A 57671-nucleotide genomic window follows, 5' to 3' on the forward strand; every position below is an offset into this window, starting at 1 on the left:
AAGCGGGCGACGAGCTCGTCCTGGTAGCGCGTCAGCTGGTCGCGCAGCCGGCCCCAGGCGGCGCTGTGGACGGGCTTGGCCGCCAGGCTGCGCCTGACGAGGCTCTCGGCGAACTCGCCCGGCACCAGGAAGCTGACCTGCTGCGAGAACAGCAGCGTCGACACGTTGACGCCGACGACGCGGCCGTCTTCGTCCAGCACCGGCCCGCCGCTCATGCCGGGGTTGATGCCGCCGGCGTAGTAGATCAGCGGGTCGAAGCTGCGGTCCACGAGGCCGTTGTAGTTGCCCTCGACGACGGCGAAGGCGACGTCGTGCGGGTTGCCCATCGAGTAGATGCGCTCGCCCTTGGCCAGCGGCTGGCTCTGCGGGCGGAACGCGAGCGCGCCACGCCCCTTCAGCCCGCCGCCCTTGCCGTCGTCCACGGCGCGCAGCAGCGCCAGGTCGCGGCGGGCGTCGAAGTCCAGCAGCTCCAGCGCGCCGCCCTCGCCGTCGGTCGTCGCATAGCGCAGCCGATAGCTGTCGGGCTCCAGCGCGAACTGGCTGATGACGTGGTAGTTGGTGACGATGTGGCCGTCGTCGCTGACGATGAAGCCCGAGCCGACCGAGGCCTGGCTGTCCTGGGTCTTGATCAGCGTGCGGATCTGCAGCAGCTGGCCCTTGCTGCGCTCGTACAGGCGCCGGGCGCTGGCCGACACGGTCGGCGGCTGCTGGGGTTGGGCCGCCGGCGCGGCCGGTTGCGGCGCTGCCGGCGGCTGGGCGCCGGCAATGCAGGCCAGGCCGGCGAGAGCCAGGCCCAGCAGGGGCTTCAAACAGGACTTCATCAACAAGCGAGACCTCCCGGGGCGGGCGCCGATGCTAGCCGCTTTGCGCGCCATCCCGGGCCGCCGGCGCCGCGCGCGATCAGCCGTGGCCGAAGCGCACCTGGTTGGGCTGCTTCTCGGGCTGCAACTGGAAGGCCTGCGGGTGCTTGCGGAACAGCTTGGTCGACGGCGCGTTCTTCGCCAGCAGGCCGGCTTCCTTCAGCGCCTTGGCCGCGGCGCCGAGGTCGTGCCACTGGCCGTCGGCCAGCCTGGGCAGCAGGGCCAGCACCGCATTGATCTCCTTGGCCGCGGCGACGTTGGCGTCGACCGGAGCCGGCGCAGCTGCGGCCTTGGGAGCGGGCGCAGCGGGCGGCTTGGGTGCAGGCGCCGGTGCCGGCTCGGGCTTGGGCGCCGGCGCGGCGGCCTTGGCCGGTACGGCCTTCTTCGCCGCGGGCTTGGGCGCCGCGGCCTTGCGGGCCGGCTCGCGCTTGGCCGCCGGCTTGGGCGCCGGGCGGCCGCTGTCGTGGGCCAGCTCGTTGAACTGGTCGTAGATCTGGATCACGCCGTCGCCGGTCTTGCCCTGCTGCCCGAAGCCGCGCAGCCAGGCGCCCTTCTCGCGCAGGCGCAGCACCAGCGGCGCGAAGTCGCTGTCCGACGACACCAGCACGATGATGTCGGGCTTCTCGGTGATGGCCAGGTCCATCGCGTCGGCGGCCAGTGCGATGTCCGTCGAGTTCTTGCCGATGGCGAGGTTGACGATGGCGCGCAGGCCCAGGCGCTTCAGGAAGCCCTGCTCGCGCTGGGCCTGCTCGGCATTGCAGTAGGCACGGCGGATGTGGGCCGCGCCATAGTCCTTGAACACGGTGTTCAGCGCCTGCTCGATGACGTCGGTGGCGACGTTGTCGAAGTCGACGAGGAAGGCGACCTTTTTGTCGTTCATCAGATCAGTTTCCAGTTCAGCGTTTCGCCGCCACGCAGCGGCTTGAGCTGCGCCTCGCCGAAGGGCACGGCGCTGGGCAGCGTCCACGGCTCGCGCTTCAGCGTGACGGTGCCGGTGTTGCGCGGCAGGCCGTAGAAGTCGGGGCCGTGATGGCCGGCGAAGGCGTCGAGCTTGTCGAGGGCGCCGATGGCCTCGAAGGCCTCGGCGTACAGCTCCAGCGCCGAGATCGCCGTGAAGCAGCCGGCGCCGCAGACCGAGTTCTCCTTCAGCTGGGCCGCATGCGGCGCGCTGTCGGTGCCGAGGAAGAACTTGGGGCTGCCCGAGCCCGCGGCCTCCAGCAGCGCCTGGCGGTGCTCCTCGCGCTTGAGCACCGGCAGGCAGTAGTAGTGCGGGCGCAGGCCGCCGGTGAAGATGGCGTTGCGGTTGTAGAGCAGGTGCTGGGGCGTGATGGTGGCGGCCGTGAAGCGGTCGGCGTCGGTCACGTACTGCGCGGCTTCCCGGGTCGTGATGTGCTCGAAGACGACCTTGAGCTCGGGCATGGCCGCGCGCAGCGGCGTCATCACGCGCTCGACGAACACGGCCTCGCGGTCGAAGACGTCGATGTCGCCGTCGGTCACCTCGCCGTGCACGAGGAAGAGCAGGCCCTCGCGCTGCATGGCCTCCAGCGTCCTGTAGGTCTTGCGCAGGTCGGTCACGCCGGCATCGCTGTTGGTCGTGGCGCCGGCCGGGTAGAGCTTCAACGCGACGACACCCGCGTCCTTCGCGCGCCTGATCTCGTCCGGCGGCGTGTTGTCCGTCAGGTACATCGTCATCAGCGGCTGGAAGTCGCTGCCCTCGGGCAGGGCAGCCAGGATGCGCTCGCGGTAGGCCGCGGCCTGCGCGGCGGTCGTGACCGGCGGGCGCAGATTGGGCATGACGATGGCCCGGGCGAACTGGCGCGCCGTGTAGGGCAGCACGCTGGCCAGCGCCGCTTCGTCGCGCAGGTGCAGATGCCAGTCGTCGGGCCGGGTAAGGGTGAGGATGTCGATCATGGGCCGCGATTGTCGCGCCGGGGCGGCGCAAACAAGAACGGCGGCCCGAGAGCCGCCGGCCGTCGCCCGTCGTGGTCGGATCAGTGCTGCAGGATCTTGGCCAGGAAGTCCTTGGCGCGCGGCGAGCGCTCCTCGGGCTTGCCGAAGAAGTCCGCGCTGCTGCAGTCCTCGATGATCCTGCCGGCGTCCATGAAGATGACGCGGTTGCTGACGCGCTTGGCGAAGCCCATCTCGTGCGTCACGCACATCATGGTCATGCCCTCGTTGGCGAGCTGCACCATCACGTCCAGCACCTCGCCGACCATCTCGGGGTCCAGCGCCGACGTGGGCTCGTCGAACAGCATGACGATGGGGTCCATCGACAGCGCGCGTGCGATGGCCACGCGCTGCTGCTGGCCGCCGGAGAGCTGGCCGGGGAACTTGTCCCTGTGGGCCGACAGGCCGACGCGGTCCAGCATCTTCAGGCCGCGGGCCTTGGCGTCGTCCGCCGAGCGGCCCAGCACCTTGATCTGCGCGATGGTCAGGTTCTCGGTCACCGACAGGTGGGGAAAGAGCTCGAAGTGCTGGAACACCATGCCGACGCGCGAGCGCAGCTTGGGCAGGTTGGTCTTGGGGTCGGCGATGGAGATGCCGTCGACGACGATGTCGCCCTGCTGGAAGGGCTCCAGCGCGTTGACGGTCTTGATCAGCGTCGACTTGCCCGAGCCCGACGGCCCGCAGACGACGACGACCTCGCCCTTCTGGATGGACGTCGTGCAGTCGGTCAGCACCTGGAAGCTGCCGTACCACTTGGAGATGTTCTTGATGTCGATCATGGGGAACTCAATGGTCAACGAATGATGGCGATCTTCTTCTGCAGCTGGCGCACGAGCTGCGACAGGCCGAAGCAGATGACGAAGTAGACGACGGCGGCGACGAGATAGGTCTCGACCGGGCGGTTGAAGTTCTTGCCCGCGACCTCGAAGCCTTTCAGCAGGTCGTACTCGCCGACGGCATAGACCAGCGAGGTGTCCTGGAACAGGATGATGGTCTGCGTCAGCAGCACCGGCAGCATGTTGCGGAAAGCCTGGGGCAGCACGACGAGCTTCATCGTCTGCGCATAGTTCATGCCCAGCGCATAGCCGGCATTGACCTGGCCCTTGGACACCGACTGGATGCCGGCGCGCATGATCTCGGAGTAGTAGGTCGCCTCGAACAGCGTGAAGGTGATGAAGGCCGACATCTGCCCGCCCAGCGGCCCGAGCAGCTTGGGGATGAGCAGGAAGAACCACAGGATCACCATCACCAGCGGGATGGAGCGCAGCGTGTCGACGTAGAAGGCCGCCGGCGCCGACAGCCAGCGGTGGCTGGACAGGCGCATCATCGCCAGCAGCGTGCCGAGCACGATGCCGCCGATCATGGCCACCAGCGTCAGCTGGATGGAGAACCAGAAGCCCTTGGCGACGAAGCTCTGGACGACGCCCCAGTTCAGGAAGGAATAGTCGAGGTTCAGCATCACTTGCCTCCGCCCGAGCCGGGGATGCGCACGCGCGCCTCGACGAACTTGGCGACGCGGTTGATCGCGAAGGCGGACACGAAATAGAGCAGCGTCACCGGAATGAAGATCTCCTCGAAATGCGAGGTCTCCTCGGACGCCTGCTGCGCGAACTGGGCCAGCTCGGGGATGCTGACCGCGAAGGCGACGGCCGAGTTCTTGACGATGTTCATGCTCTCGCTGGTCAGCGGCGGGATGACGATGCGGAAGGCCATCGGCAGCAGCACGAAGCGGTCGGTCTGCGGCAGCGTCATGCCCACGGCCAGGCCGGCATAGCGCTGGCCGCGCGGCAGCGTCTGGATGCCGGCCTTGACCTGCTCGCCGATGCGGGCGCTGGTGAAGAAGCCCAAGGCGCAGACCACCAGCACCGACGGCGGCAGCGCGTCGCGCAGCACCGGGAACAGCGCCGGCAGCACGTGGTACCAGAGGAAGACCTGAACCAGCAGCGGGATGTTGCGGAACAGCTCCGTCCAGGCCTCGCCGAAGCGCGCCAGCCATTTGTTCGGCGCCGTACGCGCGATGCCGATCAGCGAACCCACGACCAGCGCGAGCAGCAGCGCGAGCAGCGAGACGCTCAGCGTCCAGCCCCAGGCGTTCAGCATCCATTGCAGATAGGTCTGCTCCTTGCCGCCAGGGCCGAAGCAGCCGGCGACGGCCTCGCCGGTGGCGGTGTCATTGCAGTAGAACTGCCAGTCCCAACTCATGGGTTCTCCTAGAACAAAGCGGGTGCCAGGCACCCGCTTTGCGGTCAGTCAGACGAGCTCGCGAATCACTTCTTCGCGTAGTCTTCCATCGGCTTGTCGTTGGGGTTGGCCCAGGCGTCCTTGTTTGCGGCAGACAGCGGCAGGCCGATCTTGGTGTTGGTCGGCGGGATGGGCTGCATGAACCACTTGTCGTAGACCTTGGCCAGGTCGCCCGACTTCATCATGCCCTTGATGCTGTTGTCCACGGCCGTCTTGAAGGCCGGATCGTCCTTGCGCATCATGATGGCGATGGGCTCGACGGACAGCACCTCGCCGACGATCTTGAAGTCGGCCGGGTTCTTGGACGTGGCGATGTTCTTGGCCAGGATGGAGCCGTCCATGACGAAGGCGTCGGCGCGGCCGGAGTCCAGCAGCAGGAAGCTGTCCGCGTGGTCCTTGCCGAACACTTCCTTGAAGTCCACGCCGGTGGCGCGCTCATGCTTGCGCAGCGTCTGCACCGAAGTCGTGCCGGTGGTCGTCGCGACGGTCTTGCCGTTGAGCTGGTTGATCGACGTGATGCCCGAGTTGGCCTTCACGGCGATGCGCACTTCCTCGACATAGGTCGTCACGGCGAAGGCGACGTCCTTCTGGCGGGCGATGTTGTTGGTCGTCGAGCCGCACTCCAGGTCGACCGTGCCGTTGACGGTCAGCGGAATGCGGTTGGCAGACGTGACCGGCTGGTACTTGGTCTCCAGCTTGCGGCCGAGCTGCTTCTCGAGGTCGGCGATGACGCGGTGGCAGACGTCGATGTGGTAGCCGACGTATTTGCCGTCGCCGATGGTGTAGGCCAAGCCCGAGGACTCGCGCACGCCCATCGTGATGACGCCGCTGTCCTTGACTTTCTTCAGCGTGTCCTCGGCGTGCACGGCAACCGCGCCGGCCGCCAGGGCCGCGGCGAGCAGAATTTTCTTCATGGAGACTCCAACAACAGGGGGGATATCGATATCAAACAGGCGTGAGCAGACCACGCTCGACACTCAGCCCGAATACGGGTTTATACGCGGCATGCGGATGCGCGATGACCTCATGCCTTGGACGTCAGGTAGTCCCACAGCGCCGCCGAGGCGGGTTTCAGCCGGCGCGAAAGCTCGGGGCGCTCGCGGTAGATGCGCAGTTCCATGCTGGCGCTGAAGCTGCCGGGCGCCGCGGCCGGCACGAGGCGTCCGCCGGCCAGCTCCTTCTGCACCGAACTGGCCGGCAGAAAGGCCAGGCCGTGCCCTTCGAGCGCCATCGCCTTCAGGCCCTCGGCCATGTCGGTCTCGTAGATGGCGTCCAGGTTCAGCGCGCAGTCGGCCTCCTTGACGATGAGCTCGACCAGGCGGCCGAGGTAGGCGCCGGCCGCGTAGCTGAGGAAGGGGATCTTCTGGCCCGGCCGGCCCGGCAGCCGGAACAGCGGCTCGCCCTGGGCGTCGGCCCGGGCATAGGGCGACAGCGTTTCGTGGCCCAGCGACGCCATCTGGTAGCGCTCGGGATCGAGCTGCAGCGGCTGGCTGGCATGGTGGTAGACCAGCAGCAGATCGCAATTGCCTTCGCTGAGCTGCAGCATCGCGTCGTGCACATTGGCCGCGTTGAGCCGGCACTTGATCGCGCCGAAGCCGCGGCGCAGGTCCATCAGCCAGTGCGGGAAGAAGGAGAAGGCCAGCGAATGCGGCACGGCGAACTCGATCATGTCCTGGTCGGCCGCCTGGTGGCTGCGCAGCATATTGCGCGTCGCCTGCAGATTGCCCAGCACCTCGACCGCCTGGCCCAGCAGCGTCGCGCCGGCGGCCGTCAGGCGGGTCGGGTAGGACGATCGGTCCACGAGATCGACCCCGGCCCAGGCCTCCAGCGCCTGGATGCGGCGCGAAAACGCCGGCTGGGTCACGTGGCGGAGCTGGGCGGAGCGGGAAAAACTGCGCGTCTCGGCCAGGCTGACGAAGTCTTCAAGCCATTTGGTTTCCACCGGCAGCAGTGTAGCCAAGGCCCCGCAACCGCCTGGCGGCGCCCGCGGCTGCCCGGACTCGCGCAGCCCCCCCCCGAAATCCGGCCCCCGGGGCGCCCGAGCTCCCCCTCAACTGAAGGGGCGGCGGCGGGGCCCAATTTCCAGGTGCTTGTTTACAGTTCAAGCACAAAGCCAACTCGAACAACGGATGGAGAACGCCATGCGTGCAACAAGCAAACTTCTGGCTCTCGCCTTCGCTTCCGCGCTGCAACCGGCGATGGCTGGCGTGGTCTTTCTGAACTTCGAGGATCTCACGGACACCGCCAAGCTCGGCGCCTACGATGGCGTCACGTTCTCCAACGACGCCTGGGGGGTCACCTCCAAGGCCAGGCCTGACTGCACCGGCTTCGGCAGCTTCGTGCGCGCCGGCAGTTGCGGCGCGCTGGAGCTGGCGCTCGATGCCCGGGCCAACCCGGGGCAGACCACCCAGAGCTTCGTCATGGATCTGGCGGGTGGCTTCATCACCGAGTTCTCGTTCGTCTACTCGGCGCGGCCGGGTTCCAACGTGACGATTCAGCTGTTCGATGGTGCCGGCGGCGCCGGCAACGAACTGCAGAACCTGACCGGCCTGACCGAAGCCGGCTGCGCCACCCCAACCGTCCGTTTCTGCAACTGGACCGCGATGAGCACGAAATTCAACGGCGTCGCCCTCTCGCTCAAGGTGACCGGCCTGGACCAAAGCCTGTTCATGGACGACCTCCGGTTCATCACACCCGCAAGCGGTGGCAATCTGCCCGAGCCGGCCAGCATCGCGCTGGCCCTGGGCGGCCTCGGCGCGGCCGCCTGGACCCGCAGGCGCGCTGCTCGCTGAGCAGCGCACCGTCGAAGATGACCGCCTCTGCGGTCATTTTTTTGCGCTCTGCGGCGCATCTTCGGTCCGTCCTTCCCACGCCAAGGCCATTCGTCTCGGCACGGGCTGGCGGTGCTGCCGCCCCCTGCTGATGGTTCCGCCTGCGTCGGGCCGAGGCATGACGGCCACTTGGCCGCCTGAAGCGCGCATCCCGGCCTCGCCGGCGATTGATGCCCTGCTTGAATCGTCTCACTCCGTCCCTATAATCTTCGCTGCTAGCACTCGTTGCATTCGAGTGCTAACGAAATCGGGCCGAGGATTCGGCCCCGTTTTTCGCGCGGTCACGGCCGAAGGCAGCCGTGATCGCTGCGGTTCAAACTCTGAAGGAGATCCCATGAAGCTGCGCCCCCTGCACGATCGCGTGATCGTTCGCCGCCTGGAACAGGAAACCAAGACCGCCTCCGGCATCGTCATCCCCGATAACGCCGCCGAAAAGCCCGACCAGGGTGAAGTCCTGGCCGTCGGCCCGGGCAAGCGCAACGACAAGGGCGAATTCGTCGCCCTGAACGTCGCCGTCGGCGACCGCGTGCTGTTCGGCAAGTATTCCGGCCAGACCGTCAAGGTCGATGGCGAGGAGCTGCTGGTCATGCGCGAAGAGGACCTCTTCGCCGTCGTGCAGAAGTAATTCAGCGGTCGAAATTCGACTCTGACCCCAATTTAAGTATCCGGAGATTCAAATGGCAGCAAAAGACGTGATCTTTGGCGGCGAAGCCCGTGCCCGCATGGTTGAGGGCGTCAACATCCTGGCCAATGCGGTCAAGGTGACCCTGGGCCCCAAGGGCCGCAACGTGGTGCTCGAGCGCTCCTTCGGCGCCCCCACCGTGACCAAGGACGGCGTGTCCGTGGCCAAGGAAATCGAGCTCAAGGACAAGCTCCAGAACATGGGCGCCCAGATGGTCAAGGAAGTCGCTTCCAAGACCAGCGACAACGCCGGTGACGGCACCACCACCGCCACCGTGCTGGCCCAGGCCATCGTCCGCGAAGGCATGAAGTACGTGGCCGCCGGCATGAACCCGATGGACCTGAAGCGCGGCATCGACAAGGCGGTCGCCGCCCTGGTCGCCGAGCTGAAGAAGGCCTCCAAGGCCACCACGACCTCCAAGGAAATCGCCCAGGTCGGCACCATCTCGGCCAACAGCGATGCCGACGTCGGCCAGATCATCGCCAACGCGATGGACAAGGTCGGCAAGGAAGGCGTCATCACCGTCGAGGACGGCAAGAGCCTGAACAACGAGCTGGACGTCGTCGAAGGCATGCAGTTCGACCGCGGCTACCTGTCGCCCTACTTCATCAACAACCCGGAAAAGCAATCCGCGATCCTGGACAACCCCTTCGTGCTGCTGTACGACAAGAAGGTGTCCAACATCCGCGACCTGCTGCCCACGCTGGAAGCCGTCGCCAAGGCCGGCCGCCCGCTGCTGATCATTGCCGAGGAAGTCGAGGGCGAAGCCCTGGCGACCCTGGTGGTCAACACCATCCGCGGCATCCTGAAGGTCGTCGCCGTCAAGGCGCCCGGCTTCGGTGACCGCCGCAAGGCCATGCTGGAAGACATCGCCATCCTGACGGGCGGCAAGGTCATCGCCGAAGAAGTCGGCCTGTCGCTCGAGAAGGTCACGCTGGCCGACCTGGGCCAGGCCAAGCGCGTCGAAGTGGGCAAGGAAAACACCACCATCATCGATGGCGCCGGTGCCGCTGCCGACATCGAAGCCCGCGTCAAGCAAGTGCGCATCCAGATCGAGGAAGCCACCAGCGACTACGACCGCGAGAAGCTGCAGGAGCGCGTGGCCAAGCTGGCCGGCGGCGTGGCCGTCATCAAGGTCGGTGCCGCCACCGAGGTCGAGATGAAGGAGAAGAAGGCCCGCGTCGAAGACGCGCTGCACGCCACCCGTGCGGCCGTCGAGGAAGGCATCGTCGCCGGTGGCGGCGTGGCCCTGCTGCGCGCCAAGCAAGCCGCCGGCGACATCAAGGGCGACAACGCCGACCAGGACGCCGGCATCAAGCTGGTCCTGAAGGCCATCGAAGCCCCGCTGCGCGAGATCGTCTACAACGCCGGTGGCGAAGCCTCCGTCGTCGTCAACGCCGTGCTGGGCGGCAAGGGCAACTACGGCTTCAATGCCGCCAACGACACCTATGGCGACATGATCGAGATGGGCATCCTGGACCCGACCAAGGTGACCCGCACCGCGCTGCAGAACGCCGCCTCCGTCGCGTCGCTGATGCTGACGACCGAGTGCATGGTCGCCGAGTCGCCCAAGGAAGAAGCCGCCGGCGGCGGCATGCCTGGTGGCATGGGCGGCATGGGTGGCATGGGCGGCATGGGCGGCATGGACATGTAAATCCACGCCGGCGACACACCCGTCGCTGAACGAGTCGAAGGGGCTGCGCGAGCAGCCCCTTTTTCATTGGCGTCGCTCGTATCCTCCACGACGGCCCGCCGCTGCCCCGCCGGCATGACGACCCGGCCGCAAAAGCGTGAAAAGCTAATGAACCGCGACGCCGGCCATGCGGATCGGGGGAGGCGGGAGACGGCGGGCGGCCAGGGTGCGCCGCCTTGCGCCGGATAATCTCACCCCGCCGTCAACCAATGTCCATGACCGCCCTCCTGCATACACACGCCCTGCTCGACCACGCACTGACCGAGGCCGGGCCGCTGGCGCGCGAGCTGCTGAACGTGGTGCAGGACGAGCTCGACGCCCAGCCCCAGCACTTCCCGCTGCGCGAGGGCTGGCGCAAGGTGCGCACGAACTTCGCGGCCGACTTCGAGGGCAAGCTCATCGAGCTGCTGCAGGCCGGGCGCCGCGGCGAGGATCCTCTGAACCGTTCGCAAAGCCAGTTCGGCGGCCTCGAAAGCCTCAGCCTCGTCGACGAGCACCAGGCCCTGCAGGACGTCGCCATCGCCCATGTCGCGCGCGCGGCCGAGGACGCCAGCCGCGCCGAGCTGCACCAGATCGGCAACTTCTACGCCGCGCTGCGCGGCATCGCGCGCGCCCGCGAGCGCGACAACCCGCTGCGCCCGGCCCTGTACGCCCACGCGCTGCACCATGCGCTGGCGGCCAGCCCGCTCGGCGCCCAAGCCCAGTACGAGCTGATGCGCGTGGCGGCCGCGCCGCTGGCCGAGGCCCTGCACCGCCAGTACGCCCTGGCCTGCGCGATGCTGCGCGCGGCCGACCTCAGCGACATGGTCGCCTCGCACGGTCAGTTGCAGGGCGACCCGCTGGCGCGCCAGCGCCTGGCGGCCGCGCACGGCACGCTGGACGGGCTGTCGCGCCGCGTCGACGCGGTGAACTCGCGGCCCCAGCGGCTGGCGCCGCCGGCCCACCCCGATGCGCCGGCCCCCTTCGTGCGCTCGACCGGGCCGGACATGCTGAGCCGGCTCTACGACCAGATCCTGGCCGACCCGCGCCTGCTGCCGCCGCTGAAGGCGCTGCTGGCGCGGCTGCAGATCGCCGTCGTGCGCCTGGCGCGCAGCGACACGACGCTGCTGCGCCGCCAGGACCACCCGACCTGGGCGCTGCTGAACCGCGTCGCTGCCCACGGCATGGCCTTCGAGCGCGCCGACGACGAGCGCCTCGTCGACTTCCTGCGCTTCATGGAGGCCGAATCCCAGCTCCTCGTCGACGCACCGACGCCCACCGCCGCGCTGTTCCAGCAGGTGCTGGCCCGCGTCGAGGCCCGCATCGACCGGCAGGCCCGCCAGAGCAGCGAGCGCAACGCCGTGGCCCTGGCCGCGCTGGAGCGCGAGCAGCAGCGCAAGGAATGGCGCGAGCTGCTGCGCGAGCAGATCGACCACCAGATCGCCGGCGCACCGCTGGGCCCGCGCATGCACCGCTTCCTGCAGACGGCCTGGGTGGAGGTCATCGTCACGGCCATGGTCCGCCACGGCCGCGAGTCCCGCGAGGCGCAGACCGCGATGGAGCTGGTCGACGCACTGCTGGACAGCCTTGGCACGCCGCGCGACATGGCCGACCGCGAAGCCCTGCGCATGCGCCTGCCGGTGCTCATCGAGCGCCTCGTGGCCGGCTGCGAAAGCGTCGACCTGCCCCTGCCCAGGCGCGAGCCGGCGCTCAGCGAGCTGATGGGCCAGCATGCCCGCCTGCTGCGCGGCCTTCCGGCGCTGGACCCGGCCGAACGCCGCCCCGCCCCGCCCCGGCCGGCGGCACCGGGCAGCGCCGCCCCGGCCTCCGCCGACGAGATCGTCAGGCGGCTGATGGGGGAGCGCGACTCCCAGGTGCCGTCGCACTGGCTCAGCGCCGACGTCGACCGCGGCGAGCTGCCGACCGTGCCGGTGCAGCTCTACAACGAGCACGGCTCGCCCGACGCCCGCGCCGCGCTGCAGCGCTGGATCGACGGCCTGCAGATCGGCCACTGGTTCCACCTCTTCATCCAGGGCGGCTGGCACACGGCCCAGATCGCCTGGCTCAGCGAGGGCCGGCAGTACGTGCTCTTCGTCGGCCGCGACCCGGACGAGCGCCTGTCGCTGACCCGCAAGGCGCTGGAGGCGCTGCTCGCCAACGGCCTCATCGCGGCGCTGGACGAAGACAGCGTCGTGCAGCGCGCCGTCGACACGCTGATCAGTGATCTGGACGGCGGGTGATGCCCCACCCCCGAAGGCGCTGACGCACCTCCCCCTCAAGGGGGCTGAGCCCGGACACAGACAGTCCTGAGGACTGTCTGTGCCTGGCGAAGGACAAGGCCTCTGGCCTTGGCAGCCGCCAGCGGCCCGGCAAAGCCGGTTCCGCGGCGGCCGCTTGAGGTGTCGCGGGCTAGGCCGCGACGGCGGGCTGGCCCCCGTGGGTCCACTCGTGCAAGGCGACGGCCACGTCGCCGACGCCGCTCTTCTTCAGCGCCGAGAACAGCGTCACCGCAACGTCGGAGTTCTCGGTCGTCATGCCGGCCAGGAACTCGGTCGTCGCGCGCAGCACCGCGTCGGCCTCCTTGCGGTTGAGCTTGTCGGACTTGGTCAGCAGCACCAGCAACTTGATCTCGCCGGTGGCGACGCGGGCCGCGACGAACTCCAGCAGCTGCCGGTCGAGGTCGGTCAGGCCCAGGCGCGAATCCACCATCAGCACGACGCCGGACAGGCTGCGGCGGATCTCGAGGTAGTCGGCCATCACCTTCTGCCAGCGCTGCTTGGCGGACTTGTTCACCGCCGCATAGCCATAGCCCGGCAGGTCGGCGAAGAGCGCATCGGGCGCGTCCTTGGGGCCGAGCTCGAACAAATTGATGTGCTGGGTGCGGCCCGGCGTCTTGGACGCGAAGGCCAGCCGCTTCTGCTGGGCCAGCGTGTTGATGGCCGTGGACTTGCCGGCGTTGGAGCGGCCGACGAAGGCGATCTCGGGCAGCTCGGTGGCCGGCAGATGGACCAGCTGGCTGGCCGTCGTCAGGAAGCGGGTCGTGTGCGTCCAGGCCAGGGCGAGCTTGTCGGTGACGGCTTCGGCGGGCCCTGCATCAGGGATTTCGTTGGTCATGGTGGTGTCGGACGCGGTGATTCAGCATTGTAAAATTTCGAGGTTGCGCCCAACGAAACCACATTCACCCATGAAGACTGTCGCCCTTCTCCTGTCGAGTCTGATGCTGGCTGCCACGGCTCACGCAAACGAGCCCGCGGGCGCTCCGGCCAAGCCCGATCTCGCCAAGGGTGGCGCCATCTCGTCGCAGGTCTGCGCGGCCTGCCACACGGCCGACGGCTCGCGCGGCAGCCCGGCCAACCCCATCCTGCAGGGCCAGCATGCCGAATACCTGGCCAAGCAGCTGACCGAGTTCAAGTCCGGCAAGCGCAAGAACCCCGTCATGAGCGGCATGGCCGCGCCACTGTCCGACGACGACGTGCGCAATGTCGCCGCCTTCTACGCGAGCAAGGCCGCCAAGCCGGGCTTCGCGAAGAACAAGGACACCGTCGCGCTGGGCGAGAAGATCTACCGCGGCGGCATCGCCGAGCGCAATGTGCCGGCCTGCGCGGCCTGCCACGGCCCGACCGGCGCCGGCATCCCGGCCCAGTACCCGCGCATCGGCGGCCAGCATGGCGACTATGTCGAGGCGCAGATGACGGCCTTCCGCGGCGGCGCCCGCGCCAACGGCCCGATGATGGTCGCCATCGCCGCCAAGATGAACGACAAGGAAATCAAGGCGGTGTCCGACTACGTTGCCGGCTTGCGCTGAACCTTTTGCAAGCCTCGAGGAACGAAGGCCGGTGAACCCCACCGGCTTTTTTGTTGTCCCAATCTTTCGCCCGATGTCCTCCGCCGCCCTCCCCCGCCCCTCGGCCGCCCGCGAACTGCTGGACCTGCTCGCGTCCATGCGCTTCGCGATCACGCTGCTGACCGTCATCTGCATCGCGTCGGTCATCGGCACCGTCGTGAACCAGGGCGAGGCGATGGGCGGCTACATCGACAAGTTCGGCCCCTTCTGGGCCGAGCTGTTCGGGCGCCTGAACCTGTTCACGGTCTATAGCGCGCCCTGGTTCCTCGCCATCCTGGCCTTCCTGGTCGTGTCGACCAGCCTGTGCATCATCCGCAACACGCCCAAGATCCTGGCCGACCTGCGCAGCTACAAGGAGGGCGTGCGCGAGCAGTCGCTGCAGGCCCACCACCACAAGGCCATCGGCGAATTCCCCAGCAACCCGCAGATGGCGCTGGCCGAGATCGGCAAAGTGCTGACGGCCCTGGGCTGGAAGGCCCGCGTGCAGCAGCGCGAGCACGGCATCATGATCGCGGCCCGGCGCGGCGCGGCCAACAAGATCGGCTACCTCGCGGCCCACTCAGCCATCGTGCTCATCCTGCTCGGCGGCGTGATGGACGGCAACGCCATGGTCAAGCTGGCGATGTGGGCGCAGGGCAAGCAGCTCTACAAGGGCTCCGGCTTCGTGGCCGACATCCGGCCCGAGCACCGGCTGTCCACCGCCAACCCGAGCTTCCGCGGCAACCTGTCCGTCGCCGAACACCAGCGCGCGGGGCTGGCCGTGCTCAGCCTGCCCAGCGGCGTCGTGCTGCAGGACCTGCCGTTCGAGATCGAGCTGAAGAAGTTCAGCGTCGACTACTACCCCACCGGCATGCCCAAGAGCTTTGCCAGCGACATCGTCATCCACGACGGCGGCACGCGCCGCGAGGCCACGGTCAAGGTCAACGAGCCCGTCATCCACGACGGCGTGGCCATCTACCAGAGCAGCTTCGAGGACGGCGGCAGCAAGCTGCAGCTCAAGGCCATGCCGCTGGCCGGCGGCGAGCCCTTCAAGCTGGAGGGCCGCGTGGGCGGCAGGCAGGCCTTCGGCGACCAGACGCTGGAGCTCTCCGGCCTGCGCGTCATCAACGTCGAGAACCTCGCGAACGACGGCAGGGAAGGCGCCACCGACGTGCGCCGCGTCGACCTCGGCGAGAGCCTGGGCAAGCACCTGGGCAGCGGCGCCAAGGGCAGCGCGGAGAAGTCGCTGCACAACATCGGCCCGTCGTTCAGCTATCTGCTGCGCGACGCCGCCGGCCAGGCGCGCGAGTTCAACAACTACATGCTGCCGGTCGAGCTGGACGGCCAGAAGGTCTTCCTCGCCGGCGTGCGCGACACGCAGGCCGACAACTTCCGCTACCTGCGCATGCCGGCCGACGAGAACGGCCAGCTGGCCGGCTGGCTGCACCTGCGCCAGGCCCTGGCCGACCCGGCCCTGCGCGACGCCGCCGCACAGGCCTATGCCGCCGCCGCGACGCCGCCCGCCCAGCCGCAGATGAAGGCCCAGCTGCAGGCCACCGCGCAGCGCGCGCTGTCGCTGTTCTCCGGCGCCGCCGCCAAGGCCGGCGACGAGGTCCGCGGCGGCTTGCCGGCGCTGTCCCAGTTCATCGAGCGCGAGGTGCCCGAGGCCCAGCGCCAGCGCGTCTCCGAGGTGCTGCTGCGCATCCTCAACGGCAGCCTGTTCGAGCTCAACCAGCTGGCCCGCCAGCATGCCGGCCTCGCGCCCGTCGGCGCCGACGCGGCCATCCAGGCCTTCATGACGCAGGCCGTGCTGGCGCTGTCCGACAGCCTCTACTACCCGACGCCGGTGCTGCTGCAATTGGAGAACTTCGAGCAGGTGCAGGCCAGCGTCTTCCAGGTCGCACGCGCCCCGGGCCAGAAGCTGGTCTACCTCGGCGCCCTCTTGCTCATCGTCGGCGTCTTCGCCATGCTCTACATCAAGGAGAGGCGGCTGTGGGTCTGGATCGCGCCCGGCGCCGATCCGGCCAGCTCGCAGCTGCGCATGGCCATGTCCTGCACCCGCGAGTCGCCCGACAACGCCACCCTCTTCGCCCAGCTGGAACAAGCCGTCATCCCTGCCGCCGCGCCCAAGGACCGCTCATGAACACCACCACCTTCGATCTGCCGCGCCGCCACGCGCGGCAGCGGCGTGACCCGCTGGACTGGATCTTCGCCGTACTCGTGCTGCTCGGCGGCGCCTACGCCTTCAAGCGCTACCACGCCAGCATGAACGTCTACGAGCAGGGCATCCTGCTGTGCGCGATGCCGGCCATGATCGGGCTGGGCTGGTTCTGGAAGCCGCTGCGCCTGCTCTGCGTCGCGGCCGGCGCGGCCACGCTGCTGGCCATCTCGCTCTACGCCCAGCACACCGGCGGCTTCGGCGCCGACCTCGCCGCCGGCGAGAAGGTCTTCTGGCTCAAATACCTGCTGTCCAGCCAGAGCGCCATCCTGTGGATGAGCCTGCTGTTCTACATGAGCACGCTGTTCTACTGGGGCGGCTTCTTCACCGGCGCGGGGCGCAACAGCGTGGCCGAGGTCGTCGGCTCCAAGCTGGCCTGGGGCGGCGTGCTGATGGCCCTGATCGGCACGCTGGTGCGCTGGTACGAGAGCCACCAGATCGGCCCTGACATCGGCCACATCCCGGTCAGCAACCTCTACGAGGTCTTCGTGCTGTTCAGCTGGATGACGACGCTGTTCCACCTCTACTACGAGCAGCGCTTCGCGACGCGTTCGCTGGGCGCCTATGTGATGCTGGTCGTCAGCGGCGCGGTCAGCTTCCTGCTCTGGTACACGCTGGCGCGCGACGCGCAGGAGATCCAGCCGCTGCTGCCCGCGCTGCAGAGCTGGTGGATGAAGATCCACGTGCCGGCCAACTTCGTCGGCTACGGCAGCTTCTCGCTGGCGGCCATGGTGGCCTTCGCCTTCCTGCTTAAGTCGGCCACGCCGCGGGCGCTGCTGATCGGCCTGATCGGCGTGCCGGGCCTCATCGTGGTGCTGATCCTGGCGGTGCGCTTGCTGGCCGGCGTCAGCCCGCAGACCGCGGGAGGACTGGAGAGCTGGGCCGCCAAGATCGCCGGCGTGATGGCCTTCCTGGGCCTGTGCATCGCGCTGCGCCGCCAGCTGGTCGCCCGCCTGCCCGACCTGCCCCAGCTCGACGACCTGATGTACAAGGCCATCGCGCTGGGCTTCGCCTTCTTCACGATCGCCACCATCCTGGGCGCCTTCTGGGCCGCCGAGGCCTGGGGCGGCTACTGGAGCTGGGATCCGAAGGAAACCTGGGCGCTGATCGTCTGGCTGAACTACGCGGCCTGGCTGCACATGCGGCTGATGAAGGGCCTGCGCGGCATGGCCTCGGCCTGGTGGGCCCTGGTCGGCCTGCTGGTGACGACCTTCGCCTTCCTGGGCGTCAATATGTTCCTGTCGGGGCTGCACAGCTACGGCAAGCTGTAGGCGCCAGCCGCCTCAATCTCTTGGGCGCCGCCGAGTTTCCTTGACGCGGTACATCGCCGCGTCGGACTCGCGCAGCGCCTCCTCGACGCCCGAGCGCTGCGGGTCCATGCAGGCCACGCCGACGCTGGCGCCCGCGTAGTCGATCTCGGCCGGCCCGGCGGCATAGCGGCCGATGGTGGCGGCCGCCAGGCGCTGCTGCAGCAGCTGGGCCGCGCCGCGCCCGTCCTCGCTGAGCATCGGGCCCAGGCCGATGACGACGAACTCGTCGCCGCCCATGCGCGCCAGCACGTCGCCGGCGCGCAGCGCGGCCTTCAGCGCCTCCGCGACGCCGCACAGGAAGCCGTCGCCCGCGTCGTGGCCGTGGGTGTCGTTGACCTGCTTGAAGCCGTCCAGGTCCACCGTGCCGGCCAGCAGCCAGCGGCCGGTGCGCTGGGCCACCGCGGTCAGCCGGCGCAGTTCCTGCATCAGCGCCCGGCGGTTCATCAGCCCGGTCAGCGCATCGGTCAGCGCCTGGGCCTTCAGCTCGGCGTTGGCCTGGCGCAGCTGCTCGACGAGACGCTCGCGCGCGAGCTGCTGCTCGATGAGGCGGGCGAACAGCTTCAGCGCCTGCCCGGCCTCGGGGCTCAGCGGCCGGCGCCGCGAACTGGCCGCGCACAGCGTGCCGTACAGCGCGCCGTCGTCCTGGCGCAGCGGCGTGCTGGCATAGGTCTGCAGGCCGAGCTGGCGCGCCGCCGCGGAGTCGCCCCAGACGCCGGGCACGTCGTCCGTGTAGGGGCGGCCCTCTTCCAGCGCGCGCCTGCACAGCGCGTCGCCCCAGGGCACGGTCAGCCCCTCGGGGATCTGCAGCTCGCGCGTATTGCGCGCGTACAGCACATGCTGCAGCCCGCCGGCCAGGTCCACCGTCGTCAGATAGGTCGACTCCAGGCCCGTGACGGCCTCCAGCATCTGCAGCAGCGGCCGGGTCAGCGCCTCCAGGGTGTTGGTATGCGAGACGGCGCCCGAGAGCTGGGTGAACAGGGATTCCATGAGCGGGAGCAGGTGGCGGAACTCTCCTGCTACTTTAGGCAAGGCGGCGGGCCGCACTGAGGAACTGGGGCCTCCTGTTCAAGGGGGGCGCTGCTGCCCGACCGAGTTCAGCCCACCGGCAGCGCCGTCTCGTACTTGACCTCGCGCAGCACCACGTTGCTGCGCACGCTGGCAACGCCCGGCAGCTTGAAGATGTGCTGCTGCAGGAAGAGGTCATAGGCCTTCATGTCGGCCGCGACGACCTTGATGACGTAGTCGGCCTCGCCGGTGATGGCATGGCATTCGATGATCTCGCGGCGCGTGGACACGAGCTGCTCGAACTGCTCGACGGCGCCCTCGCTGTGCCGCACCAGGCTGACATTGGCCAGCACCAGGATGGACAGGCCGAGCTTCTCGCGGTCCACCAGCACGACCTGGCCGCGGATGACGCCGCGATCCTCCAGCTCCCTCACGCGCCGCCACACCGGCGTGGCCGACAGGCCGACCTTCTCCGCCAGCGCCTGCGTGGACAGGCGGGCGTCGGCCTGCAGGGCCTCGAGGATCTGCAGGCTGGCGCGGTCGAGTTCGTTTATTTCCATGATCCACCCCTTTGGAGAAGAATCATCTCATTCGACCGGCCGCACACCGGCATTGAGGCAAGTTCTTCCGGCCCCGCGGAGGAAGAATTTCGCGCCCTCCAGGAGCCCTCATGTCAGACGCCACACCCGCCCTGCGCCCCTACCAGCTCAGCGACAACCTCGCGGCCGACAGCGGCGCCGTCTTCCTGACCGGCACCCAGGCCCTGGTGCGGCTGCTGCTGGCGCAGAAAAAGCAGGACGAGCGCGCCGGGCTGAACACGGCCGGCTTCGTGTCCGGCTATCGCGGCAGCCCGCTGGGCATGGTGGACCAGCAGCTGTGGAAGGCGAAGAAGTTCCTGGCCGCGGCCCACATCGAGTTCTTGCCGGCGATCAACGAGGACCTCGCGGCCACCGCCTGCCTCGGCGTGCAGCGCGTCGCGCTGGACCCGCAGCGCACCGTCGATGGCGTGTTCGCGATGTGGTACGGCAAGGGCCCGGGCGTGGACCGCTCGGGCGATGCGCTCAAGCACGGCAACGTCTACGGCACGAGCACGCAGGGCGGCGTGCTGGTGGTGTGCGGCGACGACCACGGCTGCGTGTCCAGCAGCACGCCGCACCAGAGCGACCAGGCGCTGCAGGCCTGGAGCATGCCGCTGGTCCACCCGGCCAATGTGGCCGAATACCTGGAGTTCGGTCTCTACGGCTGGGCGCTGAGCCGCTTCTCGGGCGCCTGGGTCGGCTTCAAGGCCATCTCGGAGGTGGTCGAGAGCGGCATGACGGTGGACCTCGACGCCGTGCCGCTGGACTTCGAGCACGCCGTCGACTACACGGCGCCCACCAATCTGCACATCCGCTCGGTCGACCTGCCCTCGCTCGACCTCGAATCGCGCCTGGCCCACAAGCTGGACGCGGTGAAGGCCTTCGCCAAGGTCAACAGCATCGACAAGCACATCGTCACCAGCCCGGCCGCCACGCTGGGCATCGTGACGGTGGGCAAGGCTCACTACGACTTCATGGAGGTGCTGCGCCGCCTCGACCTCGACCCCAACGCGCTGGCCGCGGCCGGCGTGCGCGTCTACAAGGTCGGCCTCGTCTTCCCGCTCGAGCCGACGCGCATCGTCGAGTTCTGCTCCAACCTCACCGACGTGCTCGTCATCGAGGAAAAGGGCCCGGTCGTCGAGCGCCAGATCAAGGAGCTGCTCTACCACCTGCCCGACTTCCAGCGCCCGCGCGTCGTCGGCAAGACGGACGAGCATGGCTGCGCGGTGCTGAGCGCCTTGGGCGAGCTGCGCCCCAGCCGCATCATGGGCACGGTGGCCGACTGGCTCGCGCGGCTGAACCCGGCGCTGGACCGCCGCCACCTCGTCGTCGACTTCCTGACGCCGCAGCTGCTGTCCAACGCCGCCGACGCGGTGCGCCGCCAGCCCTATTTCTGCTCGGGCTGCCCGCACAACACCAGCACCAAGCTGCCCGAGGGTTCGCGCGCGCTGGCCGGCATCGGCTGCCACTTCATGGCGAGCTGGATGGAGCGCGGCACGTCCGGCCTGATCCAGATGGGCGCCGAGGGCGTGGACTGGGCGGCGCACTCGCGCTTCACGAAGGAAAAGCACGTTTTCCAGAACCTGGGCGACGGCACCTACTACCACTCGGGCTACCTCGCCATCCGCCAGGCCATCGCGGCCAAGACCAACATCACCTACAAGATCCTCTACAACGACGCGGTCGCGATGACCGGCGGCCAGCCGGTGGACGGCCAGACCAGCGTGCCGCAGATCGCGCGCCAGGTCGAAGCGGAAGGCGTCAAACGGCTGTGCGTCGTGTCCGACGAGATCGGCAAATACGACGGCCACCACGGCCTGTTCCCGGCCGGCACCACGTTCCACGACCGCAGCGAGCTGGACGCCGTGCAGCGCGAGCTGCGCGACATCGAAGGCGTCACGGTGCTGATCTACGACCAGACCTGCGCCGCCGAGAAGCGCCGCCGCCGCAAGAAGAAGGAATTCCCGGACCCGCCGCGCCGCATCTTCATCAATGAGGCGGTGTGCGAAGGCTGCGGCGACTGCGGCGTGGCGTCGAACTGCCTGAGCGTCGTGCCGGTGGAGACCGACTGGGGCCGCAAGCGCGCCATCGAGCAGAGCAGCTGCAACAAGGACTTCTCCTGCGTGAACGGCTTCTGCCCCAGCTTCGTGTCGGTGCATGGCCCGGTGCTGAGAAAGAAGGCCGGCGCCAGCTACACGGCGCAGGACCTGGCGCGCGAGCTCGCCGCCATCCGGCCGCCGGCCGCCTGGCCCTGGACCGGGCCCTTCGACCTGCTGGTCACCGGCGTCGGCGGCACGGGCGTCGTCACGGTCGGCGCGCTGGTGTCCATGGCCGCCCACCTCGAAGGCAAGCAGGCCTCGGTGCTGGACTTCATGGGCTTTGCGCAGAAGGGCGGCGCGGTGCTCTCCTTCGTGCGCGTCGCGCCGACGCTGGACCTGCTCAACCAGGTCCGCATCGACACCCAGCAGGCCGACGTGCTGCTGGCCTGCGACATGGTCGTCGGCGCGAGCCCCGATGCGCTCGGCACGGTGAAGGCCGGCCGCACGGTCATCCTCGCCAATACGCATGAGCTGCCCACCGCCGGCTTCGTGCGCAACCCGGACGCGTCGCTGCAGGCTGCCTCACTGCTCGACAAGATGCGCTTCGCCGTCGGCAGCGACGAGCTGCTGGACAGGGTCGACGCCCAGGACATCTCGCAGTGCCTGATGGGCGACACCCTGCCCAGCAACATCATCATGCTGGGCGCCTGCTGGCAGCGCGGGCTGATCCCCGTCGGCGAGGCCGCGCTGATGCGCGCCATCGAGCTGAACGGCGTCGCCGCCGAGGCCAACAAGACCGCCTTCGCGCTGGGCCGCCTCGCCATCGCCGCGCCGGATGCCATCCAGCGCCTGGCCGGCGACGTCAATGTCGTCAAGCTCTTCAACTACGACCAGCTCGATGGGCCTGACGGCCTGATCGAGCGGCGTTCGAAGTTCCTGGCCGACTACCAGGACGCCGCCTACGCGCAGCGCTACCGCGCGCTCGTCGACCGCGTGCGCGCCGCCGAAACCCAACTCGGCAAAGGCCAGCGCCTGACCCAGGCCGTGGCCCGCTACTACGCCAAGCTGCTGGCCATCAAGGACGAGTACGAGGTCGCGCGCCTCTACACCGACGGCCGCTTCGAGGCCGCGATGAAGGAACAGTTCGAGAACTGGGAGCGCCTGAGCTTCCACCTCGCCCCGCCGCTGATCGCCAGGCCCGGCGCAGACGGCCGCGCGAGGAAGATCGAGATGGGCTCGTGGACCTTCACCGCCTTCAGGTGGCTGGCCAAGTTCAAGGGCCTGCGCGGCACGGCGCTGGACCTCTTCGGCAAGACCGACGAGCGCCGCATGGAGCGCCAGCTCATCAATGACTACGAAAAGCTCGTCGACGAGATCCTGGCCTCGCTGACCGCCGACAACCTGAACACCGCCGTCGATCTGGCCCGCCTGCCCGAGAAGATCCGCGGCTACGGCCACGTCAAGCATGCCAACGTCGTCGCCGTGAAGCAGCAGTGGCAGGCGCTGCTGGACCGCTTCCACGGCCGCGCGGTGGAGGCTGCCGCCCAGCCGGTCGCGATGCCGGTGCGGGTCAAGGGCGTGGCGGAGCTGTAGAGGGCCAGGCGCCGGCCAGCCATCGGGCCGCCGGCGATCGCTTCGGCGGCGTGGCGCCGAGGCGACGGGCCGGGCGCGCGGCCGGGGCCTGCCCGGCGGCCATGTTCCAATCGGCAACCCCACCGGAACGGAACAGCGCTGCCCCGCACAGATCGAAGCCAGATGCGCATCGGAGACAAGAACACCGGGCCTGAAAAGATCAATACCGCGGCCTGGGCCGCGGCGGCGATGGTGCTGTCGATCGGCCTGACATTGACCGCAGGCGCGGTGCTCTGGCAGCAGCAGTCGTCCGACAAGGAAGCCCGGCTGCTGCTGGATCACCAGACCGAGCTGCTGCAGGACGACATCGCCGAGCGCTTCACATTGCCGATCTACGGGCTCAAGGGCGCGCGCGGCATGATGGCGGCCATGCGGGGCCCCGTGGGCCGTGCGCCCTTCGCGGCCTATGTCGCATCACGCGATCTGCCCGGCGAGTTCCCCGGTGCGCGCGGCTTCGGCGTCATCCAGTCCGTCCTGCGGCACGACCTGCCCGCCTTCATCAAAGCCCAGCGCGAGGACGGCGAACCGGACTTCGACGTGCACGGCAAGGGCGGCGCCGAGCAGCTCTTCGTCGTGACCCAGGTCGAGCCGAAGTCGCGCAACGCGCCGGCCTGGGGGCTCGACGTGGGCGGCGACCCGGTGCGCCGCCAGGCCATCGAGCGGGCCATCGCCAGCGGCGAGGCCACGTTGTCGGCTCCGGTCACCCTGGCGCAGGATGAGAATGCCGGCGCCGGCTTCCTGATGCTGGTGCCGGTATTTCGCGACGCCCCGGGCAGCAGCCTGGCGGGCAAGCGCCCGAAGGCCCTGCAGGGCCTGCTGTTCGCCCCGCTGATCGCGCAGGAATTGCTGAAGGGCGGGGCGGATGCCGCGGCCGTGCTGCTGGACATCGATCTGGCGGTGCGCAACGCCGACGGCGGCCTCACCCCCCTGCTCGCCGCCCGCGGTGGCGAGCTGATCGACGTCGCCAAGGCGGCCGGCAGGACGTTCACGAACGGGCCGGTGCTGACGTCCCGCCATTTCGACGTCGCCGGTCGGGAGTTCGTGCTGGAAACGACGCTGTCGCCGGCAACGGCGCGGCGGCTGCTGCAGCTGTCGGGCCTGTGGGTGGTGACGGGCGGCGCGCTGCTCAGCCTGCTGGCGGCCTTCACGGTCTTTCTGCTGTCGGCCGGCCGGGCCCGTGCCGAGGCGCTCGCGCAGGGCATGACGGCCGACCTGCAGCGCCTGGCCATGGTGGCCAGCCGCACGACCAACGCCGTGGTCATCACCGACGCCCAGCACCGCATCACCTGGGTCAACGAAGGATTCACCCGCATCACCGGCTACGGGGCCGACGAGGTGCTGGGGCAGAAGCCCGGCGACTTGCTGCAGTTCGAAGGCAGCGACCCGCAGACCGTGCAAACCATGCGCGCCGCCCTCGCCGCCCGGCGGGGCTGCCATGTGGAGCTGCTGAACCGGGGCAAGAACGGCCGGCAATACTGGCTCGACATCGAGATCCAGCCGCTGCAGGACGACGCCGGCGCGCTGACGGGCTTCATGGCCATCGAGTCCGACATCAGTGAGCGCAAGCATGCCGAACAGGCGCTGGCGCACGAGCGCAACCGCTACGCCGGCATCCTGGGCGCGCAGACCGAGCTGATCTGCCGCTTCGAGCCCGACGGCCGCCTCACCTTCGTGAACGAGGCCTTCTGCCGCTTTTTCGGCGTGCAGGCCGAGGCCGTCGTCGGCCACACCTGGGCGCCCATGGTGCATCCCGACGACCTGGACCGCGTGCAGCGCGAGGTGGCCGCGCTGCGGCCCGACCATTCCACGGTCGTCATCGAGAACCGCGTGCATCTCGCCAATGGCGACATGCGCTGGGGGCAGTTCGTCAATCGCGGCTTCTTCGACGCCCGGGGGCAGTTGATCGAGACCCAGAGCGTCGGCCGCGACATCACCGAGCGCAAGGAGCTCGAGGCCCAGATCCATGAGGCACGCGCGAGCCTGCAGGACCTCTACGACAACGCGCCCTGCGCCTACTGCGCCCTCGACGCGGAAGGCCGCTTCATCAGCGTCAACACCCTCGGCCTGTCGTGGACGGGCTGTTCGGCCGAGGATCTCATCGGCCGCCTGGGCCTGGCCGACTTCTTCGATGCCGAGGGCCGCGCATCGTTCGCGGCCAACTTCCCGCGCTTCAAGCGCGACGGCCGGGTCTCGGGGCTGGAGTTCGAGCTGATCGGACGCCACGGCAGGACGCGCCGGGTCAGCCTGTCGGCCACGGCCGTCTACGACGCCGACGGCCGCTTCGTGCGCAGCCGCTCCGTGATGTTCGACATCACGGAAACCCACCGCATCCGCCAGCAGCTGCACCAGCTCAACATCGACCAGCGGGCCATGCTGGAGAGCGATCTCGTCGGCATCGTCAAGGTCAAGGGGCGGCAGGCCCTGTGGCACAACGGCGCGCTGGAGCGCATGTTCGGCTATGACGAGGGCGAGCTGCGCGGCCACCATGCCCGCATGCTCTACCCGGACGACGAATCCTTCCAGGCCCTGGGCGCACGGGCCTACCCCCAGCTCAAGGCCGGCCGGCGCTTCCGCACCCAGCAGCAGATGCGGCGCAAGGACGGCACGCTGATCTGGGTCGACATGGCCGGGATCGAACTGCCCGCCGCCTCCGGAGACCGGAGCGGCGAATCGCTGTGGATGATGCTCGACATCACGCAGAGCAAGGCCTACGAGGCACGCATGGAGCACGCCGCGCTGCACGACGCGCTGACCGGCCTGCCCAACCGGATGCTGCTGGCCGACCGCCTCAGGCAGGCCATCCACGCCGCCGACCGCAGCGGCCATGTGTTCGCGCTGGCCTACCTGGACCTGAACGGCTTCAAGCAGATCAACGACACCCATGGCCACGATGCCGGCGACGAGGTGCTCAAGGCCGTGGCCGCGCGCCTGCAGGCGGGCCTGCGCGCCGGCGATACCGTGGCCCGCCTGGGCGGCGACGAATTCGTCGTGCTGCTGACGCCGATGCATGCCGCCGCCGAGGCCGAGCCGGCGCTGAACCGGCTGCTCGACGCGCTGGTCCAGCCCATCCCGCTGAGCTCGGGCGTGCAGGTGGCCGTCGGCAGCAGCCTGGGCCTGGCCCATTTCCCGGTCGACGGCCGCTCGGCCGACGCGCTGATGCGCCGCGCCGACGAGGCCATGTTCGCCAACAAGCGGGCCGGCCGCACGCGCACGGGCTGAGGCGCGGCCACACGGCGGCCGCCGGGGCGTATTCACGCTCAGCAACACCTGCACGCCGAACGGGCGCGGGCCGCCGCCCGGCTTGCGGCATCATGCGCGCTCATGCTGACCCGCCGCCAAGCCCATCTCGCCCTGGCCAGCCTCGCGCTGCCCGCAGCCTCCGCGCGCGCCCAGGAACGCCGCAGCCTCGTGCTGGGCCAGTCCGTGCCGCTGACCGGCCCCGCGGCCCAGCTCGGCCTGCAGATGCAGCTCGGCGCCCGGGCCTACTTCGAAGCCGTCAACGCGGCCGGCGGCGTGGGCGGCCTGCAGATCCTGCTGAAGACGCTGGACGACGGCTACGAGCCCGCGCGCTGCAAGGCCAACACCGAGAAATTCATCCAGGAGGACGTGTTCGCGCTGTTCGGCTACGTCGGCACGCCCACCTCGCTGGCCGCGCTGCCGCTGGCCACCCAGGCCAAAGTCCCCTTCATCGCCCCCTTCACCGGCGCCGAGGCCCTGCGCGACCCGTTCAACAGGCTGGTCTTCCACATCCGCGCGAGCTACTACGACGAGACCGAGCTCATCGTCAAACAGCTGACCCAGCTGGACCTGAAGAAGATCGCCGTCTTCCACCAGAACGACGCCTACGGCCAGGCCGGCCTGAAGGGCGTGCTGCGCGCCCTGGAGAAGCGCGGCCTGCAGCCCGCGGCCGTCGCCACCGTGGAGCGCAACAGCGTCGACGTGGCCGCCGCCGTGAAGGCCCTGGTGCCGGTGCAGCCCGAGGCCATCGTGCAGATCAGCGCCTACAAGAGCTGCGCCGCCTTCATCCGCGAGGCGCGCAGGGCCGGCTACGGCGGCCAGTTCCACAACGTCTCCTTCGTCGGCACCCAGGCCCTGGCCGACGAACTCGGCAAGGACGCCGCCGGCGTCGTCATCTCCCAGGTCATGCCCTCGCCCTTCGGCACCGCGGTGGGCCTGGTCAACGACTACCAGCTCGCGCTGCACAAGCTCGACCCCAGGGCCGAGCCCAACTACACCAGCATCGAGGGCTATGTCGCCGCCCGCGTCATCGTCGACGGCCTGCGCCGGCTCGGCGGCCACCCGACGCGCGAGGGCCTGATCACCGCGCTGGAAACCCTGTCGGGCTACGAGTCGCGCGGCTACCACCTGGGCTTCGGGCCCGCCAAGCACGTCGGCTCCAGCTTCGTCGAGCTGACGATGCTGACGGCCGAGGGCAAGGTCAGGCGCTGAGGCGCCTCAGCCGCGCTCGTCCTTGGGCGAGTCCATGACGATATAGCTCGTGATCATGCTGACCTGCGGCAGCCCGCCCAGCACGTCGGCATGGAAGCGCTTGTAGGCCGCCAGGTCGGCCACCTCCACGCGCAGCAGGTATTCGAAGGCGCCGGTCACGTTGTGGCATTCGCGCACGACCGGGCAGACGGCCATCGCGCCCTCGAAGCCCTGCTGCTCGGCCAGCGTGTGCCCCGACAGGCCGATGGCCACATAGGCGACGAAGCCCAGGCCCAGCCGTGCCGGGTCCAGAACGGCGCGATAGCCCTTTATGACACCCAGCCGCTCAAGTTCCTGCACGCGGCGCAGGCAGGCCGAGGGGCTGAGCGCGATGCGCTGGGCCAGCTCGGCATTGGTCACGCGGCCCTCCGCCACCAGCTCGCGCAAGATCTTCTCGTCGATGGCATCCATGGCCGCAGATCATTGCACGCCCAAGCACCAGCGCGGCAGCAAAGGCAAGCCAATTCGGCCCCCGCCTGCCTAGAGTTGCGGGCCATGAACACCAGCGCCACCCTGCTCGCCCTGTCCGGCTTCGCCTTCGTCACCTCCATCACGCCCGGCCCCAACAACCTGATGCTGCTGGCCTCGGGCACGCATTTCGGCTGGCGGCGCAGCCTGCCCCATCTGCTGGGCATCTCCTTCGGCTTCGGCGTCATGCTGGTCCTCGTCGGCCTGGGCCTGGGCGAGGCCTTCACGCGCTTCCCGGCGCTGCACGGGCTGCTGAAGTGGGCCAGCCTGGCCTATCTGCTCTACCTGGCCGCGCGCGTGGCCACGGCCGCGCCGCCCGGCGCCGAGGGCCAGGCCGGCGCCGCCGGGCGGCCGATGGGCTTCGGCGCCGCGGCGCTGTTCCAGGTCGTCAACCCCAAGGCCTGGGCCATGGCCCTGACCGCCGTGACGGCCTACAGCGAACTCGGCATCGCGGCGCTGACGCTGGTCTTCGTCGCGGTGAACCTGCCCTGCTGCGGCTCCTGGGCGCTGCTGGGCGAGCAGATGCGCCGCTGGCTGCACCGGCCGCGCGCGCTGCAGGCCTTCAACTGGGGCGCCGCGGCGCTGATGGTGGTCTCGGTGCTGCCGCTGCTCAAGGGCTGAAGCGGCAGGCCTTCATATTTCGGCACCGATACAAAACGGCAGCACGCGGGAAACGCCCGGCAACGAGGATGGCGGCGCCTCAGCCCCGGAGCCTCGCGTGCCTGCCTTCGCCACCCGAATCGTCCTTGCCGCGCTGGCCCTGCTGGCCTTGGGCGCCCTGCCCGTCCAGGCCGCCCGAGCCGCCACGGACGATGCCGACGGCGCCCGCGTCATCGTCAAGTTCAAGGCCCTGGGCCCGCTGATGCGTGCCGCCCGCGAGCGCGGCGACCGCGGCCCGCAGCAGGCCGCCACGCTCGCGGCCCGCCACGGCCTGGCGCTTGCCGACGGCCGCATGATCGACGCGCGCAGCCAGTCCCTGCACGGCGACAGGACGCTGAGCTCGGCCGCGCTGGCCGCCAGGCTCGCCAAGGACGCCGACGTCGAATACGCCGTGCCCGACGAGCGCCGCCACGCGCTCGCGCTGCCCAACGACCCGCTGCTGCCCGCCAGCGCCGGCGCGGCCCTCGCCGCCGGCCAGTGGTATCTGCAGCCCGCCGACGCGACGCTGGTGTCGGCCATCAACGCGGTCGGCGCCTGGGCCCTGACGATGGGCTCCGCCAGCCTCGTCGTCGCCGACGTCGACACCGGCGTGCTGTTCGCCCACCCCGACCTGGCGAACAAGCTGCTGGCCGGCTACGACTTCATCTCGTCGACCAGCATCGCGGGCGACGGCGACGGCCGCGACGCCGACCCGACCGACCCCGGCGACTGGACGACGGCCGGCCAGTGCGGCAGCGGCGAGGCCGCCACCAGCAGCAGCTGGCATGGCACGCAGACGGCCAGCATCATCGGCGCCCAGACCAACAACGGCATCGGCATGGCCTCGGTGGGCTACAACGTCATGGTGCTGCCGGTGCGCGTGCTCGGCAAATGCGGCGGGTCGGACTCGGACATCATCGCCGCCATGCTCTGGGCCGCGGGCGTGTCCAGCGTGCCGATCGCCAACCCCAACCCGGCCAAGGTCATCAACCTGAGCCTGGGCGGCAGCGGAACCTGCAGCGCGGCCTATCGGGATGCCATCAACCAGATCACGGCGGCCGGCGTCACCATCGTCGCCGCGGCCGGCAACGACGAGGGCCTGGCCGTCGGCGTGCCGGCCAACTGCGCCGGCGTCATCGCCGTGGCCGGCGTGCGCCATGTCGGCACCAAGGTCGGCTTCTCCAGCATCGGCCCCGAGGTCGCCATCGCCGCGCCCGGCGGCAACTGCGTCAACTCGACCGGCGCCTGCCTCTACCCCATCCTGACCGCTACCAACACCGGCACGACGACGGCCAGCAGCAGCGGCTACACCTACAGCAACAGCAGCAGCTACTCGGTCGGCACCAGCTTCGCGACGCCCATGGTCGCGGGCGCGGCGGCGCTGATGCTGTCCGTCAACCCGGCGCTGAAGCCGGCGCAGATCAAGTCGCTGCTGCAGTCGACGGCGCGCAGCTTCCCCACGCAACCCCAGGGCAGCAGCGTGCCCCTCTGCACGGCGCCCACGACGGTCGCGCAGGACGAGTGCTACTGCACCACCTCCACCTGCGGCGCCGGCCTGCTGGACGTGGGCGCCGCCGTCGCCGCCGCGGCCAATGGCGCGACGCCGACGGCCGCCATCACTGCCAGCGCGACGACGGTCACGGCCGGCACGACGCTGAGCCTGGACGGCAGCGGCTCGACGGCGCCGGGCACGCGCAGCATCACCGGCTGGCAATGGACGATCACGAGCGGCAGCGCCATCGCCAGCCTCAGCGGTGCGACGAATGCGGCCACGGCCAGCCTGAAGACGACCGGCATCGGCAGCGTCACCGTGCAGCTGACGGTGACCGACAGCACGGGCCTGCAGGCCTCGCGCACGCAGGCCATCGCCGTCACGGCCCCGGCCGCGCCGACCGTCGGCATCGTCGCCTCGGCCAGCGCCGTGTCCGCCGGCACTGCGGTCAGCCTCGATGGCGGCAGCAGCCAGGCCGCGACGGGCTTCGCCATCGCCGGCTACCAGTGGAGCGTCAGCGCCAGCCCGTCCAACCTGGCCAGCTTCACGACGGCGACCAACGCAGCGACGGCGACGCTGTCGACGCTGGGCAGCAGCAGCGGCAGCGTCGTCGTCACGCTGACCGTGACCGACTCGCTGGGCCAGACCAGCAGCGCCAGCACGACCGTCACCGTGACGGCCCTGGGGCCGACGGCCAGCATCAGCCCGTCGGCGACGACGGTGGTGGCCGGCAACAACGTCGGCCTCGACAGCAGCGGCTCCAGCGCACCGGCCGGGCGCACGCTGACGGGCTACCAATGGAGCATCACCAGCGGCAGCGCGGCCTTCAGCGGCAGCACGACGGGCTCGACCGCGACCGTGACGACCCGTGCGGCCGGCAGCTTCACCGTGCAGCTGACGCTGACCGACAGCGCCGGTGCGCAGGCGAGCCAGACGCAGACGATCACGGTGACGACGGCCGCCGCCGCGACGGGCGGGTCGGCGGGCGGGTCGGGCAGCGGCGGCGGCGCGATGTCGGCGTGGTGGCTGCTGGCGCTGGCGCTCGCAGCCAGCGGCACGGGCCGGCGGAGGACGGGGCGCCGCTCTCGCTGAACCCCTTGGTTCGGTGCAAAGGCAGCCCGATCCAGCCACCACCGTGACCAATGGAGCAGGCCCTCACGCTTCCTAGAATGCGCCGCCCCTGACCCCAGGGGGCCATTCAGGAGATCCCCTTGAAGCCCGTGACCTTCGCTGCCGCCGGCAGCCTGGCCCTTGCGCTGGCCTTTGCGGCGCTGACGCCGCTGCAGGCGCAGACCGCGCCGGCTGCCGCCGCCGTCCCGACCCTCGAACAGATCTTCCGCGCCCAGCCCTACCGCGGCGTGGATGCCAAGGACGCCGCCTTCAGCCGCAGCGGCCGCTACCTGGCGTATCTGTGGAACCCCGTCGGCGAGCCCGGCACCGACCTCTGGGTGCACGACACCCGGACCGGCAAGACCCGGCGCGTCACGTCGCCACAGCTGCTGGCCGCCTTCGACGCGCCCGAGGACCAGCAGCGCTTCGACAGGAAGCTGAAGCAGCGCAACACCGAATGGGCCGAGCGCCAGGCCAGGGAAGAGGCCCAGCAGGCCTATCTGCGCGGCGACAAGGTCGACCTGTCGCAGTGGGAGAGTGCCGCGCTGGAGACGGTGAAGCAGGAACTGGCCGACAAGAAGGCCAGGGACGACGCGCAGAAGGCCGCCGACAAGGCGGACGCCGAGGCCGAGAAGCAGGCCATGGCCGCGCTGGCCGCGAAGCGTGCCGGCAAGCCGGCGCCCGCCGCCGCGCCAGCGTCCGCCGCGTCGGCGCCCGACAAGCAGGACGACAAGGAGAAAGAGCTCTGGGAGCTGCGCGACGAGCTGAAGAAGAAGCTCGTGCGCGACAAGCTCAAGCCCGAGGACCTCTACCCCGGCGTGGCCCGGTTCGTCTGGGCCCGCAAGGCCGACGAGCTGATCCTGCAGTACCGCGGCGGCCTCTACCGCTGGAAGGCGGACGACGACCAGGCGCCCGCGCCGCTGGTGGCCACGCAGCGCGAGCTGCGCATCGTGGCCTACACGCCCGACGATGCCGGCTTCGTCTACATGGACGAGACCCGCGTGCTGCGTGCCCGCTTCAACCAGGCCGGCGTGCAGGTGCTGAACCGCGAGCTCGTCATCGCGGACGAGGCACCGAAGAAATACCGCATCGACCAGACCGCGATCAGCGAGGACGGCCGCTGGATGTCGCTGCTGGCGCGCGCACCGGTGAACCCGCCGGGCGACGACGGCAAGCCCCTGCCGCCGCCCAAGGAGCGCCAGGTCGAGATCATGAACTACGGCGAGCGCTGGGCCACCGCCAGGAAGGTCGACCGCGAGGTGTCGGACGACAAGCGCGCCGTGAAGCCGCTGGCCCTCTACATCCGCGCCGTGCCGGCCGCCGGCGAGGCGCCGCGCCGGCAGCCCGCGCCGGTGTTCACGAACGCGGGCGGCGACGTCTGGTTCGAGATGAGCGACGTGGCCTGGGCGCGCGACGGCAGCCGCTACGCCTTCACGACCTGGGAGCGTGAGAAGGAGCTGCTGCGCGTTTACGTGGGCAAGGCGGACGAATCGGCCAAGCCAGAGGTCGTCTTGGAGCGCCGTGGCGACGTGGGCCACGAGGTGGTCAGCGTCGTGCAGCCGCGCTTCACGCCCGACGGCAGGCAGCTGGTGCTCGTGCTGGACGAATCCGGCTGGCGCCAGCCCTGGGCGATCGACGTGGCGACCAGGTCGCTGCGCCCGCTGCTGAAGGGCGGGTTCGAGGCCCATCAGGTCGTCGGCTTCACGGCGGACAGCAAGGCCATGTTCGTGCTGGCCAATGCCGGCGACACGGCGGCGATGAACCTCTTCCGCGTCGACATGGCCAGCGGCGAGATGCGTGCCCTCGGCGCGGCGGGCGAGTACCACCGCGCGGCGGCCGCGTCGGAGGACGGCCGCTGGGTCGGCGCCAACGCCGGCAACTGGGCCCAGCGCCCCGAGCTGAAGCTGATCGCCGTGGACGGCAAGGCCCGGCCCGCAACGCTGACCCGCAGCACCGACCCGGCCTGGGCCGGCGTCGGCCTGCAGCAGCCCGAGCGCTTCCACTACGCCAACCGCCACGGCGACCGCATCGAGGGCTATGTCTTCAAGCCCGCCGGCTGGCAGGCCGGCGACAGGCGGCCTGCCGTCGTCTACGTCTACGGCGGCCCGCTGAACGACCGCCACATCGTCGAGGTCGACAGCTTCCAGAACACGGCCTACCTGTTCGGCATGTACATGGCCGCCAAGCATGGCTATGTGATGGTCGCCGTGGACCCGCGTGGCCACAGCGACTACGGCCGCAAGTTCTCCGACGCCAACTGGGAGCACCCCGGCGAGCCCCAGGCCGAGGACCTGGAAGACCTCGTCAAGCTGCTGCCCGGCCGGTTCGGCGTGGACCCCGCGCGCATCGGCCTGAACGGCTGGAGCTTCGGCGGCTTCCAGACCCAGTACACGATGTACACGCGGCCCGACCTGTTCGCCGCCGGCATCGCCGGCGCCGGCCCGACCGAATGGGAGAACTACAACAGCTGGTATTCCGGCCGCACGCTGGGCCAGACCGAGCGCAGCAAGCCCAGCCTGCGCCGCTTCTCGCTGCTGCCGCTGGCCCGCGGCCTGCGCCATCCGCTGCTGCTGGTGCACGGCATGCAGGATCCCAATGTGCTCTACCAGGACACGGTCAACGTCTACCGCGAGCTGCTGGAGTCGGGCAAGGCGCCCCTCGTCGAGCTCTTCCTCGACCCGGACGGCGTGCACGCGCTGGGCGGCGTCGTGAAGCCGGCCGCCTGGCACCGCAAGTACGAGGCCTTCTGGCTGGACCACCTGGGCCGCGCGGCCGCGCCCTGAGGCGCGCGGCGGCCGGGCGGCGGGTTTGCCATAAGCTCCCCGTCATGTCGACTCCGCCCAAGCCCGCTGACGAAGAACGCCGCCTCGCGCGCCTGGCCGCGCTGGCCGTGATGGACACCGAGCCCGAGCCGCTGTTCGAGCACCTGGCCGCGCTGGCGGCCCAGCTCTGCGGGACGCCGGTGGCCCTGCTCGGCCTCATCGACGCGAAGCGCCAGTGGTTCAAGGCCAAGGTCGGCCTGGGCCGCGACGAGACGCCGCGCGGCCTCAGCTTCTGCGCCCACACCCTGCTGGCCGACGGCCTGTTCGAGGTGTGCGACGCGCGCCTGGATGCACGCTTTGCCGGCCATCCCGACGTGCTCGCCGAGCCGGCGCTGCGCTTCTATGCCGGCGTGCCCATCCGGCTCGACGACGGCAGCCACCCCGGCACGCTATGCGTCGTCGACTACCGGCCGCGCGAGCTCGACGAGGCCCAGCGCGAGGCGCTGACCCGGCTGGCCGGCGCCGCCGCCGAGGCGCTGATGATGCGCGAGCGCGCCCTGGCGGCGAGCCGGGCCGACGCCCTCGACGGCGAGCAGCGCTATCGCGTGCTGGCCGAGGTCGCGCCGCTGGGTGTCTGGCAGACCGACGCGGCAGGACGGTGCGTGTATGCGAACGCGGCCTGGCAGCACATCTACGGCCTGGGCCCGCAGGCCAGCCTCGGCGAGGGCTGGCTGGCGGCGCTGCACGCCGACGACCGCGACTCGGTGCGCGACCACTGGCGGCGCTGCGTCGCCGCCGGACGCCCCTTCGAGATGCGCTTTCGCGTGCAGCGCCCCGGCGCGGCCGGCGGCGGGCTGCGCCAGCTGTGGGCGCGCGCGCGGCCTCTGCAGTTGCCGGACGGCGGCTTCGTCGGCGTCGTCGAGGACGTCACCGAGCGGCTGACGGCCGAGCGCGAGCTGCGCGAAAGCCAGGCCCTGCTGGACCGCACCGGCCGCCTAGCCGGCATCGGCGGCTGGAGCCTGGACCTGCAGACGATGGAACTGGTCTGGAGCGACCAGACCTGCCGCATCCACGACCTCGAACCCGGCCACCGGCCGTCGCTGGACGAGGCCCTCGGCTACTACCGGCCCGACGCCCGCCACGCCATCGAGGCCGCCGTCGAGCAGGGCATGCGCGAGGGCCGGCCCTGGAGCCTGGAGCTGCCGCTGCGGACGGCCGCGGGGCGCGAGATCTGGGTGCTGGCCCAGGGCCAGGTCGACCTGCAGGACGGCGTGCCGGTGCGTCTCGTCGGCGCCTTCCAGGACGTGACCGAGCACCATCGCGCGGCCGTCGAGCTGGAGCACAGCCGCCAGCGCCTGCGCGCGCTGTACGAGTCGACGCCGGCGCTGATGCATTCGGTCGACACCAACGGCCGCGTGCTCAGCGTGTCGGACCGCTGGCTGGAGCGCCTGGGCTACCGGCGCGAGCAGGTCGTCGGCCGCCCGCTGGACGACTTCATGACGCCCGAGACCAGCAGCCAGGTGCGCGACGTCTACCGCCCGGTACTGTGGCGCGACGGCCATGTCGACGACTGCCCCGTGCAGCTGGTCTGCGCCGACGGCCGGCTGCTCGATGCCCTGGTCTCCGCCGTCGCCGAGTTCGCCCCCTCCGGGCAGCCGCTGCGTGCGCTGGCCCTGGTGGACGACATCACCGAGGAACTCAGGCACCGCGCCGAGCTGGCCCAGGAGCAGCGCATGCGCCGCCAGATCGAGCGCCACGTGCAGGAGCTGGACCAGTTGCTGCACGAGCGCTCCGAGATGCTGGACGTGCTGGCCCACGAGGTGCGCCAGCCGCTGAACAACGCCAGCGCGGCGCTGCAGAGTGCGACGTCCAGCCTGGCCGGCCGCGGCGAGCGCCAGGTGCAGGAGCGGCTGACCCGCGCCCAGGCCGTGCTCGGCCAGGTGCTGGCCGGCGTCGACAACACGCTGGCCGCGGCCAGCCTGCTGGCCGGCGGCGGACGCATCGCGCGGCTGGACACCGACATCGACACGCTGATCGCCGTGACCATCGCCGACCTGCCGCGCGAGCAGCGCGACCGCGTCGTCGTGCACCGCCACACCGCCACGCGCACCGCGCTGATGGACATGAGCCTGCTGCGCCTGGCGCTGCGCAACCTGCTGTCCAACGCACTGAAGTACGCCCCGGGCCCGAGCCCGGTGAGCCTGCACGTGATGGACTTCGACGAGCCGGCGGCGCTGCAGCTCGAAGTCGCCGACGCCGGCCCCGGCATCCCGCGCGAGCTGCTGCCGCGCCTGTTCATGCGCGGCGCACGCGGCCACGGCGGCACCGAGGCCACCCACGGCCTGGGCCTTTACATCGTGCGCCGCGTGATGGACCTGCACGGCGGCAGCGCCGAACTGCTGCGCAGCGGGCCGCTGGGCACCGTGATGCGCCTGACGCTGCCGCAGGCCGGCTAGCGGATCACGATTGCCGGGGCCCCAGCCGCAGCGCGGCCGGCAAGGAGGGCTTCAGACGAGCTGCAGCGGCGCGCGGAACACATAGCCCACGCGCGACTTGCTCTGCAGCGGCACCAGCGTGGGCGTGGCGCGCTCGATGCGGCGGCGCAGGCGGTAGATGGTGGCCGACAGGCCGTCGTCGTCGCCGGCTTCCGGCAGCTCGCGGCCCAGCCTGGCCAGCAGCGCCTCGCGCGTGACCGGCTCGCCGCCGGCCTGGGCGAAGCATTCCAGCAGCTGGCGGTCGGCCTCGCTGAGCTGGATGCGGGTGCCGTCGGGCACGATGAGCTCGCCGCTGGCGCGGTCCAGCTTCCAGGTCGCGTCGGCCGCCGCGGGCTTGGCGACGCGGCGCTGCACGGCGGCGATGGCCAGCGCCACCTGCTCGAACTGCACGGGCTTGACGAGGTACATGTCGGCGCCGGCCGTGATGACCTCGCGGAAGACCTCGGGGCCCAGGCGGCCGGACACGACGACGACGCCGGCATCGGTGCGGCGGCGCAGGATCTTGATCAGCTCCACGCCGTTGACGCCGGGCAGCATCAGGTCGACGAGGTAGAAGTCGAAGGAGAAGGCCTCGGGCGCGGCCAGCAGCGCATTGCTGTCGTCGAAACGGCTGACCGCGATGCCCTGCAGCTCCTACAGGAACTGCGTCAGGAACTCCGAGTATTCGGCGTCGTCGTCGATCAGGGCGAGGGTCTTGGGCTGCATGGCTGCGGAGAGGCTCAGGGCGACCGCGGAGTGTGCCGCATGACCGACGCGTCAGAGGGAAGTCATCTGCGCCCGACTGCACGAGATTGCGGGTTTCGCGCCAGGCAGGGCCACAAATGATTGACACTAGTCCGGCTGCGTGAGAAATCAAGATCCGGCCCACCGAGGAGACAGACGATGGCCGATGACGCGTTGGACGAAGGCGTCGGCGACCCGCTGGCCTGGCTGCAGCCCGGCCACCGCGCCGCGCCGGCCGAGGCGCTGAAGCGCATCCAGGCGCTGTGCACGGCCTGGCCCGACCTCCATGCCGCGATGTTCGTCGTGCTGGCCACGCACCAGGAGCTGCCGCGCGACATGCTGGCCGCGGCGATCAAGCAGTTCCGCACCGACCTGGACGCCTACAGCCGCGAGGACGTCGTCGGCCTGCTGACGGCGGTCTGGAACGGCGGCAAGAGCGGCTTCGACGCGGTGCTGCGCACGCGCGCGAATGCGCCGAAGAAGGGCGGCGGCCTGTCCTGGGTCAAGGAATAGCCGGCCGGCTCAGCCGGCCTTGCCACCCTTCAGGCCCAGCGCGGCCCAGCCCTCGTGGCCCAGCCTGTCCAGCGTCTCGAGGTTGTTCTCGTAGATGGAGGCCGTGTCCGGCATCGACTCGACGGCCCGCTCGATGCTCTCCTCGCGCAGCAGGTGCAGCGTCGGGTAGGGCGAGCGGTTGCTGTAGTTGGCGATGTCGTCGGGCGCGCTGCCGTCGAACTGGTAGTCGGGGTGGAAGTCGGCGATCTGCAGGATGCCGTCGAGCTTGAGCTCCTCGACGAGGGCGTCGGCCGCGTCCAGGAAATCGTTGAAGTCCAGGAAGTCGGTCAGCACGCCGGGGTGGATGAGCAGCGTCGTGTCGACCTGCTCGGGGTCGGCGCGGTTCAGCGCCAGCAGCTCGCGGGCCAGGTCCTTCAGCAGCGCCTCGGGCTCGGTCGCGTCGCTGACGACGTAGCGGATGCGCTCGTTGACGTGGACGGCCTTGGCGAACGGGCAGAGGTTGAGGCCGATGACGGCCTTGACGACCCAGTCGCGGGTGTCGTTGATGATTTGGTCGTGGTTCATCGCGGTGTGTTCAGCCAGGTCTCGGCCATGCGGACCCACATCGAGCCGCCCAGCGGGATCAGCTCGTCGTTGAAGTCATAGCTCGGGTTGTGCAGCGTGCAGGGCCCCAGGCCGTGGCCGCCGGCGCGGTGTTCGCCGTCGCCGTTGCCGATCAGGAAATAGCAGCCGGGCTCTTCCAGCAGGTAGTAGCTGAAATCCTCGGCGCCCATCGTGGGCTCGAACTCCTGCACATTGTCGGCGCCGACCATGTCGGTCAGCACGCGGCGCGCGAACTCGGTCTCGGCGGGGTGGTTGATCGTCGGCGGGTAGTTGCGGTGGAACTCGAACTCGGCCGTCAGCTCGAAGGCGCCGGCCAGCTGCTCGGTCATGGCCTTCATGCGGCGCTCCAGCAGGTCCAGCAACTCCAGCGTGAAGGTGCGCACCGTGCCCTCCAGCACGACCGAGTCGGGCACGACATTGGTGGCCTCGCCGGCATGGATCATCGTGACCGAGATGACGCCCGGGTCGATGGGGCGCTTGTTGCGGCTGACGATGGTCTGGAAGGCCGTGACGAGCTGGCAGGCCGCCGGCACCGGGTCGAAACCCAGATGCGGCATGGCCGCGTGGCAGCCCTTGCCCTTGAGCGTGATCTTGAACTCGTTGCTGCTGGCGAACACCGGCCCGCTCTTCAGCGCGAACTGGCCGGCCTGCATGCCGGGCCAGTTGTGGGCGCCGAACATGGCCTCCATCGGGAACTTGTCGAACAGGCCGTCCCGGATCATCTCGCGCGCGCCGCCGCCGCCTTCCTCGGCGGGCTGGAAGACGAGATAGACCGTGCCGTCGAAGTTGCGGTGCGTGGCCAGGTGCTTGGCCGCGGCCAGCAGCATCGCCGTGTGGCCGTCGTGGCCGCAGGCATGCATGCGGCCCAGGTAGCTGCTGGCGTGCGGGAACTGGTTGCGCTCGGTCATCGGCAGCGCGTCGATGTCGGCGCGCAGGCCGACGGCGCGGCTGGATGTGCCGTTCTTGACGATGCCGACCACGCCGGTCTTGCCCAGGCCGCGGTGGACGGGGATGCCCCAGTCGGTCAGCGCCTGCGCGATGACGTCGGCGGTGCGCTGCTCGTGGAAGCAGAGCTCGGGGTGCTTGTGCAGGTCGCGGCGGATGGCCGTGATCTGTGGCGCGTCGGCCAGGATGGTGTCGATGAGCTTCATGACAGGGTGACTTCAGGCTCAGTAAGAGGCCGAGTTTAGGATTGCGGCCGTGAACCTGCGTCGCACCGCCCAACGCTGGCTTTTCTGGCTGGCCCTGATCCTGCCCATCGCGCAAGCGATGGCGGGAGTGCATGCGCTGTCCCACGTCAGCGGCGAGCGCCAGGACGAGGGCATCGCCCATCTCGTCCACTGCGACCTGTGCCTGACCGCTGCCGACCTGGCCAGCGGTGCGCCGACGACCGCGCCCGGCCCGCTGCCGGCCGGCATCGCGGTCGAGGCCCGCAGCATCACGCCCGTCGCGGCCGCCGCCGAGCGCGACGCCGACTGGCGCCCGCCGGCGCGCGCGCCGCCCGCCTCCGCCTGAATCCCAGCCTTGCCGCGCCCCCTGGCGGCGCGGATGTTTGCGTTTTCCTGCGGAAGTTCCTCCCATGCGTTCCTTTGCCCTGGCGCCGCTCGCGGCCGCCTGCCTCTGTGTTTTTCCTGCCGCCGGCGCCCGCGCCGATGCGGCACCCGCCGACCCGTCCACCGCCGATGCCGGCACGTCCAGCCTGCAGCGCGTCGAAGTCACCGGCACGCGCCAGCGCCTGGATGCGGCGCGCAATGCGCTGTCGCCCGACACCGGCAGCAGCGTCTACCGCCTGGACAAGCAGGATCTGAAGAACCTGCCGCTGGGCGAAAGCACGCCGCTGAACCAGGTGCTGCTGCAGACGCCCGGCGTCGTGCAGGACTCCTACGGCCAGCTGCATGTGCGCGGCGACCATGCCAATGTGCAGTACCGCATCAATGGCGTCATCATTCCGGAGTCCATCAGCGGCTTCGGCCAGGCGCTGGAGACGCGCTTCGCGGACCACCTCAATGTGCTGACCGGCGCGCTGCCGGCCCAGTACGGCATCCGCAACGCGGCCGTCGTGGACATCCAGAGCAAGGGCGACACGCCGGACCGCGGCGGCAGCGTCGGCCTGACGCTGGGCAGCCGTGGCCATGTGGAGACGTCGCTGGAGCTGAGCGGCACGCAAGGCCAGCTGAACTATTTCCTGACCGGCTCGCTGCTGCGCAACGACGTCGGCATCGAGAACCCGACCGGCGCGCGCAACGCGCTGCACGACACGACGCGGCAGGCCAAGTCCTTCGGGCTGCTGTCCTATGTGCTGGGCGACGACAGCCGCGTCAGCCTGATGTTCGGCACCAGCAACAACCGCTTCCAGATTCCCAACCTGGCCGGGCAGTCGCCCCGCTTCACGACCGACGGCCATGCGCCGCTCGACTCCGCCGCGCTGGACGCGCGCCAGAACGAGAGCAACCGCTTCGTCGTCGCGAGCTACCAGGGCGCCATCGGCAGCCGGGTCGACTACCAGCTTTCCGTCTTCAACCGCATGACGGACGTGCACTACCGGCCCGACGCCATCGGCGACCTGCAGTTCAACGGCATCGCCGCCGACATCCTGCGCCGCAACGACGCCAGCGGCCTGCAGGCCGACTTCAGCTACAAGCTCAACCCGGCCCACACGCTGCGCGCCGGCCTGTTCGCGCAGCAGGAGAAGGTCGACGTGGCCAACGGCGCCTCGGTGTTCCCGGCCGACGCCGACGGCAACCAGAGCAGCGGCGTGCCGGTCTTCATCCAGGACGACTCGCGCATCAGCGGCCACCTGTGGAGCGCCTATCTGCAGGACGAGTGGCGGCCCGTCAAACCGCTGACGATCAACTACGGCCTGCGCTACGACCAGGTGCACACCGTCGTCGTCGAGCGGCAGTTCAGCCCGCGCCTGGGCCTGGTCTACGAGGCGTCCGAGACGCTGCGCCTGCATGCCGGCTATGCGCGCTACTTCACGCCGCCGCCGACCGAGAAGATCGACACCACGTCGGTGGCCAAGTTCATCGGCACGACCAATGCGCTGCCGTCGGACGCCAACACCGCGGTGCGCTCCGAGCGCTCGGACTATTTCGACGCCGGCCTGTCCTTCCAGGCCTCGCCGCAGCTGACGCTCGGCATCGACGGCTACTACCGCAAGGTCAGGCATCTGCAGGACGAAGGCCAGTTCGGCAATGCGCTGATCTTCTCGGCCTTCAATTTCGAGCAGGGCCGCATCCACGGGCTGGACCTGTCGGCCACCTACAAGGGCGAGCGCTTGAGCGGCTACGTCAACCTCGGGCTGTCGCATGCGCGCGCCAAGGGCATCGAGAGCGGCCAGTTCAATTTCGGCCCGGACGAGCTGGACTACATCGCCAGCCACTGGGTGCACCTGGACCACGAGCAGCGCTTCAGCGGCTCGGCGGGCCTGTCCTACCGCTTCGGCGGCGGCCTGGTCGCCAGCTCCGACCTGCTGTTCGGCAGCGGCCTGCGCCGCGGCTTCGCCAACACCGGGCACCTGCCGGCCTACACCAGCGTGAACGCGGCGGTCGCCAAGACCTTCGACCTGGGGCAAGGCCTGGGCAAGTTCGACACGCGGCTGGCGGTCGTGAACCTGTTCGACCGCGTCTACCAGCTGCGCGATGGCTCCGGCATCGGCGTCGGCGCGCCGCAGTTCGGCCTGCGTCGGTCGGTCTACGTGTCGGTCGGCAAGCCTTTCTGACCGACCCGCCGCGGCGCCGGGTATAACTCTGGTGCCTCGGCGCTCGCGCGGCGGGCGGCATGCACGCAAGCGGTGCCTCGCGCACCACGAGCCGCTGCCGAACCTGGGCGTGGAACTTGCGTCGTCCGGCAGGCACGAGGAGCGACGATGCAGACCGCCTTTGACGAGATGAACGCCGCGGGCCGCGAGACCCGGCCCCACTACGCGGCCTATGCCCGCTGGCTGGCGGACCAGCCCGAGTCGCTGATGCGCGAGCGGCGCGAGCAGGCCGAGCTGATCTTCCGCCGCGTCGGCATCACCTTCGCGGTCTACGGCGACAAGGATGCGGGCGAAGGCACCGAGCGGTTGATTCCCTTCGACCTGATCCCGCGCGTCATCCCGGCGTCCGAGTGGACGTCCATGCAGGCCGGCCTGGCTCAGCGCGTGACCGCGCTGAACCGCTTCATCCACGACGTCTACCACGACCAGGAGATCCTGAAGGCCGGCATCGTGCCCGCCGAAGAGATCGTCAAGAACGCGCAGTTCCGCCCCGAGATGATGGGCGTGGACGTGCCGGGCAATGTCTACAGCCACATCGCCGGCGTCGACATCGTGCGCGCCGGCAATGCCGACGGCTCGGGCGACTACTACGTGCTGGAGGACAACCTGCGCGTGCCCTCGGGCGTGAGCTATATGCTGGAGAACCGCAAGATGATGATGCGGCTCTTCCCCGAGCTGTTCTCCCAGCACCGCGTGGCGCCGGTGGCGCACTACCCCGACCTGCTGCTGGACACGCTGCGCAGCGTCGCGCCGCCCGGCGTGGCCGACCCCACCGTCGTCGTCATGACGCCGGGCATGTACAACTCGGCCTACTTCGAGCACGCCTTCCTCGCGCAGCAGATGGGCGTGGAGCTGGTCGAGGGCCAGGACCTGTTCGTCGACGGCGGCTTTGTGTACATGCGCACGACGCGCGGGCCTAAGCGCGTGGACGTCATCTACCGCCGCATCGACGACGACTTCCTCGACCCGCAGGTCTTCCGCGCCGATTCGCAGCTCGGCTGCGCCGGCCTGGTGGGCGCCTACAAGGCCGGCAAGGTGACGCTGTCCAACGCGATCGGCACGGGCATCGCGGACGACAAGTCCATCTACCCCTATGTGCCGAAGATGGTCGAGTTCTACCTCGGCGAGAAGCCCATCCTGCAGAACGTGCCGACCTATGTCTGCCGCGAGAAGGACGACCTGGCCTACACGCTGGCCCACCTGAGCGAGCTGGTCGTGAAAGAGGTGCACGGCGCCGGCGGCTACGGCATGCTGGTCGGGCCGGCGGCCACCAGGGACGAGGTCGAGGCCTTCCGCGCGCGGCTCATTGCCAACCCGGGCAACTACATCGCGCAGCCGACGCTGTCGCTGTCCACCTGCCCGACCTATGTCGAAGCCGGCATCGCGCCGCGTCACATCGACCTGCGCCCCTTCGTGCTGTCGGGGTCCAGCGTGCGCATGGTGCCGGGCGGGCTCACCCGCGTTGCGTTGAAGGAAGGTTCACTCGTGGTCAACAGCAGCCAGGGCGGCGGGACCAAGGACACCTGGGTTCTTGAAGACTGAGAGAGGACTGAACGATGCTTTCAAGAACCGCTGACCATCTCTTCTGGCTGAGCCGCTACATCGAAAGAGCCGGTCAAGCGCGAAGCGCTTGGGGCGAAGCCACAACACGGCGGCGCGCGCCAGCGCGCGCGGGGTTTTCGGCCAACGAAAGGGAGTCGAAGCATGCTGTCTAGGACTGCTGACCACCTGTTTTGGCTGAGCCGCTATATCGAACGGGCCGAAAACACCGCGCGGATGCTGGACATCGCCTACCAGACCTCGCTGCAGCCGCAGTCGGCCGACGAGTCCGAGCAGACCTGGCGCAGCCTGGTGTCCATCTCCGAGCTGAACGGCCTCTATGGCGCGAAGTATTCGGCGATCAACGGCCGCAACGTCATGGAGTTCATGGTGGCCGACGAGAACAACTTGTCGTCCATTTTCAACTGCCTGCGCGCCGCGCGCGAGAACGCGCGGGCCGTGCGCGGCGCGCTGACGACCGAGGTCTGGGAGACGATGAACCAGACCTGGCTGGAGTTCCGCCGCCTGCTGCGCGAGGGCGCGCTGGCGCGCGACCCGTCCCAGCTGTTCGAGTGGGTCAAATACCGCAGCCATCTGTCGCGCGGCGTGACGGTGGGCACGATGCTGCAGGACGAGGCCTTCCACTTCATCCGCATCGGCTCCTTCCTGGAGCGCGCCGACAACACGGCGCGGCTGCTCGACGTGAAGTTCTATCGCCAGGAGCAGGCGCAAAGTGAGCACGACGCCGCGCGGGACTTCTACTACTGGTCGGCCGTGCTGCGCTCGGTGTCGGGCTTCGAGATCTACCGCAGGGTCTACAGCAACGTCATCCAGCCCGACAAGGTCGCCGAGCTGCTGATCCTGCGCCCCGACATGCCGCGCTCGCTGTCGCACTGCATCACGCGCATGCTGGCCAACCTGAAGCGCGTGACCAATGCCCAGTCCGGCGAAACGCTGCGCCGCGCCGGCCGGCTGGAGGCGGAGCTGGCCTTCGGCCGCATCGACGAGATCCTGGCGGAGGGGCTGCATCCTTTCCTCGACGGATTCCTGGCCGAGGTGGCGGACCTGGGTTCGCGGATCAGCGAGGACTTTCTGGTGCCGTCGGCTTGAGGTGGTTCAGGCATGACCGATCTTTCGTGTGGTTTGTCGGAGGGTTGGTTTTTGGCAAGGCCCAGCCGGGAGTTCGCCCCGGCGGGCGACCTTCTTTTTGAGCGACCAAAAAGAAGGCAAAAAGTCGTCCCCGAACCGCCCGGCCCTTGGCTTCGCAGCGGGCTGCCCTGCGGTGCTCGGTCCTTGAGGCCCTGTGCTCCTCGGCGGGCTCAAAGGGGGGGTGAAGGAACAGCCGGCGGCAGCCGGCTTGCGGGTTTGGCTGTTGGCTGTTCGGCTGCTGGCTGTTTGGGGTCTCCCCTTCTAAACCGCCGAGAAGCGCAGAAGCCCAGGGCGCGTGCGCCGCACGCTTCAACAACTGACTTCGCGCCCCTTTGTTTGAGTGCAGTGAGCGTAGCGAACGAAGCGAGTTGGGCGCGGCCCCGGGCTTCGAGCATCGCAGGGCACCCCGACAGGGGCGGTTTTGCAGGGGCGCTTTGGCTTCGCCGCTCTTCGAGAACTTTGCCTACTTTCTTGTGCGCACAAGAAAGTAGGTCGCCCGCCGGGGCGAACTCCCGGCATGGGCCTCGCCAATAACCAACCCTCCAACGGACATCCAGCCCCTCGGGCGTAGTGAGCAAACCAAATGAGCATCCACGTCGCCCTCAAACACGTCACCCGCTACAAATACGACCGCCTGGTCAACCTCGGTCCCCAGGTCGTGCGCCTGCGCCCCGCGCCGCACTGCCGCACGCCCGTCCTCAGCTACTCGCTGCGCGTCGAGCCGAGCAACCACTTCATCAACTGGCAGCAGGACCCGTTCGCGAACTACCTGGCCCGCCTCGTCTTCCCCGAGAAGACTACCGAGTTCACCGTCACGGTGGACCTAGTCGCCGAGATGGCCGTCTACAACCCCTTCGACTTCTTCCTCGAACCGCAGGCTCAGCATTTCCCCTTCCAGTACGACGAGGCCCAGCAGATCGAGCTGGCTCCCTATCTGCAGGCACAAGCGGCCACGCCGCGGCTGGCCGCCTATCTGGCCGACATCCCGCGCACCGAGCGGCCGACGATCGACTTCCTCGTCGAGCTGAACCAGCGCGTGCAGAAGAGCGTGTCCTACCTGATCCGCCTGGAGCCCGGCGTGCAGGCGCCCGAGGAGACGCTGCAGAAGGCGTCCGGTTCCTGCCGCGACTCCGGCTGGCTGCTGGTCGAACTGCTGCGCCACCTGGGCCTGGCGGCGCGCTTCGTGTCGGGCTATCTGATCCAGCTGACGCCCGACGAGAAGGCGTTGGACGGCCCTGAATACCAAGTGGGGGGCACCGAGGTCGACTTCACCGACCTGCATGCCTGGTGCGAGGTCTACCTGCCCGGCGCCGGCTGGATCGGGCTGGACCCGACCTCGGGCCTGCTGGCCGGCGAAGGCCACATCCCCGTGGCGGCCACGCCCACGCCGGGCAGTGCGGCGCCCATCAGCGGCGGTGTCGACAGGAGCGAGGTCGAGTTCGACCACGAGATGAGCGTCACGCGCATCTACGAGTCGCCGCGCGTGACCAAGCCCTACACCGACGCGCAATGGGCCGAGGTGCTCAAGCTCGGCCAGCAGGTGGACCGCGAACTGGCGGCCGGCGACGTGCGGCTGACGATGGGCGGCGAGCCCACCTTCGTGTCCGTGGACGACCGCGATGCGCCGGAGTGGAACACCGAGGCCCTGGGCCCGACCAAGCGGGTCTACGCCCAGCAGCTCACGCACCGGCTGCGCGACGAATACGGCCAGGGCGGCTTCCTGCATTTCGGCCAGGGCAAGTGGTATCCGGGCGAGCAGCTGCCACGCTGGGCCCTGTCCATCTACTGGCGCGCCGACGGCCAGCCCTGCTGGCGCAACCCCGACTGGTTCGCCGACGAGCGCGAAGGCCACGCCTACACCAGCGACGACGCCAAGACCTTCATGGCCGCGCTGACGCGCTGCCTGGGCCTGCCCGACACCCATGTGCGGCCCGGCTACGAGGACACCTGGTACTACCTGTGGCGCGAGCGCCGCCTGCCGGTCAACGTCGACCCCTTCGACTCGCGTCTGGACGACGAGCTGGAGCGCGTGCGCCTGCGCCGCGTGTTCGACCAGGGACTGTCCCATGTCGTCGGCTATGTGCTGCCGATCCGCCATGCCGGCGAACCGCCGCTCGGTGGCGCGCGCTGGCAGACCGGGCCCTGGTTCTTCCGCGACGAGCGCCTCTATCTCTTCCCCGGCGATTCGCCGATGGGCTGGCGGCTGCCGCTCGATTCCCTGCCCTGGGTCCGCCAGGGCGACTACCCCTATCTGATCGAGCAGGACCCGTTCGCACCGCGCGGCATGCTGCCCGCCGCGGCCACGCTGCGGGCGCAGACGCTGGGCGTCACGTCGGGCGGGCCGACGCCGGGGCTGCTGCGCGACGCGCGCGCGCTGGCCGGGACGGCAACGGGCGCCGCGGCCGGCGAGGAAGCTGCGCCGGCCCGCTTCGAGAGCGCCCATGGCATCACGCGCACGGCACTGTGCGTCGAGGCGCGCGATCCCCGACGGGCCAACGGCCCCGCGGCCGAGGCCCGGGGCCAGGCCAGCGGCGTGCTCTATGTCTTCATGCCGCCGCTGGAGAAGGTCGAGCATTACCTGGAGCTGCTGACGGCCGTCGAGGCGGCCTGCGAGGACACCGGCTTCAAGATCGTGCTGGAGGGCTACCCGCCGCCGCGCGACCCGCGCCTGAAGCTGCTGCAGGTCACGCCCGACCCCGGCGTCATCGAGGTCAACATCCACCCGGCCCACGACTGGGGCGAGCTGGTCCAGCACACCGAATTCCTCTACGAAGCCGCACGGCTGTCGCGGCTGTCCAGCGAGAAGTTCATGATCGACGGCCGCCACGGCGGCACCGGCGGCGGCAACCACTTCGTGCTGGGCGGCGCCACGCCGGCCGACTCGCCCTTCCTGCGCCGGCCCGCGCTGCTGGCCTCGCTGCTGGCCTACTGGCACAACCACCCGTCGCTCAGTTATCTGTTCAGCGGCCTCTTCATCGGCCCCACCAGTCAGGCGCCGCGCGTGGACGAGGCACGCAACGACCAGCTGCGCGAGCTGGAGATCGCGCTGAACGAGATCCACGAGCTGGGCAGCGATGCGCCGCCGTGGCTGATCGACCGCACGCTGCGTAACGTCCTCGTCGACGTGACCGGCAACACCCACCGCAGCGAGTTCTGCATCGACAAGCTCTACTCGCCGGACTCGGCCACCGGCCGCCTCGGCCTTCTGGAGCTGCGCGCCTTCGAGATGCCGCCGCATGCGCGCATGAGCATCGTGCAGCAGCTGCTGCTGCGCGCGCTGGTGGCGCGCTTCTGGACCCAGCCCTACCGCGCGCCGCTGGTGCGCTGGGGCACCGAACTGCACGACCGCTGGCTGCTGCCCCACTTCGTGCAGGAGGACTTCGCCGACGTGATGCAGGACATGGCCCAGGCCGGCCATGCGATGGACGCCGCGTGGTTCGCGCCGCATGTCGAGTTCCGCTTCCCGAAGTACGGCGAGTTCGCCGCGCGCGGCGTGCATGTGACGCTGCGCGGCGCGCTGGAGCCCTGGCATGTGATGGGCGAGGAAGGCTCGGCCGGCGGCACGGTGCGCTATGTGGACTCGTCGCTGGAGCGGCTGGAGATGCACGTCAGCGGCCTCGTGGACCCGCGCCATCGCGTTACCGTCAACGGCCAGCCGCTGCCGCTGCAGCCGACCGGCCGCGTCGGCGAGTTCGTCTGCGGCGTGCGCTACCGCGCCTGGCTGCCGCCCTCGGCCCTGCACCCGACCATCGGCATCCACGCGCCGCTGACGGTGGACCTCGTCGACACCTGGCAGCAGAAGTCGCTGGGCGGCTGCCGCTACTTCGTCGCCCACCCGGGCGGCCGCAACTACGCGACGCTGCCGGTCAACGCCTACGAGGCCGAGAGCCGGCGCCTCGCGCGCTTCGCGGCCATCGGGCATTCGCCCGGCCGCGTCGACGTGGGCGAGCCGCGGCGCAGCCTGGAGTTCCCGTTCACGCTGGATCTGCGCAAGGCGGGGTGATGTAGCACAATTGCGCTACTCATCTGCAGGAGCAGCGCCATGTCGACGACCACCATCCGCCTCGATGACGACCTCAAGGAGCGAGTGAGCGAGGCGGCCGCGCGCGCCGGCAAGACGGCGCACGCCTTCATCCGCGACGCCATCGCCGAATCGGTCGAGCAGGCGGAGTTCGATGCCGAGATGGACCGCATCTGCGAGGAGCGCTGGGCGGAGTTCCTGAAGACCGGCGAGGCCATCCCGTGGGAGGAGGTCAAGGCCTATATGAAGGCGACTGCCGCTGGCGAGAAAGCCGAGCGCCCCGTGCCGAGGAAGATCTTCTGATGACGGCGGTCCAGTTCACGCCGTTTGCGCTGGCTGACCTGGAGCGGATTCGAGATTTCCTGCGAGTGCATGACCCCGACAACATCGAGGACCGAATCGATGAATTGTTGGAGGGCCTTGATGTGCTGACCCATGCGCCGGAAATTGGTCGTCGGGCAGGGGCGAAGTCGAGGGAACTGGTGATTGGCCGTGCGGCGCGCGGCTATGTCGTCCGCTACGAATACATGCCACGCATCGATACCGTTTTCGTGACGCAGGTGCGCCACCAGCGCGAATCTCGCTGACCCATCCCATGCACATCGAAATCCAACCCGGCATCCGCCTCTTCGTCGACATCGAAGGCCTGGGCCACGTACCCGAGGGCCGTGTGCTGAAGGAAAAGCCGACGCTCGTGCTGATCCACGGCGGCCCCGGCTTCGACCACAGCGGCTTCCGGCCCTTCTTCAGCCGCTTCGCGGACCTCTGCCAGGTCGTCTATTTCGACCAGCGCGGCCATGGGCGCAGCAGCCCGCGGCCCTTGGACGAGATGCGGCTGGACGTCTTCGCCGACGACGTCGTGCGGCTCTGCGCCGCCCTCGGCATCGAGAAGCCCATCGTGCTGGGCCAGAGCTTCGGCGGCTTCGTCGCGCAGCGCTATCTGGCGCGGCATCCGGCGCATCCGCGCAAGGTGGTGCTGTCCAGCACTTCCCACCACTTCGGCCTGGCGCGCAAGGTCGAGCGCTTCGGCCGTCTGGGCGGGCCCGAGGCGGCCCAGGCCACGCGCGACTTCTGGCAGCACCCCGGCCCCGCCACCTGGGCGGCCTACGAGACGCATTGCCGCCATCTGTACAACACCCGGCCCAAGAACCCCGATGCCGGCGGCTGGATGCGCTTCAAGCCCGAGATCCTGTTCGAGCACACGCGCGCCGAGCTGCCGGGCATGGATCTGCGGCCAGGCCTGGCGGGCGTGCAATGCCCCGTCCTCGTCATGGTGGGCGAGGAAGACCCGGTCACGCCGCCGCAGGACGCCGAGGAGATCGCCGCCGCGCTGCCGCCGCAGTGGCTGGCCGGCTTCGAGCGCTTTTCCGGCGTCGGCCACGGGGCCTGGCGCGACGACCCGCAAGCCGCCGAGCGCGTGCTGCGCCGTTTCCTCGGCGAGTGATCGGGGCGCCGGCCGCGGCGCGGACATTGCTTGACAATGCCTTTCCACCCCAGACCCGCCCATGCCCGAGCTCACGCCCAGCCAGTGGAGCCTGCTCCCCGACGAGCCGGAGGAAGCCCTCGCGCCCGACCCCCTCGTGCTGGCGCTTTCTGCCGCGCTGCGCAGCCGCGACGGCCATTTCTACGAGCTGACCGGCGCGGTCAACCACCCCGGCGAGCCCCAGGCCGGCATCGCCGAACGCTGGCGGCGTTTCTTCGCGGCCGGCGGCGCGGCGGGCTGGCAGGAGCTGTCGGCCAAGGCCCTGCGCGTGCAGCGCCGCGTGCTGGAAGACGGTGCCAGCTACAACGTGCACAGCGACGGCCCGCCGCTGCCCGGCCAGGATGGCGACGCCGGCGCGCCGCTGGCCCGCCACTGGCCGCTGGAGCTGCTGCCCATGCTCATCGAGCCTGGCGAGTGGCGCCATATCGAGGCCGGCATCGCCCAGCGCGCGCGGCTGCTGAACGCGGTGATGGCCGACACCTATGGCGAGCGCCGCCTGCTGCAGCAGGGCCTGCTGCCGGCCTCCCTGGTGCTGGCGCATCCTCAATACCTGCGCGCCATGCATGGCGCCGAACCGCCGGGCGGCGTGCACCTGCATGTGCTGGCCTTCGACCTGACGCGCTGCGCCGACGGCCACTGGTGGGTGGTCGGCCAGCGCACGCAGGCGGCGTCGGGCCTGGGCTATGTGCTGGAGAACCGTCTCATCATCGCCCAGCAGTTCCCCGAGGCCTTCCGCCAGATGGCCGTGCAGCGCCTGGCCGCGAGCTACCGCGACCTGATGCAGTCGCTGCTGAAGCTGTCGCCCGCCGGCGAGCGCAGTCGCATCGCGCTGCTGACACCGGGGCCGCGCAACGAGACCTATTTCGAGCAGGCCTTCCTGGCGCGCTACCTCGGCATCACGCTGGTGGAGGGCGCCGACCTGACCGTACGCGCCGACAAGGTCTACCTGAAGACCCTGGCCGGCCTGGAGCGCGTGCATGTGCTGCTGCGCCGCGTCGACGACACCTGGCTGGACCCGCTGGAGCTGCGCCCCGACTCCATCCTCGGCGTGCCCGGCCTGCTGCAGGCGGCGCGCGCCGGCGAGGTCGTCATCGCCAACGCGCCAGGCGCCGGCTGGCTGGAGAGCCCCGGCCTCACGGCCTTCTGGCCCGGCGTGGCCGAGAGCCTGCTCGGCGAGGCGCTGGCGCTGCCCGCCATCCAGAGCTGGTGGTGTGGCGAGGAGAGCGCCTGGGCCGCGCTGCGCCCGCGGCTCGCGGAGTTCATCGTCGTGCCGACCTTTGCGGCCGGCAGCACGACGCGCAGCTTCGCCCCCATCGTGGCCGCGGAGCTCAGCGACGAGGGCCTGCACGAGCTGGCCGAGCGCATCGCTGCCGACCCCACGGCCTACACGCTGCAGGCGCGCGTGAAGCCCACCAAGCAGCCGGTGTGGATACGCGGCGCGCTGGAGCCGCGCGTGGCCGTGCTGCGCGTGTTCGCGCTGACCGACGGCGACGGCGGGTGGCGCGTGCTGCCCGGCGGCCTGACCCGCGTGGCGCCCCGGCGCGACCCGCTGGCCGACGCCTGGCTGTCCATCCAGCGCGGCAGCTTGAGCGCCGACACCTGGGTCATGACCGACGGCGAGGTCGACCCGACGACGTTGCTGTCGCAGCCGCTGCAGGCCACCGACCTGCGCGACGTGCACTGGACCGTGACCAGCCGCGCCGCCGAGAACCTGTTCTGGCTGGGCCGCTACACCGAGCGCGCCGAGAACAGCGCCCGCCTGGCCCGCCACGTCATCGAGGCCAGCGTCATGGTGCAGCGCGGCGCGATGCCGCCGCCCATGCTGCCGCTGCTGGACGCGCTGGCACGCCGCCACGGCCTCGTCGGCCCCAAGGCGCCCCATGCCCAGGACGACCCACGTGGCTTCGAGCGCGCGCTGCTGACGGCGCTGCTGCCCGGCTCCGGCGTCACCAGCGTCGGCTGGAATTTGCGCGCGCTGCAGGGCTGCGCCCAGGCCCTGCGCGAGCGGCTGTCGCCCGAGGCCTGGCGGCTGATCCACGAGACGGCGGCCCAGTTCGAGCAGCATCTGCGCGCCGTGCTGGACCGCCCCGGCACGACGCCGATGACCGACGTGCTCAATGTGCTGGCCCGCGCCGACACCCACCTCGCCGCCATCACCGGCGCGCAGACCGACCGCATGACCCGCGACGACGGCTGGAGGCTGCTGTCCATCGGCCGCCAGATCGAGCGCCTGTCCTTCCATGCCGAGGTGCTGGCCGAGACCTTCGCGCAAGGCCTTGCGTTGACGGAGGACGGCTTCGGGCTGCTGCTGGGCGTGTTCGACTCCACCATCACCTACCGCGCCCAGTTCCAGGCGCGGCGCGAGGCGGCGCCGCTGCTGCACCTGCTGGTGCACGACACCGACAACCCGCGCTCGCTCGGCTGGGTCGCGCGCACGATGCGCGAGCGCTTCGCCAAGCTGGCCCGCCACGACCCCGGCTGGGCCGCCGACGTCGCCGCCGGCCTGCCGGTGCCCGAGGCCTGGCCGCTGGCCGAACTGGCTGCGCCGGGGCCGGCCCTCGTCGAGCAGCTGCATCGCGCGGCGGCCCAGGCCGGCGAGCTGTCCAGCCTCATCAGCCAGCGCTATTTCGCGCACGTCATCGGCGCCGAGCAACGCGTATGGCAATGAGCCCCGCACGGCCGCCCGAAGGGGCTCGCTCCCGCTTGGCGGGACAGCGCGCAGCGCGAAGGGTGCACCAATGACGACGCTGGCCGTCCACCACGTCACCGAGTACACCTACGACGACTCGGTGGAATGGGCCCATCACGCCGCCTGCCTGGCGCCGCGCGACACGCCCTGGCAGCGGGTCCACGGCTGGCAGCTGCGCATAGCCCCGCTGCCCGACGGCTGGGGCGTGGAAGGCCTGGAGCTGGACGCCGCCGAACTGGCCCGCCATCTGCACCGCGACCCCTGGGGCAATCGCCACCTGAGCTTCGGCCATGCGCGCGTGCACGAGAAGCTGGTGGTGGACAGCCGCTTCGTCGCCGAGCTGCTGGACCGCCCCGCGCCCGACCCGGCGCGCGGACCGGGCTGGGAGTCGGTCGCCCGCAGCCTGCGCTACCGCGCCGGCCGCGCGCTGCAGGAGGCCGACGAGTTCGCGCTGGCCTCCACCTATGCCACGCCCGACGGAACGCTGGCCGCCTATGCCCACCGTGCCTTCCCGCCCGGCCGCACGCTGACCGCCGGTGGGTTGGCGCTGATGCAGCAGATCCACGCCGACCTGCGCTATCTGCCGCAGAGCACGACGGTCGCGACGCGCGCGGCCGATGCGCTCGCGCAGCGCAGCGGTGTCTGCCAGGACTTCGCCCATGTCTTCATCGCCGCCTGCCGCTCGCTGGGCCTGGCGGCGCGCTATGTGTCGGGCTATCTGCTGACCCGCCCGCCGCAAGGCCAGCCCAAGCTCGTCGGCGCGGATGCCTCGCATGCCTGGGCCGAGCTGTGGTGCCCCGAGCAGGGCTGGCTGGCGCTGGACCCGACCAACGCCTTGCCGGCCGGGCCGGACCACGTCACGCTGGCCTGGGGGCGCGACTACGCGGACGTGGCGCCGCTGCGCGGCGTGCTGCGCGGTGGCGGCGTGGCGACCTTGCGGGTGGGGGTGACGGTCGAGCCGGTTTGAGGGCTCTCAGCCGGCCTGCCATCAGCTCGCCCTCGCCAACACCGGCCTGAGCGCGATGCCCGTGTGGCTGCCGCTCGCCACCACCTGTTCCGGCGTGCCGGCCACGACCACGCGGCCACCCGCATCGCCGCCCTCGGGCCCGAGGTCCAGCACCCAGTCCGCCTCGGCGATCACGTCGAGGTCGTGCTCGATGACGATCACCGAATGCCCGCCGGCCACCAGCCGGTGCAGCACGCGGATCAGCTTCTCGACGTCGGCCATGTGCAGGCCCACGGTCGGCTCGTCCAGCACATAGAGGGTGTGCGGCGCCTTCTGGCCGCGGCGCGTCACGTCGTCGCGCACCTTGACGAGTTCGGACACCAGCTTGATGCGCTGCGCCTCGCCGCCCGACAGCGTCGGCGACGGCTGGCCCAGCGTCAGATAGCCGAGACCCACGTCCTTCAGCAGCTGCAGCGGATGCGCGATGGACGGCATGGACGCGAAGAACTCGACGGCCTCGTCGACCTCCATCGCCAGCACATCGCCGATGCTCTTGCCGCGCCAACTGACGCCCAGCGTCTCCGGGTTGAAGCGCCGGCCGTGGCACTGGTCGCAGGGCAGCTTCACGTCGGGCAGGAAGCTCATTTCGATGGTCTTCACGCCCTGGCCTTCGCAGCCCGGGCAGCGGCCCTCGCCGGTGTTGAAGCTGAAGCGGCCCGGCGCATAGCCGCGCGCCTTGGACTCCAGCGTCTCGGCAAACAGCCGGCGGATCGCGTCCCAGAAGCCGATGTAGGTCGCCGGGCAGGAGCGCGGCGTCTTGCCGATGGGGGTCTGGTCGACCTCCAACACCCGGTCCACCTGCGCATGGCCCTCGATGCCGTCGCAGCCGGCCCATTTGGCCGGGGCTTTCCTCAAAGGCACGGCGACGGCCATATTGGCCAGCAGCACATCGCGCGCCAGCGTGGACTTGCCCGACCCCGACACGCCGGTCACCGCGACGAGGCGGTGCAGCGGCACGTCGACCGTCACGGCCTTGAGGTTGTGCAGGGCCGCGTTCAGCACGGTCAGCTTGGGCGCGTCGGCCTCGACCGGACGGCGCGCCTGCAGCGGGTGGATCAGCGGCCTGGCCAGCATGCGGCCGGTCGTCGATTCCGGCTGCAACGCGAGCTGTGCCGCCGTGCCCTCGGCCACGACGCGGCCGCCACGTTTGCCGGCGCCGGGGCCGATGTCGATGATGTGGTCGGCGCGGCGGATGGTGTCCTCGTCGTGCTCGACGACGACCAGCGTGTTGCCCTTGTCGCCCAGCGTGGACAGGGCCTTCAGCAGGATCTGGTTGTCGCGCGGATGCAGGCCGATGGTGGGCTCGTCCAGCACATAGCAGACGCCCTGCAGATTGCTGCCGAGCTGCGCAGCCAGCCGGATGCGCTGGGCCTCGCCGCCCGACAGCGTGGGCGCGGCGCGGTCCAGCGTCAGATAGCCCAGGCCGACCTCTTCGAGGAACTCCAGCCGGCCGAGGATTTCGCTGACGACGTCGCGGGCGATGTCGGCATCACGGCCTTCGAGATGCAGGCCCTGCACCCATTCGCGCGCCTGGCCGACGCTCCAGGCGGCGACGTCGCCGATGCCCTTCGCCTCGAACTCGACGGAGCGCGCCGTGGGGTTCAGCCGCGTGCCGTGGCAGTCCTGGCAGGGCGCATCGGTCAGGCCCTCGACCTCGGCCTCTTCCGCGGGGAAGCTCCGCTCACGGCCGCGGTTGTCGTCGTCCTGCACGCTGTCGTCCAGCGCCTTGCGCTGCTCGCGCGTCAGTTGCAGGCCGGTACCGACGCAGCTCCTGCACCAGCCGTGCTTGGAGTTGTAGGAGAACAGCCGCGGGTCCAGCTCGGGGTAGCTGGTGCCGCAGACCGGGCAGGCGCGCTTGGTCGAGAACACCTTGACGCTGCCGACGCCGGCACCGGTCGCGCCGCCTTCGACGCTCAAGCCATCCAGGGGGCTGAGCAGATGCAGCACGCCCTTGCCGGCGTCCAGGGCCTTGGCCAGCAGCTCGCGCAGCTCGGCCTCGCGTTCGGCCGCGATGACGAGGTCGCCGACCGGCAGCTCCAGCGTGTGCTCCTTGAAGCGGTCCAGCCGCGGCCAGGGCGACGTGGGCAGGAACTCGCCGTCCACGCGCAGATGCGTGTGGCCGCGGCCCTTGGCCCATTTGGCGAGGTCGGTGTAGACGCCCTTGCGGTTGACGACCAGCGGCGCGAGCAGGCCGACATGCTGGCCGCGGTAGTCGCGCATCAGCTGCGCGGCAATCGACTCGACACTCTGCGGCCGCACCGGCGCGCCGTCGTTGACGCAGTGCTGCACGCCCAGCTTCACGTAGAGCAGGCGCAGGAAATGCCAGACCTCGGTCGTCGTCGCGACCGTGCTCTTGCGGCCGCCGCGGCTCAGGCGCTGCTCGATGGCGACCGTCGGCGGGATGCCCCAGACCGCATCCACCTCGGGCCGGCCGGCCGGCTGCACGATGCTGCGCGCATAGGCGTTCAGCGATTCGAGATAGCGGCGCTGGCCTTCGTTGAACAGGATGTCGAAGGCCAGCGTGGACTTGCCCGAGCCCGACACACCGGTCACGACATTGAACTTGCCGCGCGGGATCTCGACGTTGAGCCCCTTGAGGTTGTGCTCGCGGGCGTTGACGATCTTGATCGCCTCGTCGGCCGCGCGGCGTGTCTTGATGAGCTGCTGCAGCGGCCGGCCCTCCTCCACGGCCACGGCGGGGCGGTCCATGTGCAGCGCGTAGTCGCGCAGCGCGGCGGCGGTGTGCGATGTGGCGTGCCGGGCCACGTCCTCGGGCGTGCCGGTGCAGACCAGCTCGCCGCCATCCTCGCCACCCTCGGGGCCGAGGTCGATCAGCCAGTCGGCCGCGCGGATCACGTCGAGATTGTGCTCGATGAGGATCAGCGAGTGGCCGGCCGACAGCAGCTTGCGCATCGCGCGCATCAGCTTGGCGATGTCGTCGAAGTGCAGGCCGGTGGTCGGCTCGTCGAACAGGAAGAGCGTGCCCTTCTTGGCCACACCGAAGCGCGGGTTGCTCGCCGCCTCGGCCAGGAAGCCGGCGAGTTTGAGGCGCTGGGCCTCGCCGCCGGACAGCGTGGGCACGGGCTGGCCCAGCTTCACATACTCCAGGCCGACGTCGACGATGGGTTGCAGCTTGGCCACCACCGCGCGGTAGTCGCTGAAGAGATTCACAGCCTCGGCGACCGTCAGTTCCAGCACGTCGGACACGCTGAGGTCGCGATCCTTCAGCGCGAGCTTCACGTCCAGCATTTCGGCGCGGAAGCGCTTGCCGTCGCAGTCCGGGCAGCGCAGGTAGACGTCGCTGAGGAACTGCATCTCGACATGCTCGAAGCCCGAGCCGCCGCAGGTCGGGCAGCGGCCGTCGCCGGCGTTGAAGCTGAACATGCCGGCGCTGTAGCTGCGCTCGACGGCCAGCGGCGCGACGGCGAAGAGCTTGCGGATCTCGTCGAAGGCGCCGACGTAGCTGGCCGGGTTGGAGCGGGCCGTCTTGCCGATCGGCGACTGGTCGACGAAGACGGCGTCGGCGAGGTGGTCGGCGCCGAGCAGCCTTTCGTGCGCGCCCGGCGTCTCGGTGGCCTTGCCGAACTGGCGGGCCAGGGCCGGGTAGAGCACGTCCTGCATCAGCGTGCTCTTGCCGGAGCCGGACACGCCCGTCACGACCACCATGCGCTGCAGCGGGAACTCGACGGACACGTCCTTCAGGTTGTGCTCGCGCACGCCTTCGAGGATGAGCCTGGGCGTGCTCTCGTCCACCAGGCGCTTCAGGCCCATGCCGACATGCTTGCGCGCACCGAGGTAGGCGCCGGTCAGCGTGTCGGCCGCGCGGATGGTCTCGGGCGTGCCGTCGAAGACGATCTGGCCGCCGCGCTCGCCGGGGCCGGGGCCCATGTCGA

At 70.0% G+C, this 57671-nt stretch carries 42 protein-coding genes (2 of these 42 running past the window's edge); 26 read left to right on the forward strand and 16 right to left on the reverse strand.

What is annotated here, in order from left to right; translation table 11 throughout:
- The 8 genes from NYP07_RS15010 to NYP07_RS15045 form a co-directional block, all read right to left on the reverse strand.
- A protein-coding gene (locus NYP07_RS15010; protein WP_268151792.1) for a S1 family peptidase crosses the window boundary here: on the reverse strand, positions 1-809 show its 5' portion. It extends 547 nt beyond the left edge of the window; the window shows 809 of its 1356 coding nt (coding positions 1-809); its start codon is at positions 807-809; its stop codon lies off the left edge, out of view.
- A 91-nt stretch (positions 810-900) separates the two neighbouring features.
- Complete coding sequence (locus NYP07_RS15015; RefSeq protein WP_268151793.1) at positions 901-1740, reverse strand: NYN domain-containing protein; 840 nt, start codon at positions 1738-1740, stop codon at positions 901-903.
- Complete coding sequence (gene pyrC, locus NYP07_RS15020) at positions 1740-2771, reverse strand: dihydroorotase (protein WP_268151794.1); 1032 nt, start codon at positions 2769-2771, stop codon at positions 1740-1742. Before pyrC ends, NYP07_RS15015 begins: the two co-directional genes overlap by 1 nt.
- Before the next feature lie 80 nt (positions 2772-2851).
- Entirely contained in the window at positions 2852-3586 is a 735-nt protein-coding gene (locus NYP07_RS15025; RefSeq protein WP_268151795.1) for an amino acid ABC transporter ATP-binding protein, read from the reverse strand.
- A 14-nt stretch (positions 3587-3600) separates the two neighbouring features.
- On the reverse strand, positions 3601-4266 hold the full coding sequence (locus tag NYP07_RS15030; RefSeq protein ID WP_268151796.1) for an amino acid ABC transporter permease: 666 nt from the start codon (positions 4264-4266) through the stop codon (positions 3601-3603).
- On the reverse strand, positions 4266-5009 hold the full coding sequence (locus NYP07_RS15035; RefSeq protein ID WP_268151797.1) for an amino acid ABC transporter permease: 744 nt from the start codon (positions 5007-5009) through the stop codon (positions 4266-4268). The genes NYP07_RS15030 and NYP07_RS15035 overlap by 1 nt, the downstream gene beginning before the upstream one ends.
- A gap of 65 nt (positions 5010-5074) precedes the next feature.
- Positions 5075-5962 carry an amino acid ABC transporter substrate-binding protein gene (locus NYP07_RS15040; protein WP_268151798.1) on the reverse strand — a complete coding sequence of 296 codons (888 nt, stop codon included), beginning with the start codon at positions 5960-5962 and terminating at the stop codon, positions 5075-5077.
- Positions 5963-6072: 110 nt separating this feature from the next.
- Positions 6073-6990, reverse strand: coding sequence for a LysR substrate-binding domain-containing protein (locus NYP07_RS15045; protein WP_268151947.1), 918 nt, complete (start codon positions 6988-6990; stop codon positions 6073-6075).
- Between the two features lie 199 nt (positions 6991-7189).
- Between NYP07_RS15045 and NYP07_RS15050 the strand changes: the two genes are divergently transcribed.
- From NYP07_RS15050 to NYP07_RS15065, 4 genes are all read left to right on the forward strand, one after another.
- Positions 7190-7840: a PEP-CTERM sorting domain-containing protein gene (locus tag NYP07_RS15050; protein WP_268151799.1), complete on the forward strand. Its 651-nt coding sequence runs from the start codon at positions 7190-7192 to the stop codon at positions 7838-7840.
- A gap of 373 nt (positions 7841-8213) precedes the next feature.
- Positions 8214-8504: a co-chaperone GroES gene (gene groES / locus NYP07_RS15055; protein WP_056874394.1), complete on the forward strand. Its 291-nt coding sequence runs from the start codon at positions 8214-8216 to the stop codon at positions 8502-8504.
- A 52-nt stretch (positions 8505-8556) separates the two neighbouring features.
- Positions 8557-10215: a chaperonin GroEL gene (groL, locus tag NYP07_RS15060; RefSeq protein WP_268151800.1), complete on the forward strand. Its 1659-nt coding sequence runs from the start codon at positions 8557-8559 to the stop codon at positions 10213-10215.
- A gap of 254 nt (positions 10216-10469) precedes the next feature.
- Entirely contained in the window at positions 10470-12473 is a 2004-nt protein-coding gene (locus NYP07_RS15065; RefSeq protein ID WP_268151801.1) for a DUF1631 family protein, read from the forward strand.
- 169 nt (positions 12474-12642) lie between these two features.
- Here NYP07_RS15065 and yihA read toward each other — a convergent pair whose 3' ends face one another.
- The gene (gene yihA / locus NYP07_RS15070) at positions 12643-13347 is read right to left on the reverse strand and encodes a ribosome biogenesis GTP-binding protein YihA/YsxC (RefSeq protein ID WP_268151802.1); all 705 of its coding nucleotides are present in this window, start codon (positions 13345-13347) and stop codon (positions 12643-12645) included.
- Between the two features lie 70 nt (positions 13348-13417).
- Here yihA and NYP07_RS15075 point away from each other — a divergent pair, with 70 nt between their 5' ends.
- The 3 genes from NYP07_RS15075 (at position 13418) to ccsB (ending at position 17545) form a co-directional block, all read left to right on the forward strand.
- Positions 13418-14038 carry a c-type cytochrome gene (locus NYP07_RS15075; RefSeq protein WP_268151803.1) on the forward strand — a complete coding sequence of 207 codons (621 nt, stop codon included), beginning with the start codon at positions 13418-13420 and terminating at the stop codon, positions 14036-14038.
- 73 nt (positions 14039-14111) lie between these two features.
- The gene (locus NYP07_RS15080) at positions 14112-16199 is read left to right on the forward strand and encodes a cytochrome c biogenesis protein ResB (RefSeq protein WP_268151804.1); all 2088 of its coding nucleotides are present in this window, start codon (positions 14112-14114) and stop codon (positions 16197-16199) included.
- Positions 16196-17545 (forward strand): c-type cytochrome biogenesis protein CcsB, encoded by a 1350-nt coding sequence (gene ccsB / locus NYP07_RS15085; protein ID WP_268151805.1) that lies wholly within the window; start codon positions 16196-16198, stop codon positions 17543-17545. The genes NYP07_RS15080 and ccsB overlap by 4 nt, the downstream gene beginning before the upstream one ends.
- A 12-nt stretch (positions 17546-17557) precedes the next feature.
- Here the strand turns inward: ccsB and NYP07_RS15090 are convergent, their stop codons facing one another.
- Positions 17558-18571: a sensor domain-containing diguanylate cyclase gene (locus tag NYP07_RS15090; protein WP_268151806.1), complete on the reverse strand. Its 1014-nt coding sequence runs from the start codon at positions 18569-18571 to the stop codon at positions 17558-17560.
- A 107-nt stretch (positions 18572-18678) separates the two neighbouring features.
- Positions 18679-19149, reverse strand: coding sequence for an Lrp/AsnC family transcriptional regulator (locus NYP07_RS15095; RefSeq protein ID WP_268151807.1), 471 nt, complete (start codon positions 19147-19149; stop codon positions 18679-18681).
- 110 nt (positions 19150-19259) lie between these two features.
- Here NYP07_RS15095 and NYP07_RS15100 point away from each other — a divergent pair, with 110 nt between their 5' ends.
- The 3 genes from NYP07_RS15100 (at position 19260) to NYP07_RS15110 (ending at position 27287) form a co-directional block, all read left to right on the forward strand.
- The gene (locus NYP07_RS15100) at positions 19260-22799 is read left to right on the forward strand and encodes an indolepyruvate ferredoxin oxidoreductase family protein (RefSeq protein ID WP_268151808.1); all 3540 of its coding nucleotides are present in this window, start codon (positions 19260-19262) and stop codon (positions 22797-22799) included.
- A gap of 162 nt (positions 22800-22961) precedes the next feature.
- A complete protein-coding gene (locus NYP07_RS15105; protein WP_268151809.1) occupies positions 22962-26057 on the forward strand; it encodes a PAS domain S-box protein in 3096 nt (1031 codons plus the stop codon).
- A 102-nt stretch (positions 26058-26159) separates the two neighbouring features.
- Positions 26160-27287 (forward strand): ABC transporter substrate-binding protein, encoded by a 1128-nt coding sequence (locus tag NYP07_RS15110; protein ID WP_268151810.1) that lies wholly within the window; start codon positions 26160-26162, stop codon positions 27285-27287.
- A gap of 6 nt (positions 27288-27293) precedes the next feature.
- Here NYP07_RS15110 and NYP07_RS15115 read toward each other — a convergent pair whose 3' ends face one another.
- Complete coding sequence (locus NYP07_RS15115) at positions 27294-27737, reverse strand: Lrp/AsnC family transcriptional regulator (RefSeq protein ID WP_268151811.1); 444 nt, start codon at positions 27735-27737, stop codon at positions 27294-27296.
- Between the two features lie 84 nt (positions 27738-27821).
- Here NYP07_RS15115 and NYP07_RS15120 point away from each other — a divergent pair, with 84 nt between their 5' ends.
- The 4 genes from NYP07_RS15120 (at position 27822) to NYP07_RS15135 (ending at position 36253) form a co-directional block, all read left to right on the forward strand.
- Positions 27822-28415 (forward strand): LysE family translocator, encoded by a 594-nt coding sequence (locus tag NYP07_RS15120; RefSeq protein ID WP_268151812.1) that lies wholly within the window; start codon positions 27822-27824, stop codon positions 28413-28415.
- A gap of 97 nt (positions 28416-28512) precedes the next feature.
- Positions 28513-31017 (forward strand): S8 family peptidase, encoded by a 2505-nt coding sequence (locus NYP07_RS15125; protein ID WP_268151813.1) that lies wholly within the window; start codon positions 28513-28515, stop codon positions 31015-31017.
- Between the two features lie 128 nt (positions 31018-31145).
- Positions 31146-33818: a S9 family peptidase gene (locus NYP07_RS15130; protein ID WP_268151949.1), complete on the forward strand. Its 2673-nt coding sequence runs from the start codon at positions 31146-31148 to the stop codon at positions 33816-33818.
- 44 nt (positions 33819-33862) lie between these two features.
- Positions 33863-36253 (forward strand): sensor histidine kinase, encoded by a 2391-nt coding sequence (locus NYP07_RS15135; protein WP_268151814.1) that lies wholly within the window; start codon positions 33863-33865, stop codon positions 36251-36253.
- Positions 36254-36304: 51 nt separating this feature from the next.
- Here NYP07_RS15135 and NYP07_RS15140 read toward each other — a convergent pair whose 3' ends face one another.
- Entirely contained in the window at positions 36305-36922 is a 618-nt protein-coding gene (locus tag NYP07_RS15140; protein WP_276597364.1) for a response regulator transcription factor, read from the reverse strand.
- A 252-nt stretch (positions 36923-37174) separates the two neighbouring features.
- Between NYP07_RS15140 and NYP07_RS15145 the strand changes: the two genes are divergently transcribed.
- Complete coding sequence (locus tag NYP07_RS15145) at positions 37175-37528, forward strand: hypothetical protein (protein WP_268151815.1); 354 nt, start codon at positions 37175-37177, stop codon at positions 37526-37528.
- A gap of 9 nt (positions 37529-37537) precedes the next feature.
- Here the strand turns inward: NYP07_RS15145 and NYP07_RS15150 are convergent, their stop codons facing one another.
- Together NYP07_RS15150 and NYP07_RS15155 are read right to left on the reverse strand one after the other, a co-directional pair.
- The gene (locus NYP07_RS15150; RefSeq protein WP_268151816.1) at positions 37538-38092 is read right to left on the reverse strand and encodes a DUF1415 domain-containing protein; all 555 of its coding nucleotides are present in this window, start codon (positions 38090-38092) and stop codon (positions 37538-37540) included.
- Positions 38089-39282: a M20 aminoacylase family protein gene (locus NYP07_RS15155; protein ID WP_268151817.1), complete on the reverse strand. Its 1194-nt coding sequence runs from the start codon at positions 39280-39282 to the stop codon at positions 38089-38091. The genes NYP07_RS15150 and NYP07_RS15155 overlap by 4 nt, the downstream gene beginning before the upstream one ends.
- Positions 39283-39331: 49 nt before the next feature.
- Between NYP07_RS15155 and NYP07_RS15160 the strand changes: the two genes are divergently transcribed.
- The 11 genes from NYP07_RS15160 to NYP07_RS15205 all read left to right on the forward strand — a co-directional run bounded on the left by NYP07_RS15160 (position 39332) and on the right by NYP07_RS15205 (position 53739).
- Positions 39332-39646, forward strand: a complete 315-nt coding sequence (locus NYP07_RS15160; RefSeq protein WP_268151818.1) for a hypothetical protein — start codon at positions 39332-39334, stop codon at positions 39644-39646.
- 64 nt (positions 39647-39710) lie between these two features.
- Positions 39711-41852, forward strand: coding sequence for a TonB-dependent receptor (locus NYP07_RS15165; protein ID WP_268151819.1), 2142 nt, complete (start codon positions 39711-39713; stop codon positions 41850-41852).
- Between the two features lie 147 nt (positions 41853-41999).
- On the forward strand, positions 42000-43433 hold the full coding sequence (locus NYP07_RS15170) for a circularly permuted type 2 ATP-grasp protein (RefSeq protein ID WP_268151820.1): 1434 nt from the start codon (positions 42000-42002) through the stop codon (positions 43431-43433).
- Positions 43434-43447: 14 nt separating this feature from the next.
- Positions 43448-43606, forward strand: a complete 159-nt coding sequence (locus NYP07_RS24140) for an alpha-E domain-containing protein (protein ID WP_378989806.1) — start codon at positions 43448-43450, stop codon at positions 43604-43606.
- The gene (locus NYP07_RS15175; RefSeq protein WP_268151821.1) at positions 43596-44540 is read left to right on the forward strand and encodes an alpha-E domain-containing protein; all 945 of its coding nucleotides are present in this window, start codon (positions 43596-43598) and stop codon (positions 44538-44540) included. The genes NYP07_RS24140 and NYP07_RS15175 overlap by 11 nt, the downstream gene beginning before the upstream one ends.
- Positions 44541-45162: 622 nt before the next feature.
- Positions 45163-48582 carry a transglutaminase family protein gene (locus tag NYP07_RS15180; RefSeq protein WP_268151822.1) on the forward strand — a complete coding sequence of 1140 codons (3420 nt, stop codon included), beginning with the start codon at positions 45163-45165 and terminating at the stop codon, positions 48580-48582.
- Between the two features lie 39 nt (positions 48583-48621).
- The gene (locus NYP07_RS15185; RefSeq protein WP_268151823.1) at positions 48622-48903 is read left to right on the forward strand and encodes a DUF6290 family protein; all 282 of its coding nucleotides are present in this window, start codon (positions 48622-48624) and stop codon (positions 48901-48903) included.
- Complete coding sequence (locus NYP07_RS15190; RefSeq protein ID WP_268151825.1) at positions 48903-49187, forward strand: type II toxin-antitoxin system RelE/ParE family toxin; 285 nt, start codon at positions 48903-48905, stop codon at positions 49185-49187. The genes NYP07_RS15185 and NYP07_RS15190 overlap by 1 nt, the downstream gene beginning before the upstream one ends.
- An 8-nt stretch (positions 49188-49195) precedes the next feature.
- Positions 49196-50044 (forward strand): alpha/beta fold hydrolase, encoded by an 849-nt coding sequence (locus NYP07_RS15195; protein ID WP_268151826.1) that lies wholly within the window; start codon positions 49196-49198, stop codon positions 50042-50044.
- A gap of 61 nt (positions 50045-50105) precedes the next feature.
- Positions 50106-52751, forward strand: coding sequence for a circularly permuted type 2 ATP-grasp protein (locus tag NYP07_RS15200; RefSeq protein WP_268151828.1), 2646 nt, complete (start codon positions 50106-50108; stop codon positions 52749-52751).
- Positions 52708-53739, forward strand: coding sequence for a transglutaminase family protein (locus NYP07_RS15205; RefSeq protein ID WP_378989853.1), 1032 nt, complete (start codon positions 52708-52710; stop codon positions 53737-53739). Before NYP07_RS15200 ends, NYP07_RS15205 begins: the two co-directional genes overlap by 44 nt.
- 21 nt (positions 53740-53760) lie before the next feature.
- On the opposite strand, the gene uvrA is transcribed toward NYP07_RS15205, so the two are convergent.
- Positions 53761-57671, reverse strand: partial view of an excinuclease ABC subunit UvrA gene (gene uvrA / locus NYP07_RS15210; RefSeq protein WP_268151832.1) — the 3' portion only. Its footprint extends 1717 nt past the window's final position; 3911 of the gene's 5628 nt are visible here — the last part of the coding sequence; the start codon falls outside the window, past its right edge — the gene reads right to left on this strand; the stop codon is at positions 53761-53763.

Origin of the sequence: Pelomonas aquatica, assembly GCF_026712205.1 — a bacterium.
Taxonomy (GTDB): domain Bacteria; phylum Pseudomonadota; class Gammaproteobacteria; order Burkholderiales; family Burkholderiaceae_C; genus Pelomonas; species Pelomonas aquatica.

Excerpts from the sequence above, each read along its gene's own strand:
- NYP07_RS15015 (WP_268151793.1), bottom strand. The coding sequence starts at position 1,740 with ATGAACGACAAAAAGGTCGCCTTCCTCGTCGACTTCGACAACGTCGCC.
- pyrC (WP_268151794.1), bottom strand. The coding sequence starts at position 2,771 with ATGATCGACATCCTCACCCTTACCCGGCCCGACGACTGGCATCTGCAC.
- NYP07_RS15025 (WP_268151795.1), bottom strand. The coding sequence starts at position 3,586 with ATGATCGACATCAAGAACATCTCCAAGTGGTACGGCAGCTTCCAGGTG.
- NYP07_RS15030 (WP_268151796.1), bottom strand. The coding sequence starts at position 4,266 with ATGCTGAACCTCGACTATTCCTTCCTGAACTGGGGCGTCGTCCAGAGC.
- NYP07_RS15035 (WP_268151797.1), bottom strand. The coding sequence starts at position 5,009 with ATGAGTTGGGACTGGCAGTTCTACTGCAATGACACCGCCACCGGCGAG.
- NYP07_RS15040 (WP_268151798.1), bottom strand. The coding sequence starts at position 5,962 with ATGAAGAAAATTCTGCTCGCCGCGGCCCTGGCGGCCGGCGCGGTTGCC.
- NYP07_RS15050 (WP_268151799.1), top strand. The coding sequence starts at position 7,190 with ATGCGTGCAACAAGCAAACTTCTGGCTCTCGCCTTCGCTTCCGCGCTG.
- groES (WP_056874394.1), top strand. The coding sequence starts at position 8,214 with ATGAAGCTGCGCCCCCTGCACGATCGCGTGATCGTTCGCCGCCTGGAA.
- groL (WP_268151800.1), top strand. The coding sequence starts at position 8,557 with ATGGCAGCAAAAGACGTGATCTTTGGCGGCGAAGCCCGTGCCCGCATG.
- NYP07_RS15065 (WP_268151801.1), top strand. The coding sequence starts at position 10,470 with ATGACCGCCCTCCTGCATACACACGCCCTGCTCGACCACGCACTGACC.
- yihA (WP_268151802.1), bottom strand. The coding sequence starts at position 13,347 with ATGACCAACGAAATCCCTGATGCAGGGCCCGCCGAAGCCGTCACCGAC.
- NYP07_RS15075 (WP_268151803.1), top strand. The coding sequence starts at position 13,418 with ATGAAGACTGTCGCCCTTCTCCTGTCGAGTCTGATGCTGGCTGCCACG.
- NYP07_RS15080 (WP_268151804.1), top strand. The coding sequence starts at position 14,112 with ATGTCCTCCGCCGCCCTCCCCCGCCCCTCGGCCGCCCGCGAACTGCTG.
- ccsB (WP_268151805.1), top strand. The coding sequence starts at position 16,196 with ATGAACACCACCACCTTCGATCTGCCGCGCCGCCACGCGCGGCAGCGG.
- NYP07_RS15090 (WP_268151806.1), bottom strand. The coding sequence starts at position 18,571 with ATGGAATCCCTGTTCACCCAGCTCTCGGGCGCCGTCTCGCATACCAAC.
- NYP07_RS15095 (WP_268151807.1), bottom strand. The coding sequence starts at position 19,149 with ATGGAAATAAACGAACTCGACCGCGCCAGCCTGCAGATCCTCGAGGCC.
- NYP07_RS15100 (WP_268151808.1), top strand. The coding sequence starts at position 19,260 with ATGTCAGACGCCACACCCGCCCTGCGCCCCTACCAGCTCAGCGACAAC.
- NYP07_RS15105 (WP_268151809.1), top strand. The coding sequence starts at position 22,962 with ATGCGCATCGGAGACAAGAACACCGGGCCTGAAAAGATCAATACCGCG.
- NYP07_RS15110 (WP_268151810.1), top strand. The coding sequence starts at position 26,160 with ATGCTGACCCGCCGCCAAGCCCATCTCGCCCTGGCCAGCCTCGCGCTG.
- NYP07_RS15115 (WP_268151811.1), bottom strand. The coding sequence starts at position 27,737 with ATGGATGCCATCGACGAGAAGATCTTGCGCGAGCTGGTGGCGGAGGGC.
- NYP07_RS15120 (WP_268151812.1), top strand. The coding sequence starts at position 27,822 with ATGAACACCAGCGCCACCCTGCTCGCCCTGTCCGGCTTCGCCTTCGTC.
- NYP07_RS15135 (WP_268151814.1), top strand. The coding sequence starts at position 33,863 with ATGTCGACTCCGCCCAAGCCCGCTGACGAAGAACGCCGCCTCGCGCGC.
- NYP07_RS15145 (WP_268151815.1), top strand. The coding sequence starts at position 37,175 with ATGGCCGATGACGCGTTGGACGAAGGCGTCGGCGACCCGCTGGCCTGG.
- NYP07_RS15150 (WP_268151816.1), bottom strand. The coding sequence starts at position 38,092 with ATGAACCACGACCAAATCATCAACGACACCCGCGACTGGGTCGTCAAG.
- NYP07_RS15155 (WP_268151817.1), bottom strand. The coding sequence starts at position 39,282 with ATGAAGCTCATCGACACCATCCTGGCCGACGCGCCACAGATCACGGCC.
- NYP07_RS15165 (WP_268151819.1), top strand. The coding sequence starts at position 39,711 with ATGCGTTCCTTTGCCCTGGCGCCGCTCGCGGCCGCCTGCCTCTGTGTT.
- NYP07_RS15170 (WP_268151820.1), top strand. The coding sequence starts at position 42,000 with ATGCAGACCGCCTTTGACGAGATGAACGCCGCGGGCCGCGAGACCCGG.
- NYP07_RS24140 (WP_378989806.1), top strand. The coding sequence starts at position 43,448 with ATGCTTTCAAGAACCGCTGACCATCTCTTCTGGCTGAGCCGCTACATC.
- NYP07_RS15175 (WP_268151821.1), top strand. The coding sequence starts at position 43,596 with ATGCTGTCTAGGACTGCTGACCACCTGTTTTGGCTGAGCCGCTATATC.
- NYP07_RS15180 (WP_268151822.1), top strand. The coding sequence starts at position 45,163 with ATGAGCATCCACGTCGCCCTCAAACACGTCACCCGCTACAAATACGAC.
- NYP07_RS15185 (WP_268151823.1), top strand. The coding sequence starts at position 48,622 with ATGTCGACGACCACCATCCGCCTCGATGACGACCTCAAGGAGCGAGTG.
- NYP07_RS15190 (WP_268151825.1), top strand. The coding sequence starts at position 48,903 with ATGACGGCGGTCCAGTTCACGCCGTTTGCGCTGGCTGACCTGGAGCGG.
- NYP07_RS15195 (WP_268151826.1), top strand. The coding sequence starts at position 49,196 with ATGCACATCGAAATCCAACCCGGCATCCGCCTCTTCGTCGACATCGAA.
- NYP07_RS15200 (WP_268151828.1), top strand. The coding sequence starts at position 50,106 with ATGCCCGAGCTCACGCCCAGCCAGTGGAGCCTGCTCCCCGACGAGCCG.